Below are 52,625 nucleotides of genomic sequence, written 5' to 3'. Positions count from 1 at the left end.
ACCACTTCTTGATCACAGCCGGGTCTTCGGAGTACTGCATGCCGGCGAACAGCGGGCTCGCTTGCAGGGCTTCGTAGCGCTTTTTCAGGAACTTGATGTTGTCATCGCCCCACACGAAGCTCATGTGCGGAGTGGTGTTGATGAACGAGCGAGGGTTCTTCAGAACGCCTTGCTGAACCTGCCACGCCCAGAACTGACGCGACACCTGGAACGCTTCGTTGATCTCGACCGCTTTCGGGATCGTCACGTTGCCTTTGTCGTCTTCCGGGGTGTAGTTCAGCTCAGCCAGAGCCGAGTGACCGGTACCGGCGTTGTTCCAGCCGTTAGAGCTTTCGAGGGCGACGCCATCGAGGCGCTCGACCATTTCCATCGACCAGCTTGGCTCCAGCTCATTGATCCACACACCCAGGGTGGTGCTCATGATGCCGCCGCCGATCAGCAGAACGTCGACTTTCTTTGCTTCGTCAGCATTGGCGGATGTCATCCCCATCGCCAAGGCCAGACCCAGCAGGGCTGTGTTCACTTTTTTAAACATCTGTTGCACCTATGATAAAACGCCTTCCGCCCGCCGCTGTTATCTGTATGCGATCCGCTTTGATGACGCTCAGGCTAGCGTCTGGGATTGCGGCACACTTCAATTTTGACGGGTGGGCACACAAGGCCGACGTGCTGCATCGACCTCAGTTAATGTCCCTTCTGAACTGACTTCTTATCATTATTGGCTTCAGCTACTTGAGCGACAGGGATTCCGTCAGCCCGCCCGAAGGCAAGCAAACTGAATTAGGTCAAACCAAGTTGGCGCGAAGAATATCACGTCAGGGCAAACCCGCGCGTCTGTTCCCGACTTGAGAGTCCTTTTCCGCTCAGGGACTTATCGGCCGTCAATCGCCGAACATGACCCTGGTGCAGGCTCTGACTGAAGCCTTTCAGCGTTGCGGCTGTGGTTATAGCCGTCCAAGCCCCTGGCAACGCTGCCCAATCAATCAAGAAGCTGCTAAGTTGTACGATGACTGATGAATTCACATATTGAATCAATCAGTCATCAAACCCATAACAACAAGGAAATACCTTCCATGAATAACACCCGCCTCCTGATCGGTTTTCTCTGCGCCTTCAGCGGTTACACCCTGGCCGCCCCTGCTCCGGCGGAGAATGACGTCGCCCAGGCCGTCGATCATTTGACCCAGGCGATGCTGCACAAGAACATCGCCGAGCTGAATGCCCTGACCGCGCCCAACCTGACTTACGGCCATTCCAGCGGCAAGATTCAGGACAAGAAAGAATTCATCGCAGATATCGAAACCGGCAAAAGTGCGTTCAAAACGCTAGAGATGCAGAAGCAGACCATCACCTTGTCTGGCGATACCGCGTTGGTGCGCCACCACTTTTCTGCGCAGGCATTGAAGGGCACTGAAGTGATACCGACCGAGATCGAGAACTTTCAGGTCTGGCAGAAGCAGGATGGCAAGTGGCTGCTGGTGGGGCGGCAGGCGTACAAGTACTGATTGTTGTAAATCTATCCAAAGTTGATGTTGGCTGATCTGGCCTCTTCGCTGGCAAGCCAGCTCCCACAGGTTCCCATGGTGTGAACGCAATTGTGTTCGCACCAATGCCCACTGTGGGAGCTGGCTTGCCAGCGAAGAGGCCGGCTCTAACACCACAAATGCAATTGCTCCAGCCGTTTTCACAACCGAAACCGGTCCACCGACTGCGCCAGTTGCCCCGCCAGGCTCGACAACTCATCCGTGGTATTCGCCGTCTGCCCGATCACCCGGCTGTTGCCCTCGGACATCCCGGCAATCATTTCCACCTGATGGGCGATTTCGTTACTGGCCTGACTCTGCTCGCCAATCGTGCGGGTAATGTCATTGACCAGTTGCGTGGTGCTCAAGGTCGCTTCGAGGATTTCGCGGATCGCGCGTTCGACGTCAGCCGTCACCGCCATGCCCTTGTCGACCTGCGCCACCCCCGCCTCCATGCTGCTGACCGCCTCACGGGTGCTGTTTTGAATGCGCGCGACCATCGCCGCGATCTCTTGCGTCGAGGCACTGGTGCGCGCCGCCAGACTGCGCACCTCATCCGCCACCACCGCAAAGCCCCTACCCTGTTCACCGGCGCGAGCCGCCTCGATCGCAGCGTTGAGCGCCAGCAGGTTGGTCTGGTCGGCAATGCTCTTGATCACCTGAATGATGTTGAAGATGCCTTCGGATTCCTGATCCAGCGTACGAATCACCTGCGCCGACTGTTGCGCCGAGCGAGCGATGTCGTCCATGTCGCTGACCACTTGATGAATCACCCCTCCGCCCTCTTTCGCCAGGGATTCGGCCTGGTTGGCCATGCTCAGGGCGCGCTCGGCGTGACGGGTGATTTCCTCGATGCTCGCGGTCATCTGGCTGGCGGCCGCGGCCATGGTGCTCGCGGCAACGCTTTGTTGCTGGCTGCTGTCGGCAACCTGATGGCAGCCCTGACTGAGCTGTGCACTCATGCCGCTGACGCCGTGGGCATTGCTGCGCACCACGTCGATCATGTTGCGCAGGTCGCGCTGCATGGTCGCCAACGTGCGAATCAGCGCGCTCGCCTCATCCTTGCCGGACGGCTCGATAATCGCTTCGCCGAGGTTGCCGTGAGCGATGCTTTCGGCGATACGGCTGGCGGTTTTCAGTGGCCCCATGATGCTGCGGATCACCCAGCGTCCTTCGATCAATAGCAGCAACAGCCCGGCAAGCAACACCACACCGAGCGCGAGGTTGGCATTACGGATCGCGGCTTCAGTGCCAGCGCTGGTCTGCCGGGTATTGGTTTCGATCAGCTCACTCAAAGCCGCCATCTGCTCTTCGAGCTGGCCAAATGCGTTATTGAAGGTGCCAAGTTCCTGCTGCGCGGTATCCGGGTTGTCCAGCGCCAGGCCGACAATCCGCTCGCCCGCGTTGATGTAGGTGTCGAGGCTTGGCTTTATCTGCTCCAGCGCCGTGCGCAACGCAGGATTGATCGGCAACTTGAGGTTTTCGTCGAGCACTTCGCGAAAATGCCCCGCGTGTTCGTCGATCGACTTGCGCACTTCTGCCGCCGTGCTGGTGCTCTTGCCCAACCCCACCAGCATCGCCGAGTAGACATCGGCGCGCAGGGCGTCGTGCATCATGTCCGCCTCCATGTGGTTGCGCAGCGCGCTCATGCTGACCGCGTTGTCGCTCACCGCGGCGGCCATCCGCTGGTTGCCGACGTAGCTGACCAGGCTGACGATCAAGGCCGTGAGCAGGCTGGTAACAATCAGCAACACTAAACGCAGTTTGATCGACACCGTGTTTTCCTCCTTGGGGTGCGCCCGAAAACGCTCGTCAGACCTTGAGTTAAGCCTATTTGCACCGGTCTGCTGCGCCAGAGCGTGTCAGCAGGTCCGCCGGACGCGGTAACCGCCATAAAACTTTCGGATTGGGCGGCAAGTCTCACTTTGCAACGCACCCGGACATGCCTTCATCGCTGGTTAATACCGCTGGGCTATCAGTCCACCCTTCAAAAAACTCGTTACAGCAAAAGGAAACGCTTATGAAACGCGCACTGTGGTTGGGCTTGCTCGGTACCTTCGCCATCGGCACCGCTCAGGCGGCGGAGGAAAAAGTCGCCATCAATCTGGTCAGCGCCGATGGCGCCCCGCAAGCGATTGGCTCCATCACCATCAGCGAGACGCCGTATGGCCTGTTGTTCACGCCCGAGCTGAAATCGTTGCCGGCCGGCGTGCACGGTTTTCATGTACATGAAAACGGCAGTTGCGAAGCCGGCATGAAGGATGGCGTCAAAGGCGCCGCACTGGCTGCCGGCGGGCACTTCGACCCGCAGAAAACCGGCAAACACCTCGGCCCTTATGCCGATGGCCACTTGGGTGACTTGCCGGCGGTCTATGTCAGCGCTGACGGTAACGCCAACTATCCGGTGCTGGCGCCGCGCCTGAAGAAAATCGCCGAAGTCAAAGGCCACGCGCTGATGATCCATGCCGGTGGCGACAATCATTCGGACATGCCAAAACCTTTGGGTGGCGGCGGCGATCGCATGGCCTGCGGAGTCATCTGATTTCCCCGCGATGAAGACCCGGGCAACCCGCAACGGCGTTGCCCGCATCGGTTTTGCAATCACACGGACTTTTTCACGCCACGGAACTCCGCCCCTGCGCGCCCCTCTCACATTATGTAGTCCTTCCCTTTTTGCTTCGCGCTTGTGGAGGAACACCGTCATGCGCAAGTTAGTGCTCGTTTCTTCTTTACTCTTATGCCTGCCGGTCGGCTCGGCGCTGGCTCGCGTCGACGCGGGCGATGTCGCCACTTCGGCCGGTGTCTCCGCGTCGCTGTACTCGACCTTCAAGGATCACAAAATGGTGATCCCGGCCCGTGACGACTTGTCTGCATTTGTCGCCAGTGGCGGGGCCATCCGTGGGGTTTATCTCGAGTCGGTGCTGCAGCAGGTGCGCCAGGACAACCCTGGCCTCAACGCCAGCGATGAAGACCTCGCCAACGCGATTCTGGTGCATTACGAAGGCCTCAATCAGTAGCGTTCAGGGACCCGGCAGCCGATGGACGGCCGCTGAACGCGCATAGGCAAAACTGTCCGACGGCCTCTATGATGGAGGCCATGACGACCACTGCGCCATTGCGCTCACCCTGCCCGCCCGGCGCCTGCATTTGCGGGCGCGACCCGTTGCTGGAGACGCCCGGTGCGGACTTGCGCATCCTGCGCCTGACCCGCGAGGAAGAAAAACGCTTGCTCGCGCGTCTGGAAATGCTCAAGGATCTCGACGACCTCAAACGACTGCAACAGCGCATGTTTGACCAATTGGGCATTCGCGTGGAAGTCGCGCCGGGATTCAATGAAGTGCGGACGATGCGCGGCATCGCCATTCAGATCGACGCCTTGCCAGGATTGTGTCGCAAGACCCGCGCGGCGATTCCGGCAGCGATTCGCCGCGGCCTGGAAAATCATCCGCAAATTGCTTTCGAACTGCTCAACGCGCACGACTTGCTGCGCGACACTTGATCACTTCTTAATGCCGACCCGTTTGCGCATCTCGGCGGTGATGCTCTGGCGGGTTTTCTTCATGTCCGCCCACGGCTCATCACCGACTTCGGCCAGGCGCTCATGGACGTTGTGCACGTTCCACTGATTGCCACCCTTGATCTCGGCGACTTCCTCACGGAACAACGGCACTGACACCGGCAAACCTTCACGCGTGCGCGCCGAGTAAGCACAAATGGTGGTGGCGCCGAGACCGTTGCGCAGGTAATCGATGAAGATCCGCCCGACACGGTTTTTCGGCCCGGACACCGCCGAAATCCGCTCCGGCAACAGCTTGGCCATGTGGCTGACAATCGCATGGCTGAAGTCCTTGACCTCATCCCAGCCAAGTTTGCGCGTGATTGGCACGACCAGATGAATGCCCTTGCCGCCACTGGTCTTGAGAAACGCCTTGAGCCCCAACTCATCCAGTACGGTCAGGGTCAGCGCGGTGGCTTCGACCATGCTTTTCCAAGGCAAAGCGGGATCCGGGTCGAGGTCGAGAACGAAGCGATCAGGCTTATCCAGATCGACGGTCGTAGCGTTCCAGGTGTGCAACTCGACAGTGCTCATCTGCACGGCGCCGATCAAGGCTTCGGCGTTGTTGATGAGCATCACCGGTTGACCGGTAACGTCTTTGTCCAGGGTGGTGATGCCGGGGATTGCCAGGCGTTCGGCGTTTTTCTGGAAAAACAGTTCGCCGCCAATACCGTCCGGAGCGCGCACCAGCGCCACCGGACGTTCTTTGAGTTGCGGCAGAATCCATTCGGCGACACTGGCGTAATACTCGGCCAATTGCATTTTGGTGGTGCCGCTGACAGCGTCGATCACGCGATCCGGGTGGGTGATGCGCACTTTGCCGCTGGCCACACCGAGTTGCGACGGCGCATTGCTGGTGTCAGCCGTAGAAGCTTGTTTGGCGGGGGCTTCTTTCGCTGGTTTTTTCGCGGTGGTTTTCTTCTCTGAAGTCTTCACGGGCTTCGCTCGCTCCTCAGTGATGTCCTTGGCCGGTTTGTCATCACGCAGACCATGGAACACAGCATGGCGTACCGAGCCGTCCTTGGTCATCTCGGCAAACGCCACTTCTGCCAACAGCTTCGGCTTCAGCCAGTGCACGCCTTTGGCTTCGAAGCCACTGGGTGGATTGACCACTGCCGCTGTCTTCGCCTGCAACGGTTTCAGTTTGGCGAGGATGCTTTTCAACGTCGCTTCGTTAAACCCGGTGCCAACCTTGCCGGCGTAACGCAACTCGCCGCTGTCGCGATCATGCAGCCCCAGCAACAATGCGCCGAAGGCACTGCGCGAGCCTTTCGGTTCGGTGTAGCCGACCACGACGAATTCTTGCCGATGTTTGCACTTGAGCTTGATCCAGTCGCTGCTGCGCCGCGAGACATAAGGAGAGCCGAGGCGCTTGCCGATCAGGCCCTCCATCTGCATCTGGCAGGCGCTGTTGAGCAAGGCGTCCGGGGTTTCGTCAAAAGCTTCGGAGAAGCGCAGCAGCGGATTTTTCTGCGTGCCGAGGATGGTCGCCAGCGCGGCGCGCCGCTCCTCGACTGGCACTTCGCGCAAGTCGACGCCGTTGAGATACGGCAGATCAAACAGGTAGTAGAGAATGTTAGCGCTACGCCCGACTTCGAAGGCGTTTTGCAGCGCCTGAAAGTCCGGCACCCCGTGTTCGTTGGCGACGACCATTTCGCCGTCCAGCCAAGCTGACTCCAGCCCCAGCGCGGCAAGGGCCTCGGCCTGTTGCGGCAGTTTATGCGTCCAGTCGTGGCCGTTGCGGGTGAACAGTTGCACCTGGTCATGATCGATGCGCGCCATGATCCGATAGCCGTCGAACTTGATCTCATAGCTCCACTGCCCTTGCGGCGCGCTGTCGACCAACGTCGCCAGTTCCGGTTTGAGCTGCGCGGGCAGTTTGGCTTTGTGCGCCCCGGTCAGTTTCCCACTGGCCTGCTTGCGGGGCTTGGCCGGAACTTGCTTCGCCGGTTTGCTTTGCTCGGCAGCGAGTTTGGGTTTACCGACTATCGTGCGCTCACTCAACACACTGTTCGGCTCGGCCACCAACACGTCGTAGTCATCCTGCGGCCGCGCAGCGCTGTCCTGATGCTTGATCAGAAACCACTGCTCCTTCTTGCCCGGCATGTGCGTGCGCACCAGGTTCCAGATCCCGCCGAGCTTCTCGCCTTGCAGCTCGAACTTGAGCTTGCCCTTGGCGTAGGCCTTGTGCGGATCTTCCTGCGGAATCCACACGCCGCGATCCCAGACGATCACATCGCCGGCACCGTAATGCCCTTCGGGAATGCTGCCCTCGAAGGTCGCGTAATCGAGTGGATGGTCTTCGACATGCACCGCCAGACGCTTGACCTTGGGATCGAGTGACGGCCCCTTCGGCACCGCCCAACTCTTCAGCGCGCCATCGAGTTCCAGGCGAAAGTCGTAGTGCAGGTGCGAAGCGTCGTGCTTCTGGATACAGAACTGCAAGGCGTGATCCTTGGCGCTTTTGCTGCCGGAGCGCTTGACTGCCGCCGGTTCCGAAGTCGCTGAAAAATCGCGCATGCGGTTGTAATCATCGAGGTTCCTGTTCATCGCGCACCTGCCTTGCTTCAGCCAATTCGGGTTACGGTCAGCGCAACCACGGCGATCCGGTCGACCCGTTGATAGCCAGGATTGAGCAGCTCCTCGCCGAACACATCGGGATCAAGTTCACGGTAAGTCCAGCCGAAGCGCTTGGCGTCCAGCCGTGGCAACACCGTGTCGAGAAACGGATCGCGGCCGTCGACCATTGCCACCCCGGTATAAAGCAGCAGCGAGCCGCCGGGGGTCAGCCGATTCAGCGCCTGTTCGACGATGCGCAGCGACAGCCCTGCGCCCAGCGTGCCGCCGCCGTGGCGATAGGCGCGAGCTGCCGGATCGGCCATGTACGGTGGGTTGGCGACGATCAGGTCGAACTCGCCATCGACCCCCTGCAACAGATCGCTGGCGCGTGCTTCGACATTGGCCACCTCCGCCAGCGCGGCATTGATCGTGGTCAGGCGCAACGCGGCGGGATTGATGTCCAGCGCCAGCACTTGCGCCTCGCGGCGGGCACGGCCAATCAGGATCGCACCGACGCCAGCGCCACAACCAATGTCTACCGCACGCCGGATCGTTGCGAAGTTCTGCTGCAGATGCGCCTGGATGAGTTGGGCGAAACGGTAAGTGTCGGGGCCGAAGAACACCGCGTCCGCCGCATCGGTGGGAAACGCCGAATGCACGAACAGCAAGTCATCGAGGCTTGACCAGCGCACGCGACTCTTCAAGCGCCCCTCGCAGGCATCGAGAATCTGCGCGTCCTGCAATTGGCGTTGTTCATCGGCAGACAACAAGCCCGGCTCGAACGGCCGCGACCAGCCAAAGACATCACGCAGGCAGTCAGCCGGCTGGCCCTCGGCGCGTTGGTTGACGCGCTGATGAGTCAGCGGCGTCGGGGTGATGAAACGATAGTTGTCAGCCTGCAAACGCCGGCCCAATTGCAGCAGCGCAAGATCGTTGGCGCACAGCTGTTCTTCCTGATTCATGGGCAAGGTCCTTAAGGCAGTCGCGATTTCAGTTCGATAAACCGGCGGGTGGCGAGCAGCCCGGCCGGATGCGCGTGACGCGCGGGCGCGAGCCAGGGAATCAGGATCGGCATTTGCGCGATTCCGTCCTTGCCCTCCAGGGCCGCGTTGAGCTGCTGGACATCCGGATCCTCATCGCAGACCGGCAATGGCGCCGAAGACTGGGTGTGACGCCGCACGGTTTTCGGTGCGTTCGGGCTCGTCCAGTCGGCGGCAATCCAGTCGTGGATCAGTTGCTTTTCATAAGCGCTGAAAACCCCGAACATCGCCGCGCCATCGCCGTCGATCAGTTGGAAGAAGCGGCTGCCTTGCGGGTCTTCATTGCGCTTGATCCAGCCCTTGTTCTGCAACGCCTGGAGGAACCCCGGCAATCGCTCTGGAGCGCTCAGCCATTGATTGACGGTCTGCCCTTCGAAGCGGCAATAGTCGGAATGCATGTGCTGGCCGAACGGGCGCTTGCGCTCGAACATCGCCAGCAGCTCACGTTCGAGATCAAACCCTTCAATGATCGCGCGGCTGCCCTGCCCCAGGTCATTGAGTCGATAGCCCAACGACACCCGGCGCAGGAAATCGGCGCGATCCGCCTCGATCGGCAGCAGGTCGAGTACCGCCTGCACGGCCTTTTGCGCGTGGCCGGTGCTGGCGTTGTCGATGGTCACATGCAGGGTGAAGTAATACGGATCGATGCCCAGCTCACTGAGTTCATAACTGCTGATCAACAAGTGCAACGGCAACTGTTCGTAGCCGAGGTTGTAACCGATCACCTCCGGCAGATAATCCGCCGCGCAGGCGCCAAGGGCCAATTGCAACGCACCTTGCAGGTAGCGCTCATCGGCAATCGCAGTGCTGTCCTGCAAATCGTGTTCAGCCAGCAGTTTGCGGTAGATCACCACGTGATTCTGCGCAGGATTACCCTCGCCCAATTCTTCCAGATAGGTGCACAGCAAGCCCGCGAAGCGTGGATCCTGCCAGTGTGGCAACAGGCCGCAAAGCCACGCGCCGTCGACCAGTTTGGTCGGCGCCACGGCTTGCAGAAAATACAGCGCCTGCGCCTTACAGGCGAAGAACTGCCGTGGCCCGCCGGCTTTGCGTTGTTGCAGGTATTGGGCGTATTGCCCGGCGACATCAGCGCAATGCGCGGTCACCCAGGCGTGCCACGTGGCGGGGTCTTGCGGCAGCGGGTCGGGCAGTTGCGCGGCGTGTTGCAGGTGCTCCTGCAAGAACGCTTGAGCGAGCGGTTGCGGGTTTTCCTCGTCCAACAGGGCTTGATAAATCGGCCGTATGTTCCCCGCGCAATTCATCGATTGCAGTTGGGCCGGCGCAGCTTGCAGGCGTGTCAGGACAGTCATGGCAATGATCTCGGTCGGTTGGCAGGGCGCTGATTCACACGCCTCTACAGCAGCAGAGAGGCTGCGCCTGCGAAAAATTCAATCGACGTGAAAATTGCCCGGACGGACGGCCACCGAATCCCCCCTGTAGGAGCTGCCGCAGGCTGCGATCTTTTGACCCTGTTTTTTAAAATCAGAATCAAGATCAAAAGATCGCAGCCTTCGGCAGCTCCTACAGGGTTACATCGTGCAATGGGTTGGATCGGTGTGTAGGTGAGGATTGGCTATGGTTTAGGGACGTTAGGTTTTGGAGGGCAAAGGAATGCCTGTTGCGGCAAAAGCGTTCGGATTGCGCAAAGGACGATATAGCGAGGCTGGACGTATTTATCTGCTCACTGCAGTTGTTCACGAACGTCAGTCGGTGTTTTCAGATTGTAAGTTGGGAAGACTATTGGTTGAACAGATGCGTACGGCCAATGACGAGGGAATGGTCACGTCACTGGCGTTCGTTGTGATGCCAGATCATCTGCATTGGCTGGTTGAGCTAAAGCAAGGTTCTTTGGCGCAACTGATGTGCCGTGTGAAGTCGCGAAGCTGTCGGGCGATCAATATTCGACGTGGCAGTCAGGGGCGGTTATGGCAGCGCGGTTATCACGAACGGGCGTTGCGTCGGGAGGAAAATCTCAAGGGTGTCGCGCGATATATCGTCATGAACCCTTTGCGGGCCGGGCTGGTGCAGCGGTTGGGGGATTACCCGCTCTGGGATGCGGTTTGGATTTGAAGATCAAAAGATCGCAGCCGCGTTTTGCGCGAACACGCTCCCCCTGTAGGAGCTGCCGAAGGCTGCGATCTTTTGACTTCTGACTTTCGCATCAGGCCTGCCCCTTGGCCTGCTGCTCCAGATGCACCTGTAACTCAGGATCAATCCGCAACGCCGCCGCCAACGCGTCCAGATAACTGCGCTCAGCGTCCTGCTGATCATCCACCAGCAACACACTCGCCGCGTACATCTCAGCGGCGATTGCCGGATCGCCATTCGCTGCCTGAGCCACTTCGCTCGCGTCCAGCGGCTTGGCTGCTTCCGCATCGAGCCATTGCTGCAACTGCGGGTCGTCGGTGTGCTTGCCGATTTCGCTGCTGATCAGGTGTTTCTCGTTTTCATCGATGCGCCCGTCCGCCTTGGCTGCCGCAATCAACGCGCGCAGCACCGCGTGGCTGTGTTCTTCGACATCGGGACCGGCGAGCAGATTGGCCGTTTGCGGCAGCTGTTGCGGCGCCGCGCTCGCCTGGCTGCGTTGCCAGGCTTGATAAGCCTGGTACGCCATCATCCCCAGTGATGCCAGCGCCGCGTAATTGCTGCCACCGGAGCGACTTTGCGTACCGCCTCCGCCACCCAAGGCGCCGCCCAACCCGCCAGCACCACCACCCAGCAGGCCGCCGAGCAAACCACCCAGACCGCCAAGCCCACCGCCCGCAGAACCACCGCGCGAGCCGCTGGCGTCAGCGCCACCCAGCAGACCGCCCAGCAAGCCGCCGAGCCCGCCGAGGCCATCACCGGTCGAGGCGCTGGTTTGTTGTCCCGCCGAGGCCTGGCCTCGCAGCAGTTGTTCGAGCAAATCGCTGGTGTTCATGACGTCATCCTCAGGCTAAGGCCGTGACTGCGTCTGGCAACGATAGACCGCTGCGGCCGGAGCGCCAGCACCGTTGGGCTGACGCTGAATCCGCCAGGGTATTTCCCTCGCGTAATTTTTCCGTGGCCAGCTAAGATTCAAGGAGGGTGAACCTTATCCCGGCCAAACCGGTCGATAGCTGCAACCCCGACCCGGTTTGCCGGCGCCCTTGCTGCCCAAGGGTGATACCCGGCCTGCTTCATTTTTCTGGAGAACGCCCCCGTGATATCGACCGTACACATCGCCAGGCTCAAAGCATGGGGCGCCCATGGTTTTACTGCGACTGGCGTGGTCACTGCATTCCTGGCCACCCTCGCCCTGCTGGAAAACCAGCCGACCCACTGCCTGATGTGGCTCGGCGTCGCGCTGATCGTCGACGGCCTCGACGGTGCGTTGGCACGCAAGGTCAACGTGCAATCGGTGCTACCGAGTTTCGACGGTTCGATCCTCGATCTGGTGATCGATTACCTGACGTACGTGTTCATTCCGGCGCTGTTCATCTATCGCTACATTCCCCTGCCCGACTACACCCTGCTGCTGACGGTGTCGCTGATTCTGGTGTCGTCGCTGTTCTGCTTCTGCAACGTCAACATGAAGAGCAAGGACAACTATTTCGTCGGGTTCCCGGCCGCGTGGAATGTCGTTGCCCTGTGCCTGTACATCATCGGCCCGGGGCCGTGGATCACCTTCCTGACCGTGATCGGCCTGGCGCTGCTGACCGTAACGCAAATGAAATTTCTGCACCCCTTCCGCGTGCGCCGCTTCATGCCGATCAACATCGCGGTGACGGCGATCTGGTTGCTGTGCAGCCTGTCGCTGGTGCTCCAGCACCCGGTGATAAACCCGCTGGTGATGGGGCTGTGGTTGCTGATGTCGGCTTACTTTCTGGGGATCTGCATCTGGCGCACGGCGCTGGAATGGTTTGAGCGGCCGCCCGTGAAATAGACCTTCGCCCCAACTACATTTCCCTTGTGGGAGCGAGCCTGCTCGCGAAGAAGGAGTGTCAGACAACATCTGTGTTGAATGACACAACGCTTTCGCGAGCAGGCTCGCTCCCACAGGGATCTCCACTCAGCGTTTACTGATCACCACCTCCAGATACTCGCTCGGCACCACCAGCGATCCCTCCCCCGCCCGGTTCATGCGATTGAGCAAATCCGCCAGATCGCTTTCCAGCGCCTGCGCGCTTTCCGGCGCCAGCACCGCGAAAGCCTTGTGCACCGGCCCGTACCAATGGCGAAAGATGTCGATGAAGTGCGCCGCCGAGCGATAGCGGAAGTTGAACTCGCGCCGGGTTACGCGCACCAGAAAATCGCGGTCATCGAAGTGTTTGTGCAGCCAAGCGTCCGAGCCCCAGTTCGATGGCGGTTGCGCACCGGCGGGCGGTGGCAGATGGTGGCCGAGGATTTTGAACATCTGGCCGACAAAGCCTTCCGGCGTCCAGTTGGCCAGACCGATACGCCCGCCTCGGCGACAGACTCGTCCCAACTCGCCAGCAGCCTTGGTCTGATCCGGCGCGAACATCACGCCAAACGTCGACAGCACGGCATCAAAACTGTCATCGGCAAACGGCAAGGCTTCGGCATCGGCGACTTGGAACGTCACGTCCAGATGCTCGGCCCGGGCGCGATCCTGACCCCTTTCCAGCAGGGCTGCGACGTAATCGGTCGAGGTCACCAGACAGCCACGCCGCGCCGCCGCCAGCGTCGCATTGCCATTGCCGGCAGCCACATCCAGCACCGCTTCATCGCACAGCAGATTGCAGGCTTCGGCGAGGTTTTCGCCGACGATTTGCAGTGTGGTGCCGATCACGGCGTAGTCACCACTGGCCCAGGCGACTTTCTGGCGTTCCTTCAAGGCAGTGAAATCAATCGGTGTACTCATGAGGTCGAGCTCCGCTGCAAGTCGGGACGATGGTCATTCGGCGGTGGTCGGGTCGATGACCGTTATCACCCGCGCCACGCTATTGGCCGGGAATCCTCCGAGCCTGGCGTGCTCGCGCACCTGCTCCTCATCAGGGGCGATATAGACGCAGTAGATTTTATCGGCGGTGACGTAACTCTGTAGCCACTGCACCTGTGGGCCAAGTTGACGCAACGCCTGGCAGGACGTTTGCGACACGGCCTGGAGTTCTGCTTCCGACAGCTTTCCGGCCCCTGGAATCTCGCGTTCAATCACGAATTTCGGCATGGCAACCTCGCGTTCTTGTTATGTGGCAGAGCCGGCAGTGACCCTGCTTCAGCACTATCGCGCCGAGGCCGGCCGGCGTCCCTGCCAATCGTCCGGCAACCGCGCAAAACAGCGGCTTTGCCGATGAGCGGCGGCAATCTGTTAAGCCGCTGCAACACCGTCGGGATTGCCAAGCGCCGGACATTGGTTTTTGATGCGCGTTCGCCAACGCAACGGACTCGACCGATGTCACTGCAACTCGACTGGCTCGCCGGCCACATGCATCACAGCGACACGTATGCCGCCTGGATTCACCAGCAGTTCCACTACGAATATGCCCATCAACCGTTGGCTGAATGGCAGCGCGAATTTGCCGATGGCCAAAGCAATGGCGAGTGGTCGTGCCTGATCGCCTTCGACGGTGACCGATTGATCGGCGGTGCCGCGCTGGCTCGTGATGATCTCGCCCATCGGCCTGACCTCGGCCCGTGGCTGGCCTGCGTTTTCGTCGACCCACAGGCGCGCGGACAAGGTCTGGCGGAACAGTTGATCGAAGGCGTCTGCGATGAAGCGCAAAGGCGCGGACTGAAACGACTGTATCTGCACACGCAGAACAAGCAGGACTACTACGCCAAACGCGGCTGGCAGACGCTGGAAGACTTCCGCGCCTGGGATAATCAACATTGGCTCATGGTGCGCGACCTCTGAGCCATTGAAGTTTGATCAGGCGGATGGTGCTTTGGCCTCTTGCAGCAGTTGCCGGATCATTTGTTCCTGCTCTGCATAACGTCCCTCGCCGAAGTGGCTGTAGCGCACCTGCCCCTTGGCATCGATCAGGTAATGCGCCGGCCAGTACTGGTTGTCGAAGCTGCGCCAGATCGCGTAGTTGTTATCGATGGCCACCGGGTAGGTGATGCCGAGTTTCGCGACCTGATCCCTGACGTTGTCGATGATCCGCTCGTAGCCGTACTCCGGGGTGTGCACGCCGATGACCACCAGGCCATCCTTCTGGTACTTCTGCGCCCAGTCTTTGACATACGGCAGCGTGTGCTGGCAGTTGATGCAGTCGTAGGTCCAAAAATCCACCAGCACCACTTTGCCGCGCAGCGATTGCGCGCTCAGCTCAGGCGAGTTGAGCCATTGCACGGCACCGGACAGCGGCGGCATCCCCCCCTTGCTTGCGTCCGGCATGGAATCGGCTTTCACTTTGCTGATGAAGTAGTCGAGCGCTTTCGGCAGGTTTTCCAGCACGCTGCTCTCGACCGTCGCGACGCCTGTGGAAGAGGTGCCGGCAAGCAGGGTTTTGTCCGCTCCCGTGGCAATCAGCACTGCTGCAGCAAGCACCGCAACACCGGCCCCGCGCCGCAACCAACCGGTAAACGGGATCGACGGTTTGAGACGATTGACCAGGCCGCGACCGGCAAAAATCAGCGTTGCCAACGACAAGGCGCTGCCCGCGCCATAAGCCAGCAACAACAGGCTGGTGTGGGCATTGGCGCCATGCACCATCGCGCCAGTCAGGATCACACCGAGAATCGGCCCGGCGCAGGGCGCCCACAGCAGACCGGTGGCGACGCCGAGCAGGAGCGATGTCAGCGGCCCGGCGTTTTTGCGCGTGTCTGCATCGAGACAGTTGCCGAGCGCCACAAACGGCCGCGTCAACCAGTCACCGATGCGCGCAGAAATCAACGACAAGGCAAACAACATCATTACGATCAACGCGAGGTGACGACTGCTGTTGCTGGCCTGAATCACCCACTCGCTGCTGACCACGGCCAGGCTGGAAATCAGGGCAAAAGTCAGGGCCATGCCGGCCAAGGTCAGCAGGATCGCCGAGCGCTTGCGATTGGCGCCGGCAAACAGGAACGGCACCACCGGCAGGATGCAGGGACTGAGGACGGTCAGCAGACCGCCGAGAAATGCGATGAGGTACATGGTCGATCACTCAAGGTGAATGGGCACGGTCTGACTGAGGCCAGGGCTTCAAGCGTTCTGGCTTTCCAGCCAAAGGCTCTGCGGCGTGCGGCTGGCACCGTTTTCGACAACCAGGTCATCAGCATTGACCAGCGGCGTCAGTTGAAAGCAGCTGCCGCTGTGGCAGCTATGCTGTTCAACCGCAGCGTTGGCATGGGCGGCAAAACCGGCGCAGGCAAAAGCGCTGGCGGTCAATAAACGTGAGAGTTTGTTCATGGCGTTTTCCTCAAGGCTTCAGTGGAGTTGAGTCGAGGCGCTCGGTGGAGGCCTCGATGGCGCTCATTTGAAGCCCGCGAGGTATCACGGATGTGTCGGCAAACGGCGCGGGTAAATCGCTGTGTATCCATGCCGCGCGGGGATACACAGCGATACAGAACCCTGAAAAAACCAGGTATTTGCGTTTCCGTGTATCGGTTGTCACCGCAGATACACTGCAATACAAAGGCAGGCAGGCGCGCCGGCAAAGGCTCGGTAGACTGCACGGCATTCCCTTTGATAGAGGTTCTGGGCGATGGAACATGTCGATCACATTCTCATCGTTGACGACGACCGCGAGATCCGCGAGCTGGTCGGCAACTACCTGAAGAAAAACGGCCTGCGCACCACGGTGGTCGCCGATGGCCGACAGATGCGCAGTTTTCTCGAAGCCAATACCGTCGACCTGATCGTCCTCGACATCATGATGCCGGGCGACGATGGCCTGCAGCTGTGCCGGGAATTACGCGTGGGCAAACACAAAGCCACACCGGTGCTGATGCTGACTGCGCGCAACGATGAAACCGATCGCATCATCGGTCTGGAAATGGGCGCCGATGACTATCTGACCAAACCCTTCGCCGCCCGTGAACTGCTCGCGCGGATCAACGCTGTGCTTCGGCGCACGCGCATGCTGCCGCCCAATCTGGTGGTTACCGAAGCTGGGCGTTTACTGGCGTTCGGTCGTTGGCAACTGGACACCTCGGCACGCCATCTGCTCGACAAGGACGGCACCATGGTCGCGCTGAGTGGCGCCGAATACCGTTTGCTGCGGGTGTTTCTCGATCATCCGCAACGTGTGCTCAGCCGCGATCAGTTGCTCAACCTGACCCAGGGCCGCGACGCCGATCTGTTCGACCGCTCGATCGATTTGCTGGTCAGCCGCTTGCGTCAGCGTCTGCTCGACGATGCGCGCGAGCCGGCCTATATCAAGACCGTGCGCAGCGAAGGTTATGTGTTTTCGCTACCGATCGAGATCCTCGGTGCCCCGGCATGAAGCTGAACCTGCACTGGCCGCGCACCCTCGCCTCGCGGCTGTCGCTGATTTTCCTGATAGGGCTGATCCTCGCCCAGGCGCTGTCATTCGGCGCGCAGTATTACGAGCGTTACCAGAGCGCGAAGAACACCATGCTCGGCAACCTCGAAACCGACGTTTCGACCTCGATCGCCATCCTCGACCGTTTGCCCGCCGAAGAGCGTCCGGCCTGGCTGCAACGTCTGGCGCGGGCCAATTACGGCTATCTGCTGAGCGAGGGCGAAGCGGGCACGCCGATTGCCTCAGACAATGTGCCGATTGCCGTCACCTCGATCACCGAGGCCATCGGCGAGCAATACCCGCTGACCTTCAGCGATATTGCCGGCGCGCAAAAACATTTTCAGGGGCATTTGCGCCTGAGCGACGGCAGCCCGGTGACCATCGATGTGCGCCCGGCGATGGTGCCGCTGTCGCCGTGGTTGCCGGTGGTGCTGCTCGGGCAGTTGGCGTTGATGATTGCCTGCACCTGGCTGGCGGTGCGCATCGCCATCCGTCCGCTCACGCGTCTGGCCAATGCGGTGGAAACCCTCGACCCCAATGCGCATCCGATCAATCTGCACGAACAAGGCCCGACTGAAGTGGTGTACGCGGCGCGTGCGTTCAACGCGATGCAGGCGCGGATCGCCGCGTATCTGAAGGAACGCATGCAACTGCTGGCAGCGATTTCCCATGACCTGCAAACCCCGATCACGCGGATGAAACTGCGCGCCGAGTTCATGGACGACTCAGTGGAAAAAGACAAACTGTGCAATGACCTCGGCGAGATGGAGCATCTGGTGCGCGAAGGCGTGGCCTATGCCCGCAGCATTCATGGCTCGACCGAAGAAAGCCGGCGCACCAACATGGATTCATTCCTCGAAAGTCTGGTGTTCGACTATCAGGACATGGGCAAGAATGTGCAGTTGGTGGGCAAGAGCGAAGTGGTGGTCGACACCCGCCCGCATGCGCTGCGCCGGGTGTTGGTCAATCTCACCGACAACGCGCTGAAATTCGCCGGCAGCGCCGAAGTCTGGGTCGAAGCGAACAAGGGCAGCCTGGCGATTACCGTCATGGATCGCGGCCCGGGCATCGCCGAAACGCAACTGGCAAAAGTGATGGAACCGTTCTATCGCGTGGAAAATTCGCGCAATCGCAGCACTGGCGGCACAGGGCTTGGCCTGGCCATCGCCCAGCAATTGGCGATGGCGCTGGGCGGCTCGTTGACCTTGAGCAATCGCCAGGGTGGCGGCCTCTGCGCCGAGCTGAAATTGCCGCTGCAGCAAAACCTGTAGGAGTGAGCCTGCTCGCGATAGCGTCCCGTCAGTCAATATACATTCGACTGTAGGAACGCTATCGCGAGCAGGCTCACTCCTACAGTGGATCAGGTTGCCAGGCCGATGACCTGATCTGCTTGCAGCTGCTGTAATAACGCCAGGCCAGCGTCGATGAACGAGGTGTTGCCGACCTCGCCAGCCTCCTCGGCCATTCCCTGCAACTGCTCACGCCCGGTCAGAGACGCAAACTCGGTGATGCGCTGCAACATGCGCCAGGCCAACGGGCTGAGTTCGGAAAACTGCACACTGAAATCAGCCGTTCGCCGCACCAGAATCAGCGTCGGCTGTGGTGGCGCAATCGACGGCTGATAATCCGGCGACAGCAGCTGCACCGGCCATGCATAAGCCAATGGCCAGGCCAGCGCCGAAACCTGCAATGGCCGCTGAAGTAAAAATTTCGGATCGCCCACCGGTAATGGTTCAGCGGCGGCCTGCTGCAAGGCCATTTCCACCCATTCGTAATGTGCCAGCTCCAGCACAAATGCCGGCCATTCGCCCGTGCGCAAGATCTCGGGTGCGCTGGCGAGAAAACCGACAAACTCTTCGGCGATCTCGGCAAACTTGGGCGTCTGTGCGCGGTAGTCGCGCAGAAACCCGCGCACCAGCGTTTGCCAGCGTGCCGCACCGATGATCCGTATCAGCACCGGAAAGGTCGGACTCAACAACGCCGAAACGTTATTCAACAGCAGATCGCGATAGACATTGACCCGCGCCATGTTCATCTCGGGCGGCGGGGACTGGTTGTCAGGATCGCGCAGATATCGGGTCAGCGCCTGTTGTTGCTGCAAGAGGTTAGCCATGGCTGGCCTCCCGGGATTGCAGCTGGCGGATGGTCTGCAGTTCTGCGACCAGCTCGGTAAATGCCGGAAAATTGAAATCCCGTTCCAACAAGGTCGGCTGCGCACCAAAACGTCTATACGCCTCGGCCAGCAACGCCCAAACCACAGGTTTCACCGCAGCACCGTGGGTGTCGATTTTCAGCGTCGCGGACTCATCGAAGTGCCCGGCGACGTGCATGCCCACCACCCTGCCCGGCTCGATCCCGGCGAGAAATTCCAGCGGATCGAAACCGTGATTGTTCGAGTTGACGTAGACGTTGTTGACGTCCAGCAGCAGGTCGCAATCGGCCTCACGCAACACCGCATTGGTGAACGACACTTCGTCCATGTCCTGGCGCGGAGCAGCGTAATAGGAGACGTTTTCCAGCGCCAGACGCCGGCCGAGAATATCCTGAGCCTGACGAATCCGCGCCGCGACGTGGTGCACGGCTTCTTCGGTGAATGGCAGCGGCAGCAGGTCATAAAGATGACCGTCATCGCTGCAATAACTCAGGTGTTCGCTGTACAGCGGCACGTGATAATGATCGAGAAACGCGCGGACTTCCTGAAGAAATCCAACATCCAGCGGCGCCGAGCCGCCAAGCGACAGCGACAGGCCGTGGCAGGACAACGGATAACGCTCGGCCAACTCGCGCAAAGCCGCACCGTGGGCACCGCCGACACCGATCCAGTTTTCCGGGGCGACTTCAAGGAAGTCGAAATCACCTGCGCTGGCGGCTTGCAGATCCTTGAGCAGGCCACGGCGCAGACCGAGTCCGACGCGCGAAGGTATTGATGTTTTGAAGTTTGACATGGGGCACCTTGAGTATTGGCCGACCCCGACAGTAGAAATGCTGGCTGTATCCGAGCTGTGTCCAGCCCGCCGACTTTTGCCACATTGCGTATCACCCGCCCATGTATATACACGGCGATACACGGAGATACACGGCGCTGACGCAGCGCAAACGCGATAAAAAGCCACCTTTTAATACCTGTCAAAGTTGACAGTATCGGACGTACAAATGTGCGTCTTATAGTGGTGCTCCAACGGGCGGCATGACCATTAGAGAGGAAGTGCAAACTGCGCACTTGAAATGCCCCCGAATTGCCCCGGGCGACTAAACTCCTGAGTACCCTGTTCACACACAGGGCAACCGGGGCGATGGCACGCAGGACGCGGCTTTCGCTCGAACCCAAGACGACCACACCCCAGAGGTGTATGCCTGGGATAAGCAAGACCTCTGGATCGTGATCCAGGCACAGGAGCATCATCATGGACGAACTCAAACTCAACCAATTCATGGGCAAACTGGTCAACGACATGGGCGGTGCGGCGATGCTCGCCAATGTCATTGTTGGCGAGGAACTCGGACTGTACCGGGCGATGGCCGACAGTCAGTTGATCAGCCCCGAAGCCCTCGCGGCAAAAACCACCTGCAACCCACGGCTGGTACGCGAGTGGCTCAGCGCGCACGCCGCCTCCGGCTACATGGAGCACCGCGACGGCCAGTTTCGCTTGCCGGAAGAACAGGCACTGGCGCTGGCCGTGGAAGATTCACCGGTGTACGTCGCCGGCGGGCTGGGCGTGGTGGCGTCGTTTTTCCATGACAAGGACAAACTGGTCAAAGCCATGCGCGGCAACGGCGCCCTGCCGTGGGGCGATCACCATCCGTGCATGTTCAGCGGCACCGAACGGTTTTTCCGTCCGGGCTACAAAGGTCACCTGATCGCCGAATGGCTGCCGGCGCTGGAGGGCGTCGTCGACAAACTCGGAAAAGGTGCCAAAGTCGCCGACATTGGCTGCGGCCATGGCGCCTCGACCGTGATCATGGCGCAGGCGTTTCCCAATTCGCGCTTTGTTGGCTTCGATTATCACGCGCCGTCGATCACCGTCGCCACCCAGCGCGCGGAAGAAGGCGGCGTCAGCAGCCGGGCGAAGTTCTTCCAGGGCACAGCGAAAAATTATCCGCGCGATAACTATGACCTGATCTGCTATTTCGATTGCCTGCACGACATGGGCGACCCGATCGGTGCCGCGCGGCATGCCTTCGACTCGTTGAAGGATGACGGCACTGTGTTGCTGGTCGAGCCATTCGCCAACGATAAACTGGACGACAACATCAACCCGGTCGGACGCCTGTTTTATGCCGCGTCGACGTTCATCTGCACGCCGAATTCGCTGTCACAGGAAGTCGGCCTGGGCCTCGGTGCGCAGGCCGGGGAAATGCGCCTGCGCAAAGTCTTCAACGAGGCCGGTTTCAAACAATTCCGCCGCGCGGCGCAAACGCCGTTCAACCTGATACTGGAGGCACGCAAGTAACCTGCGCGGATCGCGTGCTAACCTGCTGGCAAAGTCCTTCCCCGGAGCGCTGACCATGCTCGACAGCCCGACCCGCGAACAACTCGACACCTTGCAAGAGGTGATGGCTGATGGCGATTTCATCGTGCTGACCGGAGCCGGCATCAGCACGCCGTCGGGGATTCCGGATTACCGCGACAGAGACGGTGTGCGCCGTGGCCGGCAACCGATGATGTATCAGGAGTTTCTGGCCGCCCCCGAATCACGCCGCCGCTATTGGGCGCGGGCCATGCTGGGTTGGCCGAGGGTGCGTCAGGCACAGCCGAACGCAGCGCACGCGGCACTGGCTGACTTACAGCACCGTGGATTGATCCACGACTTGATCACTCAGAACGTCGACACCCTGCACGATCAGGCCGGCAGTCAGGATGTGATCGAACTGCACGGCAGCCTGCATCGCGTCCTGTGCCTGGACTGCGCTCAGCGCAGTGAGCGTGATTCGATTCAGCAATTGATGGAACGGCAAAATCCCTATCTGGCCGGCGTCGATGCGGTGCAGGCGCCGGACGGCGACACCCTGCTCGACCCGGCGTTCGAGGCGCGTTTTCAAGTGCCGCACTGCCCGCATTGCGCTGGCGAACGGATGAAGCCAGACGTGGTGTTTTTCGGTGAGAACGTCGCGCAGCCCACGGCGGCTCGGGCGATGGCGGCGGCAGAAAATGCGGCGGGGATGTTGGTGGTGGGCTCTTCGTTGATGGCGTATTCGGCGTTTCGCCTGTGCCGGGTGATCGCCGATCGCGGTAAGCCGCTGATCGCGATCAATCTGGGCAAAACACGGGCGGATGATTTGCTGGATTTGAAGATTGAAGCGTCGTGTGAACAGCTTTTGCCGTTGTTGGCGAGGGATCTGGACCGGTGAATGGCTGCACTCTGTGCTCGACTCAGGACCCAAGCCCCTCACCCTAGCCCTCTCCCAAGGGAGAGGGAATTGACCGAGTTGTCTGGGCTGAATACTGCGACCTGAAAATGCTGAGTCGAGCTCACGATCTGAATAACCACGATCAGCTCCCTTCCCCCTAGCACTAGGCCTCGCCCTCGCCCTCGCCCTCGCCCTCGCCCAAGGGAAAGGGAACTGACCGAGTTGTTCTCAGGCAATACATCGACCTGTAAATTTCGAGTCGAACCCATCTTTTGAAATGCCCCCGATCAGCTCCCTTCCCCCTCGCCCCCCTGGGGGGAGAGGGTTGGGGTGAGGGGGTAGATCTCACAGTCGCCCGAGATCTTCAGCCTTGAGAATATCGAACAGTGCTTGCGCCGCTGCCGAGAGTTCATTGCCCGGTTCGGTCAGCACGCCGATGTTCCGTTCCACCGAGTCGTTGAGTGTCAGGCAGTGCGCGCCGAGTTCCAGCATCTGTTCGGCGCACAACGCTGGCACCGCGCTGACGCCAAGCCCGCTGGCAACCATCCTGCCGACCGTGGCCAATTGATGACTTTCAAACTCCACCGGCAACTTCTTCCCGCGCGCCTGCAAGTGCTCCTCGAGCATCACCCGCACCGTCGACGGTCGTTGCAAGGTAATGAACGGTTCCTGCAACAAGGTCTGCCAATCGATCTCGTTGCGCCCGGCCAGCGGCGAATCCTTTGGCACCACCGCCACAAAGCGATCCATGTACAACGGCGTAAACGTCATCGAGGTGTTCTGCATCGGTTCGAACGCCACGCCGAGTTCAACCTGGCGATCGCGGACCATTTCCAGCACCTGCTCATTGATCACGTCGTTGACCGTGACGTTGACGTTCGGATAGCGCGCGCGAAAGGTTTTCAGAATCGGTGGCAGCAGGTTACCGGCAAATGACGGCATGGCCGCCAGCGTCACCCGCCCGCGTTGCAGGCTGAAGCGCTGGCGCATTTCGTCTTCGGCGTTGTCCCAGTCGGCGATCAACCGTCGGGCCAATGGCAGCAGCGATTCGCCTTCCGGGGTCAGCGCGACGTTGCGCGTGTTGCGGCTGAACAGGCGCCCGCCCAAACCTTCCTCCAGCGCCTTGATGGTCAGGCTCAAGGCCGATTGCGACAGGTGCAACCGCTCGCAGGCCACGGCGAAACTCAGACTATGCGCGACGGCGAGGAAGGCGCGGATCTGTTTGATGGTCATGGTCGCTTCGCTCCAGTTGTAAGCTACAAGCGTTAAGCGGCAAGCCATGATGATCGTTCCCACGCTCCTGCGTGGGAATGCAGCCCGTGACGCTCCGCGTCACTGGACGCGGAGCGTCCCTAGAGGCATTCCCACGCGGAGCGTGGGGAACGATCAAAGCAGCACGCCATAACGCGACTATTGAGTTTTATCTATCAATTAACCTTAAAAATCAACTTAACAAATATATCCGCCAGCGAGACACTCCAACCATTCGGCTAGCCAGCCGCCCGCAAATAATAAAAGAGGTGCATATGGCAGGTTTCGACAAGCGCGTGAGTTCCTATGAGGAAGCCCTGGCCGGGCTTGAGGACGGCATGACCGTCATCGCCGGCGGCTTCGGTCTGTGCGGCATTCCGGAAAACCTGATCGCCGAGATCAAGCGCAAAGGCACCCGCGACCTCACTGTCGTGTCCAACAACTGCGGCGTCGACGGCTTTGGCCTCGGCGTGCTGCTCACCGACCGTCAGATCAGCAAAGTCATCGCCTCCTACGTCGGCGAAAACAAGCTGTTCGAAGAGCAACTGCTCAAAGGCGAAATCGAAGTCATCCTGACCCCGCAAGGCACCCTCGCCGAGAAAATGCGCGCGGGCGGCGCCGGCATCCCCGCCTTCTTCACCGCCACCGGCGTCGGCACCCCGGTTGCCGAGGGCAAGGAAGTACGTGAATTCAAGGGTCGCAAGTACCTGATGGAAGAATCCATCACTGGCGACTTCGCCATCGTCAAAGGCTGGAAAGCCGACCATTTCGGCAACGTCATCTACCGTCACACCGCGCAGAACTTCAATCCGCTGGCCGCCACCGCCGGCAAGATCACCGTGGTTGAAGTCGAAGAAATCGTCGAACCCGGCGAACTCGACCCGGCGCACATTCACACCCCGGGCATCTACGTCGATCGGGTCATTTGCGGCACGTTCGAAAAACGCATCGAACAGCGCACCATCCGCAAATAATTCAGGCTGACGGAGAATAAAAACATGGCACTTTCCCGCGAACAAATGGCTCAGCGCGTCGCCCGCGAAATGCAGGACGGCTACTACGTGAACCTCGGCATCGGCATTCCGACCCTGGTCGCCAACTACATTCCCGAAGGCATGGAAGTCATGCTGCAATCGGAAAACGGCCTGCTCGGCATGGGCCCGTTTCCGACTGAAGACACCATCGATGCCGACATGATCAACGCCGGCAAACAGACCGTGACCGCACGCATCGGCGCGTCGATTTTCAACTCCGCCGAATCCTTCGCGATGATTCGCGGGGGCCATGTCGACCTGACCGTGCTCGGCGCGTTCGAGGTCGACGTCGAAGGCAACATCGCTTCGTGGATGATCCCCGGCAAACTGGTCAAGGGCATGGGCGGCGCGATGGATCTGGTGGCCGGCGCGGACAACATCATCGTCATCATGACCCACGCCTCCAAGGACGGTGAGTCCAAGCTGCTGTCCAAATGCAGTCTGCCGCTGACTGGCGCTGGTTGCATCAAACGCGTGTTGACCGACCTCGCCTATCTGGAAATCGAAAATGGCGCTTTTGTCCTCAAGGAACGCGCACCTGGCGTCAGCGTCGAGGAAATCGTCGCCAAAACCGCTGGTAAACTGATCGTCCCGGATCACGTACCGGAAATGCAGTTCGCTGCCGAGTGAGGAATTCGAAAATGCAAGACGTCGTAATTGTTGCCGCCACGCGTACCGCGATCGGCAGTTTCCAGGGATCCCTGGCCAGCGTTTCCGCGGTGGATCTGGGCGCGGCGGTGATCCGCCAGTTGCTTGCGCAGACCGGTCTGGACGGTGCACAGGTTGATGAAGTGATCATGGGCCAGGTGTTGACCGCCGGCGCCGGTCAGAACCCGGCGCGTCAGTCGGCGATCAAGGCTGGCCTGCCGCACGCGGTACCGGCGATGACCCTGAACAAGGTCTGCGGTTCGGGTCTCAAGGCTCTGCACCTGGGCGCGCAAGCGATCCGCTGCGGCGATGCCGACGTGATCATCGCCGGCGGCCAGGAAAACATGAGCCTGTCCAACTATGTGATGCCGGGCGCCCGCACCGGTTTGCGCATGGGCCACGCGCAAATCGTCGACACCATGATCAGCGATGGTCTGTGGGATGCATTCAACGACTACCACATGGGCATCACTGCCGAGAACCTCGCCGACAAGTACGAGATCAGCCGCGAGCAGCAGGACGCCTTCGCTGCCGCCTCGCAGCAGAAAGCCGCCGCCGCCATCGAGGCCGGTCGCTTTGTCGATGAAATCACCCCGATCCTGATTCCGCAGCGCAAGGGCGATCCGGTTGCCTTCAAGGTCGACGAGCAACCGCGCGGTGACACCAGCGCCGAATCGCTGGCGAAACTGCGCCCGGCGTTCAAAAAGGACGGCAGCGTCACCGCCGGTAATGCTTCGTCGCTGAACGACGGCGCCGCCGCCGTGATTCTGATGAGCGCGGAAAAAGCCAAAGCCCTCGGTTTGCCGGTGCTGGCGAAAATCGCTGCTTACGCCAACGCGGGCGTTGACCCGGCGATCATGGGCATCGGCCCGGTATCGGCGACCCGCCGTTGCCTCGACAAGGCTGGCTGGAACATCGAGCAACTCGACCTGATCGAAGCCAACGAAGCTTTCGCCGCGCAATCGCTGGCGGTGGCCAAGGATCTGCAATGGGATCTGGACAAGGTCAACGTCAACGGTGGCGCCATCGCACTGGGTCACCCGATCGGTGCGTCGGGTTGCCGTGTATTGGTGACGCTGCTGCATGAAATGATCAAGCGTGATGCGAAAAAGGGTCTGGCGACCCTGTGCATCGGCGGCGGTCAGGGTGTGGCTTTGGCACTGGAACGGGCTTAAGCAAAGGGTTCAACGGAGGGCGGCGGATCCACGACATCCGCCGTTTTTCGGCAACAAAAAACCCGGGGCGACTTGCGTTGCCCCGGGTATTTTTTTGTCTGTTCGAAATATTTGTTGAATGTTTTGACGCCATCGCGAGCAGGCTCACTCCTACAAGGGATTTGTGAACCCGATCCTGTAGGAGTGAGCCTGCTCGCGATGGGGCCAGCCCTCACACCACAAAACCTCAGTCAGCCAATTGCAGGATCAACCACGCATTCGCCCCACTGATCACCACAAACAACCCCCACGCCAACACCCGCGTCGGCAGCCGATTCACAAACGGCCCCATCAGCTGTTGGTCATTGGTCATGCGGATCAGCGGATACAACGCGAACGGCAGCTGCAAACTCAACACCACCTGACTCAGCACCAGCAACTTGCCCACCGCGTTATCGCCCATCAGCCACACGCCGATAAACGCCGGAATCAGCGCCAGCCCCCGGGTGATCAGGCGCCGCTGCCAGCACGGAATCCGCAGGTTGAGGTAACCCTCCATGATCACCTGGCCGGCGATGGTGCCGGTGAAGGTTGAACTCTGCCCCGAGGCGAGCAAGGCCACGCCGAACAGTACGCTGGCCAATGCCCCACCAACCAGCGGATCGAGCAAGTGATAGGCGTCCTGGATATCGACCACCTCGGTATGCCCCGACTGATGAAACGCCGCTGCCGCGAGAATCAGAATCGCCGCGTTGACCAGCAATGCCAGCGCCAGCGAACCGATGGTGTCGATGCGCGCCAGCTTCACAGCGTCCTGCTTGCTGGCCAGATCCTTGCCGATCATGCGCGTCTGCACGATCGAGGTGTGCAGGTAGAGGTTATGCGGCATCACCGTCGCGCCGAGAATGCCGATGGCCAGGTACAACGGCGCGGCATCGCTGATGGCTGACAGAGAGGGTTTGAAACCTTGAAAGACGTCCGGCCAATAGGGTTTGATCAGCATCAGCTCAACGAAAAAACACACGCCGATGGTCGCGACCAGCACCAGCATGATCGCTTCCAGTCGGCGGAAGCCACGGTTCTGCAGGGCTAGTACCAGCAAGGTGTCGAACGCCGTCAGGGCAATGCCGAAGGTCAGCGAACAGCCAAGCAACAAGTGAAACGCCAGCGCACAACCGAGCACTTCGGCAAGGTCGGTGGCGATGATCGAAATCTCCGCCAACACCCACTGCAAGCGGGCGACCGGCGTGCTGTAGCGTTCGCGCGACAGCTGCGCGAGATCGCGTCCGGTGGCGATGCCCAGGCGCGAACACAGACATTGCACGACCATGCCCGCCAGACTCGCCAGCAACACCACGAACAACAGGCTGTAACCGAAACGCGAACCGGCTTCGATGGCGGTCGCCCAGTTGCCCGGATCCATGTAGCCGATCGACACCAGCAAACCGGGGCCGGCGAAACGCAACACGCGCTTGAAGAATGGGGCACTCGGATCCACCGCGACGCTGCCGGCCACTTCCGGCGGACAAAACGGCGCGGTGGCGATTTTGGGCAAACTGAATTTCACGCACACATCCAGAAACAAGTCGGAAAGATGCAGCTTAGACGTTTCAGTTGCTGGCTAGAAGATCAAAAGATCGCAGCCTGCGGCAGCTCCTACAGGGTACGCATTTCAAATGTAGGAGCTGCCGCAGGCTCGGGCCGCGTTCGGACGATCTTTTGACCTTAGCGATTCACACCCAACAACTGCTCCCGCAATTCGGGGCTGCGTGTGCGCGGATCAAGCCAGATACTGAAGAACGCCCGGGCAAACAACGGATCATCGATTTCATGCTGCAACTGCTGACCGACAAAAAACCGCGCGCCCTGCCCCGGCAGATACACCCCGGTAATCCGCGTGCCGGCCTGCACATCGATGAACGATTGCTGCATCTGGATCTGCCAGCCGGCCAGTTGCGCGGGGCTGACGTTGGCGCCGGCCAAGCGTTTGATTTCGTCGACGCTGGCTTTCACCAGGTCCTCGCGCGAGATGCTGCGGCGATAAATCAGCTCCAGGGCAAACGGCTGCCCCTCGGCCAACGGTCGCGCGGCACTCCACAGCCGCGCGTTGTACACATCGAAACCGAACACGCTGAAGTCGCCGGAACCGATGATCTGCGCACCAGGCACCGCGTCCTGCCAATTGGCCCACGTCGGCGTCAACAACAAGGCCCACAAGCCGATGCCGCAACATCCACGCAACACCTTGGGTGTTCTGTTCATCGCGGTAGCGACTCCGGCAAGCCCTGATAATCAGAGCATAGCCGGCTTCATCGCTATAGTTTTGTATACAATTTCTGTCTGACAATGCAGCAATCTGCCGGCGGCAATGCTAACGTGGCCCTCACTCGTCCGACGGAGGTTTGCGCGTGCTGATTCTCAAACTGCTGCTGATTCCTGGTTTTCTGCTGCTGATTTCCCTCGCTGGCAAGCGCTGGGGACCCAGCGTGGCCGGATGGCTGTCGGGATTGCCGGTGGTGGTCGGGCCGATTCTGTTTTTCCTTGCCATCGAACAGGGCCCACAGTTTGCCGCGCAATCGGCCGTGGCGGCGTTGTCGGCGATGTTCGCGATGATTGCCTTCTGCATCACCTACGCGCAGGTCGCGCAACGGGCAAACTGGCCTTGGGCGCTGGTGATTTCGCTGTCGGTCTGGGCGCTGTTGGCCTTGGTATTGTCGTTGCTTCCGACGTCGCTGCCGTTCTCGATAGCCGCCGCAGCGATCGCCCTGCTGGCGGCGCCGTACCTGTTTCCCGACGTGCAGCCGGTGCTCAGTGGCCCGGCGCCGAAGTCGGACAAACTGATCTGGCGAATGATTGCCGGCGCCGCATTGACGCTGCTGGTGACCCTGCTGGCCAGCACCGTCGGCGAACGCTGGAGCGGCCTGCTCGCGGTGTTCCCGGTGCTCGGCAGCGTGATGGCGGTGTTTTCCCAGCAAACCCGTGGCCCGGCGTTTACTGCCGTGCTGTTACGGGCAACCGCGACGGGTATGTATTCGTTTTCGGCGTTCTGCCTGGTGGCGGCATTGACCCTGCCCACCCTGGGACTGAGCGGATTCGCGGTCGGCGTGGCCGTCTCCGTGGCCATGCTCGGCGTGACCCGGCAACTGCTGGCCCGGCCGGTGGCGAAACAGCAGCAGGCACAGTAACCCTGACGAACCGCGCTGGAGTGACAGCGTGCTGCGTGGGATGATCGCCCGCCTAGCGCGTCCATCCCTCGGAGATTCGAATGTCATTGTTGAGCAAGAAAGCCGTCATCGTGTTGCTGGCGGCCGTCGCCGGTCTCGGCGCCATCAACGCTCAGGCTGCCAAAGCCAAGGAAAAAACCACGACCGAGCAAGTCTCGCTGCTCGGCGGCAAGTTCACGTTCACTCTGCCTAAAGGCTTTGTGGCTGATCCGTTACCGGCGAGCCCCGGCGGCGCCACCGGCACGATGTATACGAACGAGTCCACCAAAACCGTGGTGATTGCCGCCGAAAACCAGATCGCCGAAGGCCAGAACGTCAAGGACAACGACGGCGAATTCCTCGACGGCAGCGTCGCGAGCTTCATCGAAGACCAGCGCAAAGCCCTGCCGGACTTCAACAAACTCAGCGAAAAAAGCCTGACCCAGAAAGGCACCGGCCTCGGCCTGCGCCAGGTCGACAGCACCGCCACCCAAGGCGGCGGCCAGACCCTCAACACCACATTGATGGCCGGCTCCGGCACAAAAATGGCGCTGGTTCAGGTGATCTCCCGCGCCAGCGACAAGAAAGGTCACGATGCCGTGGTTAAAACCATCCTCAAGGATTGAGTTGCTGCAACCAGCCATTCAAATCCCGCAGTTCGGCCGCACTGATGCTGTGGCCGATACCGGGATAAGCGTGGAACTCGGGTTTGTAATCAAGCTTTTGCAGCAAGTCATTGGCCGCGGTGCCGTCGTGATACGGCACACGATCATCGGCGGTACCGTGGCCGATAAAGATGTGCAGCGGCAGCGGCTGTCGCTCAGCCTTCAACTCGTTTTTCAACACCGGCAACACACGCCCACTCAACGCCGCAATCCCGCCCACCGCCACCGGCGCACGCAAACCGACCTCGTACGTCATCATCGCGCCCTGGCTGAAACCGATCAGGTAGACCTTGTCCGGCGCAGCGTGATACTTCTTCGCCGCCTGCGCAATGAAGTCGCGCAGCTTCTGCCCGCTGGCCTGCAAATCATCCGTCTCGCCGTTGTAAGCGCCCTCGCCCTTCTTGCGAAACCACTGATAGCGATCCTCGCCCAACGACAATGGCGCCTGCACCGACAGATAGTTGTACTGCGCCGGAAGCTGGAATTTCATTCCGATCAGATCCGCTTCGTTACTGCCGTAGCCGTGCAGAAAAATCACCAACGGCCGCGGCTCGGCGTCAGGGTGAACCTGCTCGAGGTACTTCAGCGGGAGATCGGATTGCAGCGTGGTTTGCGCCTGAACGGCGGTAGACGCCAGCAGCGTCAGTAGAGCGAACACCTTCAACATAAGCCTTCCTTCACAGAATGCAGGGATTGGGGGGAGCCTAACATTCCGGGGTGGAGATCCAAATGTTTGGGGAGGTTGGGGGTCGTTATTGCTGGCGGGCCGGTTCCCACGCAATTGAGTCAATCTTCCAGGGATTGGTTGGCTGCCAGGTTGCCATCGCGAGCAGGCTCACTCCTACAGTTGGATCGTGAGCGGTCAGCCAGGGATGGGTTGGCTGTCAGGTAGCATTCGCGAGCGGGCTTTGCTCCTGCAAAGGCAAGATCAAAAGATCGCAGCCTTCGGCAGCTCCTACATGGAATTCGCGGCGCAGCCGCCCCACTCGCAGGATGAGCGCAAGCTCGGCTGCAGCCCTTGATCTTGATCCACTAGCGACGTCGGAAGGCTGAGTGAAGGGATTGATCCGGGGGTGGGAGCGCAGCGACCGTTTGGCGCAGCCATATACAGCGAGAGGAGGTGCAGCGCAGCAAACCGTAGGCGCTGCGCCCGGATCGATCCCGGAGCGAAGGAACCCCGAGCCTTAGCGAGCGGGCCGCACGTAGGAGCAAGCCTTTTTGGTTACTTTTTCGGCGTCTGGAAAAAGTGACCCGCCGTAAGGGCGGAACCCTAAGCGGCCATTACCGCAGCAACGGATATGCACCCAGTCAACCAGAACTCACCACCCAACCAGAACCTGGTCGGCCCGAAGGCCGCCACGTTCACTCGGCCTCAGGATCAATCTTGTTCTGAGTCAAATACCGATTCAAAACATCATCCTGCCCAGGCGTAGAAGCGTCCCCCGCCACCTGCCACAAATGCCGCTCAATTCCCTGCGCCACCATATGCCCCACCGCCGCCTCGATCGCCGACAACACACACAACTGCGCCGGTTCATTCGTCGTATACCCAACCTCAGCCTCAAGCAACTTCTTGAACTCGATAAACTTGAAAATCCCCGCACTGCGCGCCACCGAATAAATCGTCTTGCTGGTCATCACATTCGCCAACACCTGCCCGCTACGTACATCCACCGCGCGCAAGTTAACGGTCACCTGATCCACTCGATATTCACGCGACAGATCAATCCCCAGATACCGCGCCCCTTCCCCACCGCTGCGCACGTTAGTGTCATAAGCGATGATCCCGCCTTCGAGCATCATGTTCGCCGCCTGCAACGGTGGCAGCTCACCCTGAATATTCACTGGCGTATTCGGCTTCTTCTGCGAGGCGCGAATGATCTTGCGCTCGGTCAACAGGTTCTGCAGCCCTTCGCGTTCCAGCACGACAAACCAGCCACTGGCCTGCATCGCGTCCATCAACATCGACGCCGCGCCCTGGGTCACGCTGGTGGAAAACGAGCTGGCCGGGGTCGGTTTGTACTGCCCGGTCTGGTCACGGAAGCCGTACACCACCGCCATCAGCCGCCCCTTGGGTCGCGGCATCTTCAGCAAGTCGTAATAGGTCGAGGCCCTGGGGGTCAGGGTCGGGGTTTCGGTGTCCTGCTCGGCCGACATCGGCTCACGCAGACTGCACCCTTGTAATGTCGCCAACAGCAGCCCTAGCGCGATTATTCTTTTCATGTCCGTCTCTCCCCGGAACCGTCAGCCCGTCATGGGTTGAGGCCGTTCACCTGAATTTCCGAAACTTCGCCGCTCGCTCGGTCGGTCACCTCAATGGTGAGTGCCCCCGAGTCGTCGACGACGTTGACGATAAAAGCGTCAGTGGACAGGCTCCCCGTGTTGCCGGTAGAGATGTTGTCCAGCAACTGCCCCAGCAGCCGCGATTGCAATTGACTGGTGAAGCGTTCGAGCGCCGACGTGCCGGCCACCGTGGTGCGTTTTTTCAGGTCGGGATCGTCGTAGTCGTTTTGTGCCTGGGCGTTATTGAGCAGCCAGGTGCCGTTCAGCGGGTTGCCGCCGAACGACGGGTTGACCGGCGTGTAGACCAGTTCAGTGGCCTGGACAGCAGCGGCGCTGGCGAGCCCGATCAACAACCCCGAGATCCAGAATCCGCTGCGCCGTGAGAACGTTGTGCTGTTCATAGTTCGTCCTTCTCAAGGTCGGTGGTGTCCTGCAACATGGTTTCCAGCTTGCGCCGGACAACCTCCAGTCGAACCAGATCGGCGGCCTCATAGGCCTCGTCCTTCAGTTCCACAGTGTTCGGCGGCAGGAAGCGCCGATAAACCAGGCGTTGCTGATATTCCACGGTCACCAGGCTGCCCCAGCGCGCGTCGGGCCGCTCGCGCACCACCAGGTTGAAATCCATCGGGCTGGTGTCGCGCAGGCGTTCACTGAACGAGTAGTAAAAGTCGTGGCCGATGTGCGAGATCGTGTCGTCGACGATGAAGCCCATCATTTCGTCTTCTTCACCGGCATGGGCGCAGCACGCCACGACGGTGAGGACCAACGCGCACCACCAGTGGCGAGTCATGGCTGCAACGCCTGCGGCAAATTCGACTGGCCTTTCGCCGGGCCATTGCTGCCCTCGAGGAATGCTTTCTCGGCGACGAATTGCCAGTCGGAATAACGCTGCATGCCTTCGAAATCCGACCACTGCGTCGGGAAGTCCGCCTGCTTCAACGGCAGCTCGGTCGAAGGACTATTGAGGCCGGTGATGCGCCCGTCAAAACCGCGTTGCAGCGCCCATTCACCTTGGCCGATCGGATCCGGATAGAGCTGACGCAAGTGATGCTTAGCCTCAGGAAAACGCTGATCGTCGAGCAGATCGACCAACTCCTTCGGGTACTGCGCCAACCCCGGCGAACTGCGGTAATAGCTGCGCAGCGCCTGAGCGTATTGGGTGCCGATCCAGAGCAACTGACGCTCGCGGTCGCGGCGTGATGCGGTCGACCACAACTCGCCGGCACTGGCCAGGCCCATGCCCATCACCACAATCAGGAACAGCACGCCCAGGTAAGTGAAGCCACCCTGCTGCGCACGGTTACCACTCGGAATACTGGCTGCCATCACGCGCCCTCCCGGTAGCACCGCTTTTGATGTCAGCCACACCGCCGGCAACGCCGTCCGGTGGCGCGATCAACACCCACTGGTCTTTGCGTTCGGTGATCGGATCGAGTGGCGCGTTACGCAGGTAACGTTGTTCGATCAGTTGCTCGATGGAATCCGGGTAGCGACCGGTGTCGCCGTAAAAGTGATCCAGCGCCTCACGCATCGCCGACAAGCTCTGGCGCAGCGTGGTTTCCTTCGACGCTTCGAGGCTGTTGAAGTAGCGCGGCAGCGCGATGGTCATCAGCGTGGCGATGATCGCCATCACCACCATCAGCTCCAGCAAGGTAAAACCTTTTTCCCGACGCATGAGGTTCACCACTCGCGGTAGGCGATGCCGTTGAGGCCCTTGCCCCGGGCGTGGGAATAGACGTCGAACACGTCCTCGCCATCGCGCGGGTTCTGAGCCGAACTGTCGTAGGCGCGCACGCCCCAACCCCCACCTTCGTCATTACGTTTGGCCGGCACCAGCGGATCGCGCGGGATACGACGCAAAAAGTAGAACTTGGCGCCTTTGGCACTGCGCACGTCGCGCACGCCTTCGACCAGCACTTTCAGGTTCGGCGGATAGCCGCTGCTGTTCAGCGACTTCTCGATGTAACCGGCATCAAAGGCGCGTTTGTAGGCGTCGATGGCATCGCGAATCTGGTACAGCGCGGCGCGCAACTCCTGCTCCTTGCCACGCCGCACCAGGGTCTCGGTCAGTGGCGCAGCCATGCTCGCCAACAGGCCGATCAGGGCCAGCGTCACCACGACTTCGATCAGGGTGAAACCGCGTTGGCAGGCGTTCATGATCAAGGCTTCTCGACAGTGACGCGGGTGGTGGCCACGGCCGATTCAGCGACGGCACGCGGCTGCGCGGCAGGCGACGGCATCACGTAACTCTGCGAACGGTCCGGGGCCTGGATGTGCATGCTGGTTTCGGTGCCGGTGGAGAACTCCATGTCCGACGGGCTCTGGTACGGCAGGTTGCGCACGATCCGAGGGGTGATCGACAGCACCAGTTCCGATTTGCCGATGGTGTCTTTGTTGCTGCCGAACAAGCGGCCCAGCCCGGGAATGTCACCGAGGCCGGGAATCTTGTTGCCAGTGGCGCCGTGATCGTTGCGCACCAGCCCGGCGAGGATTTGCGTTTCGCCATCGTGCAGACGCAGCGAGGTTTGCGCGTTGCGGGTATCGACCTGCACCGGAATCGTGCCCTGGCGGGTCGGTTCCAGCGGCGTGGCGTTACTCACTTCCAAGGCGATCTTGATCGCCACTTCGTTGTTCAGGTGCACGGTGGGGGTCACTTCGAGCTTCAGACCGACATCCAGATACGTCACGCTTTCGGTGATCACCGGCCCCTGTGTCGACGGCACCGAAGTGGCGCTGATGATCGGCACGCGCTGACCAATGTGGATGCGCGCCTGCTCGCGGTTGCTGACGCGAATCACCGGGCTGGCGAGGGTGTTGATGTCGTTGTCCTGCGCGTTGATCTTGGCCTGCGGCGATGGCCCGATCGAGATGCGATCGGAATTGATGCCCTTGAGTTGGCCGAGCAGCGTGACCGGAGAACCATCGGTGTTGACCACGCCGAAGGTGCTCGGCCATTGCAGGCCAAGGTCGAGAATGCGCTGGGTGGCGACTTCCATCACCTCCACTTCGAGCACCACTTCGGGGTTGGACTGGTCTTGCGATTGCAGGAGTTTCTCGGCCATGCGCACGGCGTCTTCGGTGTCGCGCATGGTCAGGGTATTGAGGCGTTCGTCGACGAACACGTCGCGGGTCTTGAGCATGGTTTTGACCATGTTCAGCGCGGTGTTGGCGTCGATGCTGGTCAGGTAGAACGTGCGCATCACCAGTTCCTGGTAATCCTTCACTTTCTGTGGCGAATCCGGGTAGATCAACAAGGTGTTTTCGTTCACCACTTTCTGGTGCAACTGGTTCTGTTGCAGCAGCAGGGTCACCGCGTCTTCGATGCGCACGTCCCGCACGAAGATCGTGGCTTTCATGTCCGGGCGCAGGTCTTTGTCGAAGATGAAATTCAGCCCGGCGACCTGTGACAGCACTTCGAAAATGGTCTTCAAGTTGGCGTCACGAAATTCCAGAGTCACTGGCCGATCGAGCTTGGTGCGCAGTTGCGGATACGCAATGACGTTGCGACTCTGCACCAGGCGAATGCTGCCTTGCAGCTCCAGCGCGCCTTCGTTGGCCGGATCAAGTTCGAGGATCTGCTTGACCTGACGATCAGCACCGTAGATGTCGCCGCGACGCAGGTCGCCACGGGCCAACTCGAGCTTTTCGTCCATGCTGCGCAGGTATTCCATCTGCTTCAGGGCATCCTGGGCGCGACGGTTGTTCGGCTCGATGGTCAGCACGCGCATGTACGCGGTGCGCGCCGAAGTAAAGTCGCGACGCGAGCGGTCGATGTCGCCGGCCGTCAACAACGAAGTGATCGCCTTGGCCCGACCGGTGTTGAGCAACAGGTGCAATTCGGTGTCGCGCGGATTCTCGCGCAGGCCATCTTCGATTCGGGCCAGCCCCGCCTCGTACTGACCCTGATCAATCAGGTCGGCGGCTTCCTTGTTGGCCACTTGCGCGGAACTGCACGCGGCCAGCCCGGCACACAGGCCCAGGCTCATCAGCAAACGGCAACGGTTCATTGCGTACTCCCCACAGACAGGGTCTGCGACAAATGCAAAGGCAGGTAGACCAGGCTCAATTCCACATCGGAAATGCCGGTGATCTTCCAGGTGTCGTCGATCACATCCCCGTTGCGCACGACGTAGATCTTTTCGCCGTTCTGCAAAAACACTTGCAGGTCGCTGCGGTCATGCAGCCGGCCGACGAACTGAAACGGCACCGGTGGCAGGCTCGGGGCTTGCACCACTGTTGCGGGATTGACGGCAATTTCGGTGACCGTGGCCAGGGTTGGCGCGGCCTTCCAGCTCTTGGCGGCAAACAGATCGCCGGCCGGGCTCAGGTCCATGATCGGCGCCTCTTTGGCCTTGGCGTTACTGGCCGGTAGCGCGCCACGGTTGGCGTTTTTTGCCGGCGCGGTCACGCTCGCTTCAGCGGAATCGGCGTCTTCGCCCGGCGAGAAATATTCCGGTAACCACGCCAGTGCGGCCGCCACGCCGAAGAACGCTAGCCACCCTGTCACGCGCTTGGTATTCATCACGACCTCGACAGGTACAGGGTCAAACGGATCCGGCCATTGAGGTCGGTGTCGCCAATCTTCTTGCGTTGCAACTCAAGGTCTTCCACCACCACCGCCGGCAACTGGCCGAGCAAGGCGTGTACGAAGCGGCGCAGCTGCGGGTAGCTGCCGCGCACTGGCAGAAGGATCTGATAGCGCGCCAAATGAGTTTTCGGGTCGACGCCGAGGGCGTATTCGCCGCGCGCCAGGGTGATGTGTTCTTGCGCTGCGAGGGCGTAGATGCGGTCGATGGCGACGGTCGCTTGCGGTTGCGCCGGCAGTTTGTTGCGGAAGTCGTCGAGCTGACGTTGTGGCACCACCGGCGGCGCAATGCTGCCGTCTTCAACCTTGGCCAGATACTCGGTAGCTTCCTGAGTTTGCTGGCTCAAGTGCTGCAACGATTGCCAGCCCGGCAGCAAACCGCCAAGTGCCCAAGCCACGGCGACCAGCAGCAGTGCCAGCCCGGCCAGGCCCGGAATGCCGAGGCCTTGCAAGTATTCGTGGACGATCAGTCTAGGGATTCGCATCGCCCATCTCCCAGGTCGCCGACAGGTTGAATTGCACCGGTTGCTCCGGCGATTTGACGACGATTTCGTGGCTCAGCAGCGAGACGTCGGACAGCTCGTCGCTGGCTTCCAGACGTTTGTGAAAATCGAGCATCGCTTGCAGATCCCGCGCTTCAGCGCTGATCCGCACTTGGCCTTTGCGCGCGTCCGGGGTCAGGCTCAGCAGCGCGACGTCATCGCGCGGCATCGCTTCGAGCATGGCGAACAGGCGTTCCCACGGCCGGCGCAGTTGCTGCGAGACCTTGCGCATCTCGGCGAGGTTCGCCGCTTGCTCGCGGGTTTCTGCCGGGCTCAGGCTGGACTTGGCACCGCTGTCGCCGGTGAGCTGACGCTGGGTGGTTTGCAAGTGGCCCTGTTGCTGTTCGGTGTGCGCGTCGAGGTGCTGTTGCACGCCGAAGCACAGCAGCGCCAGCAGCACACCGCCGCCGAGCAAACTCCAACCCAACGGGCCGGAACGTGGCCGTGGCTGAAAATCCAGGTTGAGCGCGCGCATCTCAGGCCACCGCCCGGGACATGACGTACAAGCCGTCACGCACGGTCATCGAGGCATCTTCAAGGGTGCGCAGTTGCACACCCGCCACGTCCGGATGCGCATCGAGGCGCGCCGGCGCATGCAGATAAACGTTGAAGGCACGTTCGCTGGTCGAGGCTTGCAGCTGCCGTTCACGACCGATCAGGGCATTTAACGCGGCATCGCTGTCGCTACCGCCCGCCGAGCGCACGCCGGCCCAGCGCCCTTCCCTCGCCAGCAACAACACACTGCGTTGCGGCTCGGCGACGACGAAGAGGAAATCGCCGGCATCGAAGCTTTTATCGAAGCGGTTGAATGCCGCCATCAGGTACGGCTGCACCGAGCGCAGGCGCAACCCGCGAGCGCTGACCAGCGTGCGCAGGCGATCAAGCAAATCTTGCGGCAAGGCGCTGGCGATGCGGTCGTAACCGGCCGGCTCAGCGGACAGCACCAGACTCCACGGCTGGGTCGGCGCGCCAAACAAGTCTTCAAAACACAATTGGGCAAAACCGCGCAGCTCTTCAGGACTGCTGATCTGCGCGCTCCATGGCACCAGGCAAAAACGGCTGAAGTGCCCGGAAATGACCACGCTCAATTCGCCACCGGCGCGGGCGTGTTCACCGAGCAGGCGGTCGAGGGTGTCCAGCGCCACCGCGTAGCTCTGGAAGCCTTCGTCGATGTAACCGACGCTGCCCAGCCACAGGGTGTCGCTGCCGCGCCGCTGACCGAGGCCAACACCGCTGGCGCCGAGCACGGCGACAAAACGCTCACGAGATAAATGTGACACGATTGATCTCCTCCAGCGTGGTGCGACCTTGCTCCACCAGCTCCAGCGCCGATTCGCGTAGCAGGCGCAAACCACGGGCGCAGGCCAGGGCTTTGATTTGTTTGATCGGTTGGCGCTCGACGATCATCTGGCGCAGCTCGTCGTCGAGGTGCAGCAACTCGGCAATCGCCGTGCGCCCGCGATAACCGCTGCCCCGGCAGTGCCCGCAGCCTTTGCCGTGGACGAAGTGGTAGTGATCGACTTTCTGCGGATCGAGGCCTGAGGCGCGCAGCTCTTCATCGCTCGGATTGACCGGCACACTGCAACTGGCGCACACCAGACGAATCAGGCGCTGGGCGAGAATCGCGTTGAGCGCCGAGACCAGGCTGTAGGGGTCGATTTCCATTTGGGTGAAGCGGCCAATCACGTCGAAGACGTTGTTGGCGTGGATGGTGGTGAACACCAGGTGACCGGTGAGCGCCGATTGCACGGCGATCTGTGCAGTGTCCGGGTCACGGATTTCGCCGACCATGATCTTGTCCGGGTCGTGACGCAGGATCGAGCGCAAACCCCGGGCGAAGGTCAGGCCTTTTTTCTCGTTGACCGGGATTTGCAGCACCCCCGGCAATTGATACTCGACCGGGTCTTCGATGGTGATGATCTTGTCCACGCCGTGGTTGATCTCGGTGATCATCGCGTACAGCGTGGTGGTCTTGCCGCTGCCGGTCGGGCCGGTGACCAGCACCATGCCGTAGGGTTCGGCGGCGAGGCGGCGCAACTGGCGCAGGGTTTCGTCTTCAAAGCCCAGCGCCTGCAATTGCACGCCGCAGACCTTGTCAGCCAGATCCTGTTTATCCAGCACCCGCAACACGGCGTCCTCGCCAAAGATGCTCGGCATGATCGACACGCGAAAGTCGATCTGCCGGCCACTGATACCGATCTTGAAACGACCATCCTGCGGTACGCGTTTCTCGCCGATGTCCAGTTCGGCCATGACCTTGACCCGCGAGATCACCTGCTCGGCGAACTCGTTGCCCTGGACTTTGCTGATGTTGTTGAGCACGCCGTCGATGCGGTACTTGATCACCAGACCGTGGCCGGTGGTGCCGAGATGGATGTCGCTGGCGTGCATTTTCAGCGCGTCGTAGAGGGTCGAGTTGACCAGTTTCACCACGCTGCTGGCGTCTTCGCTGATGCTGGTCAGCGACAGGCTTTGCAGGGTGTCGATTTCGTGGTGGGTGTCGCCTTGGGCGTTGAGCGATTCGACGGCGTGGAAGCTTTCTTCGTGGCGGGCCAGATAGGCCTTGAGGTCATCGGCGTGCACCAGATACAGCGGCGCGCCGTGCAGGCAATCGTCGATCCAGGCCAGGCGCGCCGGGTCGAAGGGGTCGGCGAAGACACCGACGACTTCGTCGTTGTGGCGCAGCAGGATGAATTCACGTTTGAGGCATTGTGCGAGGGTGACCCGGTCGAATACCGGCGTCGCGGCGAACAGGCTGTCGGTGTCGAGCACCGGGTAATGCAGGGTGGCGCCGAGGGTGTGAATGAACGGCATCGGCGCCAGTTCACAGAGTACGCCGAGGGCTTCAAGGACGCGTTCGCCGGAAGTGGCGGCCCGCGCCCGGGCCTGGGCAAGCTGTTCACTGGAAAAACGCGCGGGGGCGCTTTCGGCCGGCAGTGGTTCGACGACAACGGACAGACGTTCCATGGCTTGCTCTCCAACCGGGGCTCAGAGCCCTGTCGGCGCGGCAAACCTTGGCGGCAAGTGCCGGAACGTCTGTTCGCGCCATTACTCCCCGGTGAGCATTTGATCGTCGTCCGGTGCCATGGCGTGCAACTGTCGTCGCCGATCCGCCAACACCCAACTGCCATCGTACAACTGCAACGGGAAGCTCTCGGTCCTGCTCTGGCGTCGTTCGACAAAGCCCTCGGAAGGGCTCGCACCGGGTTTCGCTTCACGCTTGATGCCAAGAAGGTCGCAGACCGCCCGCGCCAGTTCCGCCAATGGAAACGGTTTGAACAGGATGTGGCTGACCCCCAGTTGCCGCGCCCGCTCACAGACTTCAGCGGTCGGGTGACCCGTTATCAGCACAAAATGGCACGTCCTGTTCTGGCGGACCGCGTCGAGCACCTCAAAACCTTCCATATCGGGCAAGCGGTAATCGAACACCAGCACGTCGGGGGCAAAGGTTTCGGCCAAACCGATAGCCGTCGCTCCGTCATGTGCAATCGCGACGTCCAGCCCCTGCGCCGACAGATAATCCTGAAGGTTTTGTGCAAGCAGCTGTTCGTCTTCGACAACCAGTACTTTGTTAACCAAGGTCGACTCCTTGAAACAGCAGGTCCGATGACCCCGCCCTGAGAGTGCGCCTTACCATCGGTAACGCACACTTCATGCCAGGCTGAGTGCCGGTAATTTTATCTCTTCATGTCCTTGAAATTAATGACAATGCCCGCTCGTCCCGGTACCCCGTTCCCCAGAAACGGGGAAGCACCTGAATGGGCATCGAAGCCATTCCCCACTATTGGGGGGGAACCTTCAGTCGTCGTCAATTCGTTCGATCCTGTTCTGCACCCGTAATTGCGCGAGCACTTGGCGACGAGCCTGGGTCTGTTGCTGTCGGGCGAGCTGTGCCCTGACTGTATCCAGCCCCTGCACATCTGGGACATCGGCGGCCTCCAAGTGGTTCTGCAAATAAATCACATGCCAGCCGAACGGTGAACGCAGCGGTTGGCTGGCAAACGTCGCCCCGTTGATGATCGAGGCGCGCATCTGCATCAAGCGTAGACGCGCTGCGGCCACTGTGGCTGCATCGGCTTGCGCGGGCACGCGGATCAACAGGTGCCGAGGTTGCAAGGTGTTCGCCCGGATCAGTTCGGCAAATGTTTGCTGCGCGGCCAACTCGCGGCGGGTGTACTCGGTAAAAGAAACCTCGTCGAAACCGGCGTCCTGCAGGCGACGCTGGAACTTGTCCGGGCCACCGATGGCACTGCGCATCTGCTCGACCTGCTGACGCACCGCTTGCTCGTCAATCTGCACGCCACGCTTTTGCGATTCCTGCCAGAGCAATTCCTTGTCGATCAGCGTTTGCAGCGCAGCCTGACGCAGCTGTTTATAGGCTTTTGGATTTCGAATGCTCGCCACCGCGCGGCCCTGATCTTCGAGATATTCGGCGAAAAAGCGCTCGAAACGATAGCCAGAGATTTCCTCGCCATTGACCCGCGCCACCGCCGGCTCGTTATTGGCCCAGACCGGCGGAAACCAGCAGGTCAGCAGCACTATCAGACTTGTGAGCTTCATGATCGGGCCCTCCGTTCAGGGGCTGGCAACAATCGGTTTATAAGGCGCGACCAGATAGAAACGCTGATCGGGCAAATCCACGGTGACCACGTGCGCACCGCTCAAGCCCAGACGTCGACCGGGACCGAAACTCAGGCGCGGGGTCAGGCCGGTGTCGAAGTCGTGCAGGCCTTCCAGCGCCGCCACCAGTTTTTCGCGGCTGGCGTCGCGGCCGGCCTGCTTCATGCCTTCGCTGAGCAACAACATCGAGGCATAGGCGCCGACTTGCAGCACCGCGTGCTGGGCGCCGAGACCTTGGTGTTCACGCAGCAACGTCAGGGCCATGCGCCCGGCCTGGGTCCAGTCGCTGGGCACAAACGGATAGGCGAGAAACACCCGCCGCGAGAATCCCTCCGGCACTTGCAGCAACTCACCAGCAACCTGGCTCGAAGCGGCGAACAGATACGGCACTTGCCCGGCGCTTTGCAGGCGTGTCGCCAATCGACCAAAACCACCGCCATTGCCCAGATAAAACACCGAGCGCGAGCCCAACGGCAGTGCCTCCGCCGCCGGGTCGTAGGCTTGCAGATGAACTTTCTGCCAGCCGTGATCCTGCAAGTACTGGCCGAGGTTTTGCGCGGCCAGCGTTTGTGCCGGGTCATCGGGATACGCGATCAATGTCGGCCCCTGCAGCACGCGCAGGCTTGCTGTGGCGTAATCGGCCAGCGCGATCAACTGCTCGCGCAAGCCCGGCAACGGTTCGAAAATCTGCGGGCTGGCCTGCATCGAGCCGAGCAACGACAAAGCGCCAATCAGCGGCACGCCGGACTGTTCCAGACGGCTTGCCAATTCACTGTCGAGGGCCGGCGCCAGCGGCGCGATCAGGGCGAACACTTGTTCTTGCTCAATCAACTGCTGCAGGGCTTGCTCGGCGCTGGCGCGATCCGGGCCGGGATCGATCACGGTCAAGCGCAGTTGCCGCCCATGAATACCACCGGCCTGATTGATCCGCGCGACGCTGCCGTTAAGAACTGCCGCGATGGTCATGCCCTCCTCCGCCAACGGGCCTTGACTGGGCAGCAGCGTGCCGAGGTGCAAGGTTTGCGCCTCAAGGCCCGGGTCGCGTTCATCGGCCAGGCGTTTGAGGTACGCGGTGAGGTTGCGCTGATCCTTCATCGACAGCAGAAAGCGCGGCATGCTTGGGTCGAGGCGATTGTGGCCGGGGTCGCGTCCTTGCTCGATGACGGTCGCCAGACTGCTCTCGGTGTACGCCGGATAACTGCGGCCGTTGACCTGTTGCTGGCCGTAGGTGCTGGTCAGCCGCGCCCAGTTCAACGGCGGCGGACGCACCCCGCCTTCGGGTCGCCCGAGGCCATCGGCGCCGTGGCAATTGGCGCACGGCAGGCTGGTCGCCGGCAGCAACACATCTGCCGCACCGACCCGCGCCATGATCGCCTCGCCACTGGCCGACAAGCCCTGACGGTACAGGCGCTTGCCCGCCGCCTCTTCCGGGGTCAGCGGCGCAGCACCCGCGCCAAGGCTGAGGCCAGCGAGCAGGATCAGGGCGAGTAAAACGCGGCAGCGGTTCATGGCACGGGCTCAGCGGCCAGCCACGGGCATTGTCAGCAACTGCAAGCGCTGGGCAATGGCGGCGGCCGGGGCATCGGGGCGGATTTTGCTCCAGCGTTTGTTGGCCACGTCGCCGACGATCAACTGCGTGGAGTGCTGCTCGGGCGTCGGCACGATCTGGCCGATGCGACTCAGTACCAGGTCCATCTGCGCCTTGTCGCCGGTAAGAAAAAGCCAATGAGGGTCATCGGAACCCTGCTTCAAGGTGTAAGCCTTGAGCACCGCCGGCGTATCGCGCAGCGGGTCACTGGTAAGGGAAATGAAGGTGATGTCCTGTGCCTTTTCGCCCAACAGCTCGCGCACCTCTTTGAGCTTTTGCGTGATCAGTGGGCAGGCATCGTTGCAACGGGTGAAAATCACGTTGAGCAGGACGATGCGGTTTTGCAGGGCATCGCTGTAGAAGCGCAGGTTTTCGCCGTTCTGATCCTGCAACGGCGTGTCGGTGAACCAGGTTTTTGCGTCGTGGGTGCCTTGGGCCGGCGCGGCGGCAACCGTCGCAGGTGCCTCAGGGGCATGGCCTTCGTGGGCGAACGCGACGGTGCTGAAGATCCAGAAACACACGCTCAGGGAGATCCAGTCGAGCAGTCTCATGGCTGTTGCTCCATGGCGATGGCGGTGTGTTTGGCGTGGGTGCGCAGGCCGCTGAGTTTCTCGACTTCCTTGGCCAGCAGCGCCGGATCGGTGAAGCCGTAGTAGCGCATCCAGTGGCGGTTGTTGCCGTCGCCGACGAGGATCAACGGCTGATGATTCTTGAAGTCACCGCTGAAACTGCCGAGGCCTTTGAGGGTTTCGTTGATCGACTGCGGCGAACCGGTCAGCCAACTCCAGCCCGGCCCGCGCTGGAAGGTACGCGCATAATCCTGCAAGCGTTTCGGGTCGTCGCGTTGCGGGTCGATGCTGATCGACACCAGTTGCACTTCCTTACCGACCCGCGCGCCGAGCTGTTTCTGCACCTTGCCCATGATCGACGAGACCACCGGGCAGACCGTGGTGCAACTGGTGTAGATGAAGCTCATGACGACGATTTTGCCCTGTACCAGATCCGGCTCCAGACGCACGGTTTTGCCGTTCTGGTCGAGCAACGGCACGTTGGCGAATTTCACCTGGGTGTGTTCTTGGGTGTTGCTCGCCGGCGCCTTGTGCCCGGCGTGTTCGTCTGCCGAATGGGCCTGGGTTTGTTGGAGGCCGAGGCTCAACAGGCACAGGGTCAGCAGGCCACTGGATGCAAATCGGTTCATGTCGACATTCCTCTTCAACGGATCGGCTCGGGGGTTACCCGGACACTGGCAAAGGTCTTGTCATCGAAAGCGGCGCCCAGCGATGCCGCGCGCACGTGCAGGTACCAGGCGCCGCTGCGGTCGAGGGTGATGGGTGCTTCGTAAACCCCGTCGGCGACTTCCAGCGCCGCCACTTCACGCGGATGCGAGGTGGGCGCGAGGTAGTAGCGCAGTTGGACGTCTTTGACGCCGCTACGCTGGGTTTTGTCTTTGCCCTGGACGATGCGAAAACGCACGACGTAGGGGTCGTTGAGCGCCACGGCAGTCTTGTCGAGGAGGAACTCGACTTTCGGCTGGCCGAGGTGTTTTTGCGGTTTGCCGTCGCTATCGATCTGCGCGGTGAAGCAGTGAATGATGTTCGGTTGATTGAGCAGGAACGCCACGTCGAAACGCCCCGCCGCCGGTAGTTTCACTCTGGCGCTGTAGAGGCCCGGCGAGACTTCGCGCAGGCTGCGGTCGATGACCATGGCGGCGCGGGCGATCTGGCCACGGTTGGGGTAACCGGACATCGGCGCGTTCATGCCTTCGGCGTAGAAGTAGGTGGTGTTGTCGACCGGGTTGACCACGAAGACCGCGTTGTCGTCGCGTGAAACCGCGAGGCTTGAGGCCAGCGGCAGATCCCCGGCCAGGCGCGGTGCTTGCGGGCCGGCTTCGAAACTTTGGCTGATCGGCTGGCGGCCTTCGCCCAGCGAGGACAGGTTGATCATGGTGACTTTCGGCGAAGCGAGTCCGCGGATGTAGGCGTAGGCCTGGGTGAACACCACCTGGTAGGGTTCGGCGCTGACGTCCAGATCATGGATCGCGCTGTTGGTCGCGGCATCGATGACGCTCGCGCGGTTTTCCACGGTGTTGAGTACCATGCCGAAACGGCCGTCGGCGCTGAAGCCCATCGGGCCGAGGCCTTGTTGCAGCTTGATCACCCGGCGGATGGCGTGGGTGCTGGCGTCGATCACGGTGACGGTGCCGTCCTTGCCATCGGCCACGTAGACCGCGCCGGACAGCGGCGAATAGGCGACTGACAGCGGATGCGCGCCGGTTTTGATCTGCTGAATGATATTCAGGCTGGCGATGTCGACCACGCTGACGGTACCGTCGTCGCGATTGCTGACGAAGGCGAAGCGGCTGTCCTTGCTGAAGGTGATTTCGTGGTGACCGCGTCCGGTCTGCAGATGTTTGAGGGGTTTGAGGCTTTGGCTGTCGATCACCGTGACGCCGGAGTCTTCAGCTTTGCTCGCATTGTTGCCGACCCAGAGCAGGCGTTCGTCCGGTTGCAGGGCGACGCGAAACGGTTGGCTGCCGGCGCTGATCGAATCGAGGACTTTGAATTGTTCGCTGTCAATGACGGCGACTTCGCCCGCTGTCGGCATGGAAACGAAGACGCGTTTATTGTCTTTGGGCGTAACCCAGTCCATCGGTGGTTGCTTGAGTTCGATGCGCGCGAGGGTGCTGGTGATGCCGCCAACCGACACGGATGGATCGACCACTGCAATACTGGCGTCGCGGTTCATTACCAGCAGGAAATAGCTGTTGAGGTCGAGCAATGGCCGCGCGCCGATGTTGGATTTGAGGAACACGCCGACGCGGGATTTGCAGTTTTTGTCGCGGCCTTGCGCCTGATCGGCGGCGAGGGTTTGCGGATCGACCCAGGCGCCCGGCGCCACACCAGATAGAGGCTGGCCGGAAGCGCTGTCGCTGATGCGAAACTGCACATCGGCGAATTCGCCTTCGCGCAGTTTGCCGTCGGCGGCCAGTGGCTGAAGCTTGAAATCCACCGAAACGCCATCACGGCTTAGCGTCTGCCCGCTGCCGGTCTGTGCCAGCGCAATCTCACTCAGCGTCAGCACCGCCCCGGCCATGGCCAGTGAGCAAATACCAATGATGTTGATGATCCTGTTCATACCACCCTCCCCTGATTTGCAAACCCATTCCCTGTAGGAGTGAGCCTGCTCGCGATGGCGTCATCCGCCGCACCGTCCGAAACCGAGTTGTCCCAATCGCGAGCAGGCTCACTCCTACACGGGATTTGCATTCATCCCGCCACCTCCATCCGCCGGGGCATTACCGTTGGGCCTATTGCCCCTGCGGCGCCGGTTCCGGTTCGTTGGTCACGCGCAGCAAACCCCATAACCCGGAGGTGTTGCCGTAGGCGGCGTAGTCGCGGAACAGGTAATCCCCCGGGATCGCATTGCTGCCGCCGGCGCTTGGGATCATGAAGCTGAAGTGCGCGGCCGGCAGGACGCTTTCGTGGGCGCCGATGTACATCGACATCGGGTTGTAGCCGAAGCGCACCGAGCCGACGCCCGGCGAGCCCATCGGATAACCACCGACATCGCTCTTCTCGGCCTGGAACGGGTTCACCGACCAGACATGCCCGTCGAGCTGGAACGTGGTGCCGCGACTGCCACCGCTCGGCATCAGAATGTGCGTACGCAACGGCTGCCCCGGTTTGGCGTAAAGCACCGGCGTCTGCGGGTCGCCACCCACCAGCGCATTGCTGTAAGCCATGTGCGCATTGGTCATGTCGCCATAACCCGCGCCATCGGCATGCCCGAACGGTGCATCCGGGGCAAGGCCGAAGCGGTACCACAGCGGCTCGGTCTTGTAGTTGATCGCCATGCTCGAGTTGTCCTGCGGATCGGTCGGCACGCTGAAGCCTTCAGCGGCAATTCCTTCCACCGGCCGGCCATTGGCCCAACGGGTGTTCAGCGCCTTGTGCCAGACCATCGCGAAGTCGCGATAGCTGGTCTGCCCCGGCGCGGTGACCGTGGCGTTGACCTTGCGCGCATCGTCGACCCAGGTCGCGCCGATCGGCAGAATGCTCATCGCCCCGCCAAGACCTTTTTGCGGCTGCTTGATCACGTCCGCCGGAGTGATGTTCAAACCGCCGAACTCGACCGCCGTGGCGTTGATGTTGTCGACGCTGCGGCCCAGTTGAGTCACCGGTTTGCCTTCGCGTTCCAGGTGCCCGGCGTAGTATTGATAGGTACGGGTCGGGTACGCGCCGCTGTTGCCGACGCGCGGTGGCACGGTCTGGATCGGGTTGGCGCCGACGTTGGCGCCGTCGGATTTGGTGATGTCATACGCCAGCAGTTGTGCGTGCAGGCCGACGTGGCTGGACGGCCGCATCAGGTTGTTGCTGAAGGTGGTCGAGCCCAGCCCGCTGTTGCGATCACGCTTGACCATGCCTTGCATCACAGCGGTCTGGGTCAGGTCCGGCATCACGCTCGGCAGACGGTTTTCCAGGGTGATGTTGAGGCAATCCCCCGCTGCGGCGCGCAGCACCAACGGTTCGACCGGGATGCCGGGTTTGAGCTTGCCGCTGAGCGGATCCAGATCGGATTTGCGCACATAGAGGATCGCGGTCGGATCATGCAGCGGCCCGCTCTGCCCACCGATGGTGATGGTTTCGCCATCCTCCGGATCGGTCACGGTGACTTGTGGAATGCTCACCGTGCGCGAGTTCAGCACCAGGGTGCCGCCCGCCGGATTCAACGGCCCGCCGACATGCTGACCGAGCCCTTCGGGGTCGCCGATGGTCAGGCCCAGCGCATTGCCGAGAATGTCGTTGGCCAGCGCCGCAACCACTTCATAGTTGCGTTGCACCGTCGGCCGGGTGCCGATGCCATTGGGGTTGGCGCTGATCCGTGGGCAACTGCCCTCGAACGCCACAGTGTTGCGCATGCCCGCCGGATTCGGGTTGTTGGGGATGGCGAACAGGTCATTGCGTTTGGCGGTGTAGTTGCGCATCACGCCCCAGATACCGCTCCAGTAACCTTCAATCGAAGCGTCCATCGAGTACAGATAATCACCCGTGGTCGCCGCCGAACTGGAGAGCATCGACACCGGCGCAATAAAGCCCATCTGCTCGGAAATGCCGATCATCTGCGAAGCACGCCAGCCAGAGTTGGAGCTGTTGCCGAAACCGGAACCGCTCTGCAGCCATTTCACACCGTGCAGGGTGACGTTGTGCTCCTCTTCATGGCCGCCGGCGTGCACCCGCAACCGCACGTTGTCGCCGGTGTAGGTACGCAGCATCGGCGTGAACGGATCGCCAGGTTCAGCGCCGCCCTTGTTGATGTGCGGCGGGAACAGCGTGGTGCCGCCGGTTGGGCCGGTGGCCGCGGTGAGCAGATTCGGCGCCAGGTTCATCGCCGGGATCGCCCGGTCGGTGCGGCTTTGCATGGCGAACGAGAGATCGCCGCCGAGGCCGTCGGCCTGCATCCCGCGCTTGCCGTCCGGGCCGACCTTGTTCGGGTCGTACACGCGCAGGGCCAGCGGCTCGTTGCGATAGTTGACGACGAACATGCCCGGATCATCCACCGAAATCGCCTGCGGACAAGGCCGGCTCGGGCAGCCCGGCACCTGACCGCCCTGCACTTCCAGCACGCCTTCAAGCAGATTGCTGGCGTTGTTGCGCACTGGCGGATTGATCGCATAGCGGAAGCTGTCGGCGGTGGCCGGGAACGCTTGTGTATTTGGCACACCGTTGGGACCTGCGCCGACATAGACGCCGGCTTCATAGGCGTGCTGGAAGTCACTGTATTCGAGGAAAAACTCGCGGAAGCTGTCGTTCTTGCCGTCGCCATCGAGGTCGCCGGTATTGATCACCGCTTGCCACGACGTCGGACCGCCGTCCTGCCGCGCGCCGCTGTACAACGGCTCGCCGGTTTCGGCGTGGAACCAGGTGGAACCGGCCGGTTCGGCCAACACGGTGGCGTACAGACCGATCTGCTGGTGCGTCGATGGGCCTAAGTGGTCGTGGGTGAAGATGGTGCCGAGGCCGCGATCGACGCCTTTGGCGTTGACCACCGGATCGACGAACCAGCGCTGCATCGCCGTGCGCGCACCAACCCAGTCGGCGCGGCCGTACTGGCCGAAGAACGGATGGTTCTTGGCTTTCGGGCAGACCTGGCTGCCGTCACGCGGGTCAGTACTTGCGCATTGGTTGAATTCGCGGATCGCGTGAATGCGTTCCTGCACGGCGCCGGGCGAGAGCACGCCGTCCTCGTAGTTCCAGCCGTTGGAGGAGCCGTCCGCCGAGGTCAGGTCCCACTTTGGCAAATGAATGTGCTGGCCGATCACATCGGTCGGCGTGCGCACCTGATAGTCGTCCATCTCATAGGTGGCCGGCACCAGGTTGGTTTGCTGGTATTGCACGCAATCGAAAGTGTTCATGCGCATCACCAGCGGCTCTGGTGGACGCTGCTTGCTGATCACCGGCCAGGCGTCTTCCCACAGTGCCAGAATGCGCGCCTGCGGGAAGTGATAACCGACCTTGTTGTACACCGCATCGAACTGGATGTTGGCGGCTTTGTAGATCCGTGGGCGGTCGGCGGTGAAGCTCGAGGCGCCAACAAAGGACAGACCGTCGATGCGTTCACCACTATTGAATTCGCCACTGCCAGCGCTGCTGGTCAAGCGTTTTTGCCGGTCGTCCATGCACGGTTCGTAGTACGGCGCACCGGCCATCGGCAAGGCACCGTTGGTGCGGAACGCCTTGGCCACCACTTGATTGCCGGGCAGCAAGGCATAGCTTGGGTGATCTTTTTTCGCGTGGAAAGCCATCGCCGCTTGTTCTACTTCGGTGCCCTCTTCCGGCAGGTAAATCGGTTTGGCGCGAGTGACTTCCTTGGAGAAGTCCAGCGAAGTAGTCACGGTGTGCGCTTCGCCACCGGCCGCGACGCCATCCAGTGCGTGCCGCTGCAAGCCGCCATTCCAACCACCGGATTGCGCCGGATCAAGGTTGGCCCACAGCGCTTTGCCGCTGGCCTTGAGCGACTGCGCGGTGGCGGCGTCGAGCATGTCCAGCGGCGGCGTTGGCGGACGTTGGCCGACCGAGCTTTCCATGCCGCCGATCCAGAACGGATAGCCAGGGTTTTTCAGGCTGCCGTCGGCATTGCGGTTGGCTTCGCTGCGATCAACCAGCGCCAGCGAACCGATGGCTTGACCGCCGGCATTGCCGCCATGGTGCTCACCATCGTCATCGCCCTCTTCTTCCTCCTCGTCGTCATCATTGCCGGCGATCAGGGTTTCGCCGATTTTCGGCACGACCACGACTTTGCCCGGCATCGGTGCCATGGCTTTGCCCGGCAGCGGCACTATCGCTGGAATCGGTGTGCCGGCGACGATTTCGCCGTCAGGCAAGGCGCGTGCGCCGGTCGCCGGTTTACCACTGCGCAGGGCAAACGGTTCGTTGTGATAGCCGTCAGCGCCTTGCTGGGAAACGTCGAGCCGGGTGCCCTCTTCAAACACATCGTGTACCCGCCACATGGCCCACATGCCTTGGGCAAAGTGCGGATAGAAATGGCAGTGAAAGATCGCATCACCGGCCACGCGATTGCGGTTGCCGGAACCGCCGTTGGCGATTTCATAGGTGTAGCCGGCACCCGGGCCAATGCCTTGAGCGTCGACGTAATCGGAGTTGTCGTCGTTGGGGTTGAACAGCCACTGATGGCCGTGCAAGTGGAAGATGTGCTGCTCGTGACCGTTGTGGGTGTTGCGGAATTTGACGAAATCACCGATGTAGCTGTGGTTGACGTTCGATGGCTCCGACGGATACAGCGCCATGGTCGCTTTCACACCGATCTGATCAGCGCGCGGTATCTGGCCGGGGGCGATGTTCTCAAGCCCCGCGTTGGCCGGCACATCGACCAGCATCGCCACATCGCCAACGGTGTGCGAGCTGAGGAAGAATTCTTCGTAGGCGCAAGACAGGCAATCGTGCATCGGCCCGACGCCCAAACGGTTCGCCACCACTTCGGCGCCCATGCCGCCCGAGCCGTAGTTGATCATGAACGAATCGCGAGTCGGCTCCAGCACATGAGCCATCACCGGATCAGCCCAGTACGCCGGAAACGCTTGGGTGGCAGCGGTTTCGTCCTGAAATTGCGAGGCGAAATCGCGGAACGCTTCCAGTCGATTAGGGATCGCCGGGGTGCGTTTTCCGATCGATTCCAGCGGATAGGTGCTGGGCGGGAAGCTGCCATCGGCGTTGCTGCCCATGACAATCGCATCGCTTTCGCTGGAGATGATTTCGTTGCCGTCGACCATGCCGATTATCGGCGTACCGGCCTTGCCCTCACGCAACCACGGTTCGCGTTGCGGGTAGCGCGCCTGGTAATCAACGATCGGTTGGCCGGTGGGTGCGCGGCCGGTGGTGGCCAGGCGCATTTCTTCTTCAGTGAGGGTGTTGCGATAGCTGCGACCACCCTTGGGCAGGACGACGACCTGGCCGAACAAACCATTGGCGACGTTGCCGGCCGCGCCCTCGCCACCGAACGTTGCGCCACGGCTGCTGACGGCAAACGCGCCTTCGCGCTCGGCATACAGGGTGTAAGAACGGCTCGCGCCCGGCGGTACCAAGGTGTTGGCGTTACGTCCGGTGAACGAGGAAAT

At 61.2% G+C, this 52,625-nt stretch carries 51 protein-coding genes and 1 pseudogene (1 of these 52 only partly in view); 16 read left to right on the top strand and 36 right to left on the bottom strand.

Annotated features, from left to right (window positions below; genetic code table 11):
• Nucleotides 1-535 (bottom strand): malate:quinone oxidoreductase (locus ACIPZE_RS17675; RefSeq protein WP_400774228.1); only part of this gene is annotated, 535 nt, incomplete at its 3' end.
• Between the two features lie 538 nt (nucleotides 536-1,073).
• Between ACIPZE_RS17675 and ACIPZE_RS17670 the strand changes: the two genes are divergently transcribed.
• Nucleotides 1,074-1,505: a nuclear transport factor 2 family protein gene (locus ACIPZE_RS17670; protein ID WP_400774226.1), complete on the top strand. Its 432-nt coding sequence runs from the start codon at nucleotides 1,074-1,076 to the stop codon at nucleotides 1,503-1,505.
• A 179-nt stretch (nucleotides 1,506-1,684) separates the two neighbouring features.
• On the opposite strand, the gene ACIPZE_RS17665 is transcribed toward ACIPZE_RS17670, so the two are convergent.
• Complete coding sequence (locus ACIPZE_RS17665; RefSeq protein ID WP_400774242.1) at nucleotides 1,685-2,410, bottom strand: methyl-accepting chemotaxis protein; 726 nt, start codon at nucleotides 2,408-2,410, stop codon at nucleotides 1,685-1,687.
• Between the two features lie 132 nt (nucleotides 2,411-2,542).
• Nucleotides 2,543-3,298: pseudogene (locus tag ACIPZE_RS17660) on the bottom strand (MCP four helix bundle domain-containing protein); the annotation flags it as partial.
• Nucleotides 3,299-3,543: 245 nt separating this feature from the next.
• On the opposite strand from ACIPZE_RS17660, the gene sodC reads away from it, so the two are divergent.
• The 3 genes from sodC to ACIPZE_RS17645 all read left to right on the top strand — a co-directional run bounded on the left by sodC (nucleotide 3,544) and on the right by ACIPZE_RS17645 (nucleotide 5,022).
• A complete protein-coding gene (sodC, locus tag ACIPZE_RS17655) occupies nucleotides 3,544-4,065 on the top strand; it encodes a superoxide dismutase family protein (protein ID WP_129394544.1) in 522 nt (173 codons plus the stop codon).
• Between the two features lie 160 nt (nucleotides 4,066-4,225).
• Complete coding sequence (locus tag ACIPZE_RS17650; RefSeq protein WP_122594408.1) at nucleotides 4,226-4,540, top strand: DUF2388 domain-containing protein; 315 nt, start codon at nucleotides 4,226-4,228, stop codon at nucleotides 4,538-4,540.
• 80 nt (nucleotides 4,541-4,620) lie between these two features.
• Nucleotides 4,621-5,022 carry a hypothetical protein gene (locus tag ACIPZE_RS17645; RefSeq protein WP_283435977.1) on the top strand — a complete coding sequence of 134 codons (402 nt, stop codon included), beginning with the start codon at nucleotides 4,621-4,623 and terminating at the stop codon, nucleotides 5,020-5,022.
• Here ACIPZE_RS17645 and ligD read toward each other — a convergent pair whose 3' ends face one another.
• The 3 genes from ligD to ACIPZE_RS17630 are packed head-to-tail and all read right to left on the bottom strand — an operon-like array spanning nucleotide 5,023 to nucleotide 9,988.
• Complete coding sequence (gene ligD / locus ACIPZE_RS17640; RefSeq protein ID WP_400774223.1) at nucleotides 5,023-7,629, bottom strand: DNA ligase D; 2,607 nt, start codon at nucleotides 7,627-7,629, stop codon at nucleotides 5,023-5,025.
• A gap of 17 nt (nucleotides 7,630-7,646) precedes the next feature.
• The gene (locus tag ACIPZE_RS17635; protein WP_283435975.1) at nucleotides 7,647-8,600 is read right to left on the bottom strand and encodes a class I SAM-dependent methyltransferase; all 954 of its coding nucleotides are present in this window, start codon (nucleotides 8,598-8,600) and stop codon (nucleotides 7,647-7,649) included.
• Nucleotides 8,601-8,611: 11 nt separating this feature from the next.
• Complete coding sequence (locus ACIPZE_RS17630; RefSeq protein ID WP_400774220.1) at nucleotides 8,612-9,988, bottom strand: iron-containing redox enzyme family protein; 1,377 nt, start codon at nucleotides 9,986-9,988, stop codon at nucleotides 8,612-8,614.
• A 301-nt stretch (nucleotides 9,989-10,289) separates the two neighbouring features.
• On the opposite strand from ACIPZE_RS17630, the gene ACIPZE_RS17625 reads away from it, so the two are divergent.
• Nucleotides 10,290-10,748 carry an REP-associated tyrosine transposase gene (locus ACIPZE_RS17625; RefSeq protein ID WP_400774217.1) on the top strand — a complete coding sequence of 153 codons (459 nt, stop codon included), beginning with the start codon at nucleotides 10,290-10,292 and terminating at the stop codon, nucleotides 10,746-10,748.
• Nucleotides 10,749-10,839: 91 nt separating this feature from the next.
• Here ACIPZE_RS17625 and ACIPZE_RS17620 read toward each other — a convergent pair whose 3' ends face one another.
• Nucleotides 10,840-11,598: a tellurite resistance TerB family protein gene (locus ACIPZE_RS17620; protein WP_400774214.1), complete on the bottom strand. Its 759-nt coding sequence runs from the start codon at nucleotides 11,596-11,598 to the stop codon at nucleotides 10,840-10,842.
• A gap of 261 nt (nucleotides 11,599-11,859) precedes the next feature.
• Between ACIPZE_RS17620 and pcsA the strand changes: the two genes are divergently transcribed.
• On the top strand, nucleotides 11,860-12,582 hold the full coding sequence (pcsA, locus tag ACIPZE_RS17615; RefSeq protein ID WP_129394551.1) for a phosphatidylcholine synthase: 723 nt from the start codon (nucleotides 11,860-11,862) through the stop codon (nucleotides 12,580-12,582).
• Between the two features lie 126 nt (nucleotides 12,583-12,708).
• Here pcsA and ACIPZE_RS17610 read toward each other — a convergent pair whose 3' ends face one another.
• Nucleotides 12,709-13,521 (bottom strand): class I SAM-dependent methyltransferase, encoded by an 813-nt coding sequence (locus tag ACIPZE_RS17610; protein ID WP_400774210.1) that lies wholly within the window; start codon nucleotides 13,519-13,521, stop codon nucleotides 12,709-12,711.
• Between the two features lie 33 nt (nucleotides 13,522-13,554).
• Nucleotides 13,555-13,827, bottom strand: coding sequence for a DUF4242 domain-containing protein (locus ACIPZE_RS17605; protein WP_129394553.1), 273 nt, complete (start codon nucleotides 13,825-13,827; stop codon nucleotides 13,555-13,557).
• 225 nt (nucleotides 13,828-14,052) lie between these two features.
• Here ACIPZE_RS17605 and ACIPZE_RS17600 point away from each other — a divergent pair, with 225 nt between their 5' ends.
• Nucleotides 14,053-14,514: a GNAT family N-acetyltransferase gene (locus tag ACIPZE_RS17600; RefSeq protein ID WP_400774207.1), complete on the top strand. Its 462-nt coding sequence runs from the start codon at nucleotides 14,053-14,055 to the stop codon at nucleotides 14,512-14,514.
• Between the two features lie 15 nt (nucleotides 14,515-14,529).
• Here ACIPZE_RS17600 and ACIPZE_RS17595 read toward each other — a convergent pair whose 3' ends face one another.
• Both ACIPZE_RS17595 and ACIPZE_RS17590 read right to left on the bottom strand, forming a co-directional pair.
• On the bottom strand, nucleotides 14,530-15,741 hold the full coding sequence (locus ACIPZE_RS17595) for a cytochrome c biogenesis protein DipZ (RefSeq protein ID WP_400774204.1): 1,212 nt from the start codon (nucleotides 15,739-15,741) through the stop codon (nucleotides 14,530-14,532).
• Between the two features lie 48 nt (nucleotides 15,742-15,789).
• Nucleotides 15,790-15,996 carry a hypothetical protein gene (locus ACIPZE_RS17590; protein WP_283435967.1) on the bottom strand — a complete coding sequence of 69 codons (207 nt, stop codon included), beginning with the start codon at nucleotides 15,994-15,996 and terminating at the stop codon, nucleotides 15,790-15,792.
• A gap of 295 nt (nucleotides 15,997-16,291) precedes the next feature.
• Between ACIPZE_RS17590 and ACIPZE_RS17585 the strand changes: the two genes are divergently transcribed.
• Both ACIPZE_RS17585 and ACIPZE_RS17580 read left to right on the top strand, forming a co-directional pair.
• A complete protein-coding gene (locus tag ACIPZE_RS17585; RefSeq protein WP_400774201.1) occupies nucleotides 16,292-17,032 on the top strand; it encodes a response regulator in 741 nt (246 codons plus the stop codon).
• Nucleotides 17,029-18,342, top strand: a complete 1,314-nt coding sequence (locus ACIPZE_RS17580) for an ATP-binding protein (RefSeq protein WP_283435966.1) — start codon at nucleotides 17,029-17,031, stop codon at nucleotides 18,340-18,342. Before ACIPZE_RS17585 ends, ACIPZE_RS17580 begins: the two co-directional genes overlap by 4 nt.
• An 89-nt stretch (nucleotides 18,343-18,431) precedes the next feature.
• On the opposite strand, the gene ACIPZE_RS17575 is transcribed toward ACIPZE_RS17580, so the two are convergent.
• Nucleotides 18,432-19,184 carry a DUF2063 domain-containing protein gene (locus ACIPZE_RS17575; protein WP_400774198.1) on the bottom strand — a complete coding sequence of 251 codons (753 nt, stop codon included), beginning with the start codon at nucleotides 19,182-19,184 and terminating at the stop codon, nucleotides 18,432-18,434.
• Nucleotides 19,177-20,016, bottom strand: coding sequence for a DUF692 domain-containing protein (locus ACIPZE_RS17570; RefSeq protein ID WP_400774195.1), 840 nt, complete (start codon nucleotides 20,014-20,016; stop codon nucleotides 19,177-19,179). The genes ACIPZE_RS17575 and ACIPZE_RS17570 overlap by 8 nt, the downstream gene beginning before the upstream one ends.
• Nucleotides 20,017-20,475: 459 nt before the next feature.
• Here ACIPZE_RS17570 and ACIPZE_RS17565 point away from each other — a divergent pair, with 459 nt between their 5' ends.
• Nucleotides 20,476-21,522, top strand: a complete 1,047-nt coding sequence (locus ACIPZE_RS17565) for a class I SAM-dependent methyltransferase (RefSeq protein ID WP_400774192.1) — start codon at nucleotides 20,476-20,478, stop codon at nucleotides 21,520-21,522.
• A 55-nt stretch (nucleotides 21,523-21,577) separates the two neighbouring features.
• Nucleotides 21,578-22,420: an NAD-dependent protein deacetylase gene (locus ACIPZE_RS17560; protein WP_400774190.1), complete on the top strand. Its 843-nt coding sequence runs from the start codon at nucleotides 21,578-21,580 to the stop codon at nucleotides 22,418-22,420.
• A gap of 345 nt (nucleotides 22,421-22,765) precedes the next feature.
• On the opposite strand, the gene ACIPZE_RS17555 is transcribed toward ACIPZE_RS17560, so the two are convergent.
• Nucleotides 22,766-23,653, bottom strand: a complete 888-nt coding sequence (locus ACIPZE_RS17555; protein WP_400774187.1) for a LysR substrate-binding domain-containing protein — start codon at nucleotides 23,651-23,653, stop codon at nucleotides 22,766-22,768.
• A 293-nt stretch (nucleotides 23,654-23,946) separates the two neighbouring features.
• Here ACIPZE_RS17555 and ACIPZE_RS17550 point away from each other — a divergent pair, with 293 nt between their 5' ends.
• The 3 genes from ACIPZE_RS17550 to ACIPZE_RS17540 are packed head-to-tail and all read left to right on the top strand — an operon-like array spanning nucleotide 23,947 to nucleotide 26,528.
• The gene (locus ACIPZE_RS17550; protein ID WP_129394564.1) at nucleotides 23,947-24,645 is read left to right on the top strand and encodes a CoA transferase subunit A; all 699 of its coding nucleotides are present in this window, start codon (nucleotides 23,947-23,949) and stop codon (nucleotides 24,643-24,645) included.
• Nucleotides 24,646-24,669: 24 nt separating this feature from the next.
• The gene (locus ACIPZE_RS17545) at nucleotides 24,670-25,335 is read left to right on the top strand and encodes a CoA transferase subunit B (RefSeq protein ID WP_103306906.1); all 666 of its coding nucleotides are present in this window, start codon (nucleotides 24,670-24,672) and stop codon (nucleotides 25,333-25,335) included.
• Nucleotides 25,336-25,346: 11 nt separating this feature from the next.
• On the top strand, nucleotides 25,347-26,528 hold the full coding sequence (locus ACIPZE_RS17540) for an acetyl-CoA C-acetyltransferase (RefSeq protein WP_400774183.1): 1,182 nt from the start codon (nucleotides 25,347-25,349) through the stop codon (nucleotides 26,526-26,528).
• A 226-nt stretch (nucleotides 26,529-26,754) separates the two neighbouring features.
• Here the strand turns inward: ACIPZE_RS17540 and ACIPZE_RS17535 are convergent, their stop codons facing one another.
• Nucleotides 26,755-28,074 carry an Nramp family divalent metal transporter gene (locus ACIPZE_RS17535; RefSeq protein ID WP_283435958.1) on the bottom strand — a complete coding sequence of 440 codons (1,320 nt, stop codon included), beginning with the start codon at nucleotides 28,072-28,074 and terminating at the stop codon, nucleotides 26,755-26,757.
• 158 nt (nucleotides 28,075-28,232) lie between these two features.
• On the bottom strand, nucleotides 28,233-28,769 hold the full coding sequence (locus ACIPZE_RS17530) for a chalcone isomerase family protein (protein WP_400774179.1): 537 nt from the start codon (nucleotides 28,767-28,769) through the stop codon (nucleotides 28,233-28,235).
• 146 nt (nucleotides 28,770-28,915) lie between these two features.
• On the opposite strand from ACIPZE_RS17530, the gene ACIPZE_RS17525 reads away from it, so the two are divergent.
• On the top strand, nucleotides 28,916-29,692 hold the full coding sequence (locus ACIPZE_RS17525; protein ID WP_283435956.1) for a hypothetical protein: 777 nt from the start codon (nucleotides 28,916-28,918) through the stop codon (nucleotides 29,690-29,692).
• Nucleotides 29,693-29,772: 80 nt separating this feature from the next.
• The gene (locus ACIPZE_RS17520) at nucleotides 29,773-30,336 is read left to right on the top strand and encodes a hypothetical protein (protein WP_283435955.1); all 564 of its coding nucleotides are present in this window, start codon (nucleotides 29,773-29,775) and stop codon (nucleotides 30,334-30,336) included.
• Here ACIPZE_RS17520 and ACIPZE_RS17515 read toward each other — a convergent pair.
• From ACIPZE_RS17515 to mnxG, 20 genes are all read right to left on the bottom strand, one after another.
• Complete coding sequence (locus ACIPZE_RS17515) at nucleotides 30,326-31,042, bottom strand: alpha/beta hydrolase (protein WP_283435954.1); 717 nt, start codon at nucleotides 31,040-31,042, stop codon at nucleotides 30,326-30,328. The genes ACIPZE_RS17520 and ACIPZE_RS17515 overlap by 11 nt on opposite strands.
• A gap of 695 nt (nucleotides 31,043-31,737) precedes the next feature.
• Nucleotides 31,738-32,598 carry a CsgG/HfaB family protein gene (locus tag ACIPZE_RS17510; protein WP_129394572.1) on the bottom strand — a complete coding sequence of 287 codons (861 nt, stop codon included), beginning with the start codon at nucleotides 32,596-32,598 and terminating at the stop codon, nucleotides 31,738-31,740.
• Nucleotides 32,599-32,627: 29 nt separating this feature from the next.
• Entirely contained in the window at nucleotides 32,628-33,059 is a 432-nt protein-coding gene (locus ACIPZE_RS17505; RefSeq protein ID WP_034152593.1) for a curli assembly protein CsgF, read from the bottom strand.
• Nucleotides 33,056-33,448 carry a curli production assembly/transport protein CsgE gene (csgE, locus tag ACIPZE_RS17500; RefSeq protein WP_283435952.1) on the bottom strand — a complete coding sequence of 131 codons (393 nt, stop codon included), beginning with the start codon at nucleotides 33,446-33,448 and terminating at the stop codon, nucleotides 33,056-33,058. The genes ACIPZE_RS17505 and csgE overlap by 4 nt, the downstream gene beginning before the upstream one ends.
• A complete protein-coding gene (locus tag ACIPZE_RS17495; protein ID WP_283435951.1) occupies nucleotides 33,445-33,984 on the bottom strand; it encodes a type II secretion system protein in 540 nt (179 codons plus the stop codon). The genes csgE and ACIPZE_RS17495 overlap by 4 nt, the downstream gene beginning before the upstream one ends.
• Nucleotides 33,959-34,333 carry a type II secretion system protein gene (locus ACIPZE_RS17490; RefSeq protein ID WP_007919395.1) on the bottom strand — a complete coding sequence of 125 codons (375 nt, stop codon included), beginning with the start codon at nucleotides 34,331-34,333 and terminating at the stop codon, nucleotides 33,959-33,961. Before ACIPZE_RS17490 ends, ACIPZE_RS17495 begins: the two co-directional genes overlap by 26 nt.
• Nucleotides 34,334-34,338: 5 nt before the next feature.
• Nucleotides 34,339-34,815 (bottom strand): type II secretion system protein, encoded by a 477-nt coding sequence (locus tag ACIPZE_RS17485; protein ID WP_129394576.1) that lies wholly within the window; start codon nucleotides 34,813-34,815, stop codon nucleotides 34,339-34,341.
• A 2-nt stretch (nucleotides 34,816-34,817) separates the two neighbouring features.
• Nucleotides 34,818-36,665 (bottom strand): secretin N-terminal domain-containing protein, encoded by a 1,848-nt coding sequence (locus ACIPZE_RS17480; RefSeq protein WP_129394577.1) that lies wholly within the window; start codon nucleotides 36,663-36,665, stop codon nucleotides 34,818-34,820.
• Entirely contained in the window at nucleotides 36,662-37,180 is a 519-nt protein-coding gene (locus ACIPZE_RS17475) for a hypothetical protein (protein WP_400774172.1), read from the bottom strand. Before ACIPZE_RS17475 ends, ACIPZE_RS17480 begins: the two co-directional genes overlap by 4 nt.
• Nucleotides 37,180-37,728 carry a GspMb/PilO family protein gene (locus tag ACIPZE_RS17470; RefSeq protein ID WP_400774169.1) on the bottom strand — a complete coding sequence of 183 codons (549 nt, stop codon included), beginning with the start codon at nucleotides 37,726-37,728 and terminating at the stop codon, nucleotides 37,180-37,182. The genes ACIPZE_RS17475 and ACIPZE_RS17470 overlap by 1 nt, the downstream gene beginning before the upstream one ends.
• Nucleotides 37,715-38,260: a PilN domain-containing protein gene (locus ACIPZE_RS17465; RefSeq protein WP_400774166.1), complete on the bottom strand. Its 546-nt coding sequence runs from the start codon at nucleotides 38,258-38,260 to the stop codon at nucleotides 37,715-37,717. The genes ACIPZE_RS17470 and ACIPZE_RS17465 overlap by 14 nt, the downstream gene beginning before the upstream one ends.
• 1 nt (nucleotide 38,261) lies before the next feature.
• Entirely contained in the window at nucleotides 38,262-39,065 is an 804-nt protein-coding gene (locus ACIPZE_RS17460) for a hypothetical protein (protein WP_400774163.1), read from the bottom strand.
• On the bottom strand, nucleotides 39,046-40,752 hold the full coding sequence (locus ACIPZE_RS17455; RefSeq protein WP_400774161.1) for a GspE/PulE family protein: 1,707 nt from the start codon (nucleotides 40,750-40,752) through the stop codon (nucleotides 39,046-39,048). Before ACIPZE_RS17455 ends, ACIPZE_RS17460 begins: the two co-directional genes overlap by 20 nt.
• Nucleotides 40,753-40,833: 81 nt before the next feature.
• Nucleotides 40,834-41,364, bottom strand: coding sequence for a response regulator (locus tag ACIPZE_RS17450; RefSeq protein WP_034152602.1), 531 nt, complete (start codon nucleotides 41,362-41,364; stop codon nucleotides 40,834-40,836).
• A 219-nt stretch (nucleotides 41,365-41,583) separates the two neighbouring features.
• Entirely contained in the window at nucleotides 41,584-42,345 is a 762-nt protein-coding gene (locus tag ACIPZE_RS17445) for a SurA N-terminal domain-containing protein (protein WP_400774158.1), read from the bottom strand.
• Nucleotides 42,346-42,360: 15 nt separating this feature from the next.
• Nucleotides 42,361-43,914 carry an ABC transporter substrate-binding protein gene (locus ACIPZE_RS17440; protein WP_400774156.1) on the bottom strand — a complete coding sequence of 518 codons (1,554 nt, stop codon included), beginning with the start codon at nucleotides 43,912-43,914 and terminating at the stop codon, nucleotides 42,361-42,363.
• Between the two features lie 9 nt (nucleotides 43,915-43,923).
• Nucleotides 43,924-44,544, bottom strand: a complete 621-nt coding sequence (locus ACIPZE_RS17435; protein WP_400774153.1) for an SCO family protein — start codon at nucleotides 44,542-44,544, stop codon at nucleotides 43,924-43,926.
• Nucleotides 44,541-45,191 carry an SCO family protein gene (locus ACIPZE_RS17430; protein ID WP_400774151.1) on the bottom strand — a complete coding sequence of 217 codons (651 nt, stop codon included), beginning with the start codon at nucleotides 45,189-45,191 and terminating at the stop codon, nucleotides 44,541-44,543. The genes ACIPZE_RS17435 and ACIPZE_RS17430 overlap by 4 nt, the downstream gene beginning before the upstream one ends.
• Nucleotides 45,192-45,205: 14 nt before the next feature.
• Nucleotides 45,206-47,128: a YncE family protein gene (locus tag ACIPZE_RS17425; protein WP_283435942.1), complete on the bottom strand. Its 1,923-nt coding sequence runs from the start codon at nucleotides 47,126-47,128 to the stop codon at nucleotides 45,206-45,208.
• 172 nt (nucleotides 47,129-47,300) lie between these two features.
• Nucleotides 47,301-52,625, bottom strand: partial view of a manganese-oxidizing multicopper oxidase MnxG gene (gene mnxG / locus ACIPZE_RS17420; RefSeq protein WP_400774148.1) — the 3' portion only. Its footprint extends 513 nt past the window's final position; only the last 5,325 of its 5,838 coding nucleotides appear in the window; its start codon lies off the right edge, out of view; it ends in the stop codon at nucleotides 47,301-47,303.

This window comes from Pseudomonas sp. NPDC089741, from assembly GCF_044748825.1.
GTDB classification, from domain to species: Bacteria; Pseudomonadota; Gammaproteobacteria; order Pseudomonadales; family Pseudomonadaceae; genus Aquipseudomonas; species Aquipseudomonas helmanticensis.
The sequence above is the reverse complement of the archived record's forward strand: the minus strand, read 5'-3'. Positions and strand labels throughout refer to the sequence as shown.

Excerpts from the sequence above, each read along its gene's own strand:
- ACIPZE_RS17670 (WP_400774226.1), top strand. The coding sequence starts at position 1,074 with ATGAATAACACCCGCCTCCTGATCGGTTTTCTCTGCGCCTTCAGCGGT.
- ACIPZE_RS17665 (WP_400774242.1), bottom strand. The coding sequence starts at position 2,410 with ATGGCCGCGGCCGCCAGCCAGATGACCGCGAGCATCGAGGAAATCACC.
- sodC (WP_129394544.1), top strand. The coding sequence starts at position 3,544 with ATGAAACGCGCACTGTGGTTGGGCTTGCTCGGTACCTTCGCCATCGGC.
- ACIPZE_RS17650 (WP_122594408.1), top strand. The coding sequence starts at position 4,226 with ATGCGCAAGTTAGTGCTCGTTTCTTCTTTACTCTTATGCCTGCCGGTC.
- ACIPZE_RS17645 (WP_283435977.1), top strand. The coding sequence starts at position 4,621 with ATGACGACCACTGCGCCATTGCGCTCACCCTGCCCGCCCGGCGCCTGC.
- ligD (WP_400774223.1), bottom strand. The coding sequence starts at position 7,629 with ATGAACAGGAACCTCGATGATTACAACCGCATGCGCGATTTTTCAGCG.
- ACIPZE_RS17635 (WP_283435975.1), bottom strand. The coding sequence starts at position 8,600 with ATGAATCAGGAAGAACAGCTGTGCGCCAACGATCTTGCGCTGCTGCAA.
- ACIPZE_RS17630 (WP_400774220.1), bottom strand. The coding sequence starts at position 9,988 with ATGACTGTCCTGACACGCCTGCAAGCTGCGCCGGCCCAACTGCAATCG.
- ACIPZE_RS17625 (WP_400774217.1), top strand. The coding sequence starts at position 10,290 with ATGCCTGTTGCGGCAAAAGCGTTCGGATTGCGCAAAGGACGATATAGC.
- ACIPZE_RS17620 (WP_400774214.1), bottom strand. The coding sequence starts at position 11,598 with ATGAACACCAGCGATTTGCTCGAACAACTGCTGCGAGGCCAGGCCTCG.
- ACIPZE_RS17610 (WP_400774210.1), bottom strand. The coding sequence starts at position 13,521 with ATGAGTACACCGATTGATTTCACTGCCTTGAAGGAACGCCAGAAAGTC.
- ACIPZE_RS17605 (WP_129394553.1), bottom strand. The coding sequence starts at position 13,827 with ATGCCGAAATTCGTGATTGAACGCGAGATTCCAGGGGCCGGAAAGCTG.
- ACIPZE_RS17600 (WP_400774207.1), top strand. The coding sequence starts at position 14,053 with ATGTCACTGCAACTCGACTGGCTCGCCGGCCACATGCATCACAGCGAC.
- ACIPZE_RS17595 (WP_400774204.1), bottom strand. The coding sequence starts at position 15,741 with ATGTACCTCATCGCATTTCTCGGCGGTCTGCTGACCGTCCTCAGTCCC.
- ACIPZE_RS17590 (WP_283435967.1), bottom strand. The coding sequence starts at position 15,996 with ATGAACAAACTCTCACGTTTATTGACCGCCAGCGCTTTTGCCTGCGCC.
- ACIPZE_RS17585 (WP_400774201.1), top strand. The coding sequence starts at position 16,292 with ATGGAACATGTCGATCACATTCTCATCGTTGACGACGACCGCGAGATC.
- ACIPZE_RS17580 (WP_283435966.1), top strand. The coding sequence starts at position 17,029 with ATGAAGCTGAACCTGCACTGGCCGCGCACCCTCGCCTCGCGGCTGTCG.
- ACIPZE_RS17575 (WP_400774198.1), bottom strand. The coding sequence starts at position 19,184 with ATGGCTAACCTCTTGCAGCAACAACAGGCGCTGACCCGATATCTGCGC.
- ACIPZE_RS17570 (WP_400774195.1), bottom strand. The coding sequence starts at position 20,016 with ATGTCAAACTTCAAAACATCAATACCTTCGCGCGTCGGACTCGGTCTG.
- ACIPZE_RS17565 (WP_400774192.1), top strand. The coding sequence starts at position 20,476 with ATGGACGAACTCAAACTCAACCAATTCATGGGCAAACTGGTCAACGAC.
- ACIPZE_RS17560 (WP_400774190.1), top strand. The coding sequence starts at position 21,578 with ATGCTCGACAGCCCGACCCGCGAACAACTCGACACCTTGCAAGAGGTG.
- ACIPZE_RS17555 (WP_400774187.1), bottom strand. The coding sequence starts at position 23,653 with ATGACCATCAAACAGATCCGCGCCTTCCTCGCCGTCGCGCATAGTCTG.
- ACIPZE_RS17550 (WP_129394564.1), top strand. The coding sequence starts at position 23,947 with ATGGCAGGTTTCGACAAGCGCGTGAGTTCCTATGAGGAAGCCCTGGCC.
- ACIPZE_RS17545 (WP_103306906.1), top strand. The coding sequence starts at position 24,670 with ATGGCACTTTCCCGCGAACAAATGGCTCAGCGCGTCGCCCGCGAAATG.
- ACIPZE_RS17540 (WP_400774183.1), top strand. The coding sequence starts at position 25,347 with ATGCAAGACGTCGTAATTGTTGCCGCCACGCGTACCGCGATCGGCAGT.
- ACIPZE_RS17530 (WP_400774179.1), bottom strand. The coding sequence starts at position 28,769 with ATGAACAGAACACCCAAGGTGTTGCGTGGATGTTGCGGCATCGGCTTG.
- ACIPZE_RS17520 (WP_283435955.1), top strand. The coding sequence starts at position 29,773 with ATGTCATTGTTGAGCAAGAAAGCCGTCATCGTGTTGCTGGCGGCCGTC.
- ACIPZE_RS17515 (WP_283435954.1), bottom strand. The coding sequence starts at position 31,042 with ATGTTGAAGGTGTTCGCTCTACTGACGCTGCTGGCGTCTACCGCCGTT.
- ACIPZE_RS17510 (WP_129394572.1), bottom strand. The coding sequence starts at position 32,598 with ATGAAAAGAATAATCGCGCTAGGGCTGCTGTTGGCGACATTACAAGGG.
- ACIPZE_RS17505 (WP_034152593.1), bottom strand. The coding sequence starts at position 33,059 with ATGAACAGCACAACGTTCTCACGGCGCAGCGGATTCTGGATCTCGGGG.
- csgE (WP_283435952.1), bottom strand. The coding sequence starts at position 33,448 with ATGACTCGCCACTGGTGGTGCGCGTTGGTCCTCACCGTCGTGGCGTGC.
- ACIPZE_RS17495 (WP_283435951.1), bottom strand. The coding sequence starts at position 33,984 with ATGGCAGCCAGTATTCCGAGTGGTAACCGTGCGCAGCAGGGTGGCTTC.
- ACIPZE_RS17490 (WP_007919395.1), bottom strand. The coding sequence starts at position 34,333 with ATGCGTCGGGAAAAAGGTTTTACCTTGCTGGAGCTGATGGTGGTGATG.
- ACIPZE_RS17485 (WP_129394576.1), bottom strand. The coding sequence starts at position 34,815 with ATGAACGCCTGCCAACGCGGTTTCACCCTGATCGAAGTCGTGGTGACG.
- ACIPZE_RS17480 (WP_129394577.1), bottom strand. The coding sequence starts at position 36,665 with ATGAACCGTTGCCGTTTGCTGATGAGCCTGGGCCTGTGTGCCGGGCTG.
- ACIPZE_RS17475 (WP_400774172.1), bottom strand. The coding sequence starts at position 37,180 with ATGAATACCAAGCGCGTGACAGGGTGGCTAGCGTTCTTCGGCGTGGCG.
- ACIPZE_RS17470 (WP_400774169.1), bottom strand. The coding sequence starts at position 37,728 with ATGCGAATCCCTAGACTGATCGTCCACGAATACTTGCAAGGCCTCGGC.
- ACIPZE_RS17465 (WP_400774166.1), bottom strand. The coding sequence starts at position 38,260 with ATGCGCGCGCTCAACCTGGATTTTCAGCCACGGCCACGTTCCGGCCCG.
- ACIPZE_RS17455 (WP_400774161.1), bottom strand. The coding sequence starts at position 40,752 with ATGGAACGTCTGTCCGTTGTCGTCGAACCACTGCCGGCCGAAAGCGCC.
- ACIPZE_RS17445 (WP_400774158.1), bottom strand. The coding sequence starts at position 42,345 with ATGAAGCTCACAAGTCTGATAGTGCTGCTGACCTGCTGGTTTCCGCCG.
- ACIPZE_RS17440 (WP_400774156.1), bottom strand. The coding sequence starts at position 43,914 with ATGAACCGCTGCCGCGTTTTACTCGCCCTGATCCTGCTCGCTGGCCTC.
- ACIPZE_RS17435 (WP_400774153.1), bottom strand. The coding sequence starts at position 44,544 with ATGAGACTGCTCGACTGGATCTCCCTGAGCGTGTGTTTCTGGATCTTC.
- ACIPZE_RS17430 (WP_400774151.1), bottom strand. The coding sequence starts at position 45,191 with ATGAACCGATTTGCATCCAGTGGCCTGCTGACCCTGTGCCTGTTGAGC.
- ACIPZE_RS17425 (WP_283435942.1), bottom strand. The coding sequence starts at position 47,128 with ATGAACAGGATCATCAACATCATTGGTATTTGCTCACTGGCCATGGCC.